The organism is Duganella sp. CT11-25 (assembly GCF_047302815.1).
Lineage (GTDB): Bacteria > Pseudomonadota > Gammaproteobacteria > Burkholderiales > Burkholderiaceae_D > Rugamonas.
The window spans coordinates 1947360-2002781 of sequence record NZ_JBKBFD010000001.1 but is presented as its reverse complement, the minus strand read 5'-3'; the positions used below and the strand labels follow the sequence as shown (position 1 = coordinate 2002781).

The following is a 55422-nucleotide window of genomic DNA, read 5'->3' as shown; positions in this document are numbered from 1 at the left end:
AGTATCCGGCCACCACGCTGGGCTTCGACACCGCGTCCGGCGTTTCGCTGGGCACGGCGGTGGACAGCATCCGGCACGCCGCCGCCGAGATCAAGTTCCCGGCCTCGGTCACCTTGACCTTCCTCGGCGCGTCCGGCGCCTACCAGAATTCGCTGTCGAACCAGTTGTGGCTGATTTTGGCCGCCGTGGTCTGCGTCTACATCGTGCTGGGCGTGCTGTATGAAAGCTATATCCATCCGCTGACGATCCTGTCGACGCTGCCGTCGGCCGGCGTCGGCGCCTTGCTGGCGCTGCTGGTCAGCGGCCAGGACCTGGGCGTGATCGGCATCATCGGCATCATCCTGCTGATCGGTATCGTCAAGAAGAACGCGATCATGATGATCGACTTCGCCATCGAGGCCGAACGGGAGCAGGGCAAGCCGCCGCGCGAGGCGATCCACCAGGCCGCGCTGCTGCGCTTCCGCCCGATCCTGATGACGACGCTGGCCGCGCTGTTCGCCGCCGTGCCGCTGATGCTGGGCTGGGGCGAGGGCGCCGAACTGCGCCGCCCACTGGGCCTGGCCATCTTCGGCGGCTTGATCGTCAGCCAGATGCTGACGCTGTTCACCACGCCGGTGATCTATCTCGGCTTCGACAGCCTGGCGCGCCGCTTCAGCGGCAAGCGGCCGGCCGCGCCGGCGCCGCTTGAAGGTGGTGCGCCGTGAACCTGTCGTCCCCCTTCGTCAAGCGCCCGATCGCCACCGTCCTGTTGACGATCGGCGTGGCGCTGGCCGGCATCGGCGCGTTCTTCGTGCTGCCGGTGGCGCCGCTGCCGCAGGTCGACTTCCCGGTGATCTCGGTCAGCGCCACGGTGCCGGGCGCCAGCCCGTCGACCATGGCGACCAGCGTGTCGACGCCGCTGGAACGCCACCTGGGCACCATCGCCGGCGTCAACGAAATGACCTCGCAGTCGAGCACCAGTTCCTCCAACGTGACCTTGCAGTTCGACTTGAACCGCAACGTCGACTCGGTGGCGCGCGAAGTGCAGGCGGCGATCAACGCCAGCCGGGTCGACCTGCCGGCCACGCTGCGCAGCAATCCGACCTACCGCAAGGCCAATACCTCCGGCGCGCCGGTGATCATCCTGGCGCTGACGTCGAAGACGCGCACGCCGGGCCAGATCTTCGACGCCGTCTCCAACATCGTGCTGCAGCGCCTGTCGCAAGTGACCGGCGTCGGCGACGTGGAACTGGGCGGCAGCTCGCTGCCGGCGGTGCGGGTCGAGCTGAATCCGTATGCGCTCAACCGCATCGGCCTGTCGATGGAGGACGTGCGCGCCGCCATCCAGGCCACCAACGCCAACCGTCCGCGCGGCGCCTTGCAGGGCAACGGCCACCGACTGCAGATCTATTCCGGATCGGCCAACGCCAGCGGCGGCCGCAGCGCCGCCGACTACCGCAACCTGGTGGTCGGCTGGCGCAACGACACCGCGATCCGCCTGCAGGACGTGGCGGAAGTGGTGGACGGCGTCGAGGACCAGAACAACCTGGGCCTGTTCAACGGCCAGCCGGCGATCATCGTGCTGCTGCGGCCGCAGGCCGGCGCCAACGTCATCGAGACCGTCGACAGCGTGCGGGCGCAGCTGCCGCAGCTGCAGGCGCAGTTGCCGCCGGACGTGAAGATCGAGGTGGCCAGCGACAGCACCAACTCGATCCGCTCGTCGCTGCACGAGATCGAGGTCACGCTGATCATCTCGATCCTGCTGGTGGTGCTGGTGGTGAGCGTGTTCCTGCGCAACGTGCGCGCCACCATCGTGCCGGCCGTGGCGACCGTGGTGTCGCTGCTGGGCACCTTCGGCGTCATGTACCTGCTGGGCTTCAGCCTGAACAACCTGTCGCTGATGGCGCTGACCGTGGCCACCGGCTTCGTGGTCGACGACGCCATCGTGGTGCTGGAAAACACCACCCGCCATATCGAGGCCGGCATGGACCGCTTCGAGGCGGCGCTGCTGGGCGCGCGCGAGGTGGGCTTCACCGTGCTGTCGATCAGCCTGTCGCTGATCGCCGTCTTCATTCCGCTGCTGTTCATGGGCGGCCAGTTCGGCGCGCTGTTCAAGGAGTTCGCCATCACGCTGTCGGCCGCCGTGATGATCTCGCTGGTGATTTCGCTGACCACCACGCCGATGATGTGCGCCTGGCTGCTGAATCCGGGCCATGCCCAGGCCAAGCCGCCGGGCCGCGTCGCGCGCTTCTTCGAGAGCGGCTTCGACAAGGTACTGAAGGGCTACGAGCATAGCCTGGACTGGGCGCTGCACAGCGTCTGGCTGGTGATGCTGAGCCTGTTGTTCGTCATCGGCCTGAACGTCTACCTGTTCGCCGCCATCCCCAAGGGCGGCTTCCCGCAGCAGGACACGGGCCAGATCAACGGCGGCATCCGCGCCGACCAGAGCATCTCCTTCCAGGCGATGCAGGGCAAGCTGCGCCAGCTGGTCAACATCATCAAGGAAGATCCCGACGTCGCCACGGTGGTGGGCTTCACCGGCGGCCGGCGCGCCGGCGGCGGCTTCATGTTCATCAACCTGAAGCCGGCCAACCAGCGTACGGTGGCGGGGCAGGCGGTGATCGCGCGCCTGCGGCCCAAGCTGGCCAAGGTGACCGGCGTGAGCTTGTTCCTCAGTCCGGTGCAGGATCTGCGCTCGGGCGGACGCTCGGCCAACGCCAACTTCCAGTACACGCTGAAGAGCGACAACCAGGCCGACCTGAAACGGTGGGCGACCCGCCTGGCGGAGGCGATGAAGGGCCAGCCGTCGCTGGTCGATGTCGACAGCGACCAGGCCGACAACGGCGTCGAGACCTATGTCACCATCGACAAGCAGAGCGCTTCGCGCCTGGGCGTGTCGGTCAAGGACGTCGACAATGCGCTGTACAACAGCTTCGGCCAGCGCCAGGTCGCGACCATCTACGATGAGCTGAACCAGTATCACGTCATCATGGAAGTGTCGCGCAAGTACAGTACCAGTCCGGAGGACCTCAAGGACGTGTATGTGCCGTCCAAGGGGCTGCCGTCGCCGACGGCCAGCAATCCGACCGGCGCGCCGGTGGCGACGACGACCGCGACGACCACCTCCGGCACCAGCACCAGCGGCACCACCGGCTCGGGCACCACCAGTACGAGTAGCGCCAGCACCGCCACGGCGGCCAACGTCTCGGCGCCGGCGGTCAAGGATGCCTCGTCCGGTTCCGCGCTGAGCACCACGGCCACCACGATGGTGCCGCTGTCGGCGCTGGCGTCCTTTGCCGAGAGCTCGGCGGCGACCTCGATCAACCACCAGGATGGCGAGCTGGCCACCACCGTCGCCTTCAACCTGGCGCCCGGTTCCAGCCTGTCCGACGCCGCCGCCGACATCGCGGCGGCGGAAGCGCAGATCGGCATGCCGGGCAATGTGCGCGGCAGTTTCGCCGGCTCGGCCAAGAGCGCGCAGGACAGCAACAAGTCGCTGCCGCTGCTGATCCTGGCGGCCATCGTGGTGATCTACATCGTGCTGGGCATCCTGTACGAAAGCCTGGTGCATCCGGTGACGGTGCTGACCACGCTGCCGTCGGCGGGCGTGGGCGCGGTGCTGGCGCTGCTGATCTTCAAGATGGAATTCTCGACGATCGCGCTGATCGGCATTTTCCTGCTGATCGGTATCGTCAAGAAGAACGCCATCCTGATCATCGACTTCGCGCTGGAGGCCGAGCGTTCGCGCGGCCTGGCGCCGCTGGAAGCGGTGCGCGAAGCCTGTTTGCTGCGTTTCCGCCCGATCCTGATGACGACGCTGGCCGCCGCGCTGGGCGCGCTGCCGCTGGCGATCGGCTTCGGCGAGGGCTCCGAGCTGCGCCGGCCGCTGGGCGTGGCCATCATCGGCGGCCTGATCGCCAGCCAGTTACTGACCCTGCTGACCACGCCGGTGGTCTACATCCTGATGGACAAGCTGCGCCGCCGCGGCCCGTCCGAACAACAATTAAGCCGCATCCATAGCGAGTCGCCGAGCACACCATGAGCAAATACGCATCCACTCCCCGTTATTCCCTGATCGCGCCGGCGGTGCTGGCGACGCTGCTGGCCAGCGGCTGCGCGGTCGGCCCGGCCTACCAGCTGCCGTCCACGCCGCAGCCGGCGGCCTACAAGGAAACCGCCAGCGAGGCCCAGAAGGCCGCCGCCGGCTGGACCGCCGCCGCGCCGGCCGACACGCTGGAACGCGGCCCGTGGTGGCAGCTGTTCGGCGATCCGCTGCTGAACCAGATGGCCGACAGCATCGAAGTCTCGAACCAGAACGTGGCCGCCGCCGTCGCCGCCTATGCGCAGGCGCGGGCGCTGGTCACCGAGCAGCGCGCCTCGCTGTTCCCGGTGGTGGACCTGAACGGCAGCGCCAACCGCTCCGGCGGCGGCGGCACGCAGACCGGCAACCAGTACCGCGCCAACATCGGCGCTAGCTGGGAGCCGGACGTGTGGGGCAAGCTGCGCGCCGGCGCCAACGGCGCCCCCGCCAGCCTGCAGGCCAGCGCCGCCGACCTGGCCGCCGCGCGCCTGTCGGCCCAGGGCGAGCTGGCCACCAACTACTTCTCGCTGCGCCAGACCGACGCCGAAAAGGCGCTGCTGGACGCCACCACCGAAGGCTACGAGCGGGTGCTGCAGATCACCCAGAACCGCTTCGACGCCGGCATCGCCGCCAAGTCCGACCTGTTGCAGGCGCAAACCCAGCTGGCCAGCGCCCGCATCGACCAGATCACGCTGGTGCGCCAGCGCGCCACGCTGGAACACGCGATCGCGGTCCTGCTGGGCAAGGCCGCCGGCGACTACACGCTGGCGCCCGCGCCGTGGAACGTGGTGGTGCCGGACGTGCCGACCGGCGTGCCGTCCACGCTGCTGCAGCGCCGGCCCGACATCGCCGGCGCCGAGCGCCGCGTGGCGGCCGCCAACGAGCAGATCGGCATCGCCCGCAGCGCCTATTTCCCCAGCTTGAACCTGACCGGCTCCTTCGGCTATGGCGCCGCCTCCACCGGCGGCTTGTTCAACGCCTCCAACAACCTGTGGTCGCTGGGCCTGACGGCGGCGCAGACGCTGTTCGACGCCGGCGCCACCAAGGCCCGCGTCAGCGGCGCCGAGGCGGGACGCGACCAGGCCATCGCCCAGTACCGGCAGACGGTGCTGGCCGCGTTTGCCGACGTCGAGAACCAGCTGGCGGCGACCCGCACGCTGGCGCAGCAGCTGGACCTGCGCAAGGCCGCCTCCGAGGCGGCCGACCAGGTCGAGGTGCAGATGCTCAACCGCTACCGCGCCGGCCAGGTCAGCTACAGCGACGTGGTCACGGCGCAGACCACCGCGCTGACCGCGCGGCGGGCGCTGGTGCAGGCCCAGGCCGACCGCCAGAACACCGCCATCGCGCTGATCCAGGCGCTGGGTGGTGGCTGGCATGCTGCAAGTGAGTAGGGCGTGATGCGGGCTGGGCGGGCCGCTTGGTTTTTGAACGTGATCTTTGTATAATCATCTGGCAAGATGTAAATAAAGATCACTTCCTCCGGGGCCGCCCCGGCCGGTCTCATGCCAAGATGACGAAACGTAGCGCCACCGCTGTTCCAGCTGCCGATGCAGTCGTTCCCGTCGTCGGCATCGGCGCGTCCGCCGGCGGCCTCGACCCGCTGTGCGAATTCCTGATCGGCGTACCGCCCGACAGCGGTTTCGCCTATGTCGTGGTGCAGCACCTGGATCCGCTCCACAAGGGCATGCTGCCCGAACTGCTGCAGCGGGTGACCAGCATGGCGGTGCGCGAAGTGGCCGACGGCATGCCGGTCGAGGCGGGGAATGTGTACGTGATCCCGCCCAACCGCGATCTCGGCCTGGATGCCGGCCGCTTCATGCTGATGCCGCCGGTGGGCCAGCGCGGCCACCGCCTCCCCATCGATCACTTCTTCCATGCGCTGGCCGAGCATAACCGCGAGCGTTCGGTGGGCGTGGTCCTGTCGGGCATGGGCGCGGACGGCACCCTCGGCTTGAGGGCGATCCGCGATGTCGGCGGCCTGACGCTGGCGCAGTTGCCGGCGTCGGCCAAGTTCGATCCGATGCCGGTCAGCGCCATCGCCGCCGAGGTGGTCGACGTGGTGGCCTTGCCGGGCGAACTGGCGGCGCGCCTGAGCGAATGGTGGGAGCGGCGCGAGTCCGGCCTGCCGATGCGGGCGGCGGCCCAGCGCGACGCCTTGCAGCAATTGTTCGAATTGCTGCTGAAGCAGACCGGCGCCAATTTCTCCGATTACAAGCTGAGCACCGTCACGCGGCGCATCGACCGGCGCATGACGGTGCGGCAGTGCGCCACGCTGTCCGACTACGTCGGCTTCATGCGCGAGAACCCGGCCGAGGTCGAGCTGTTGTTCAAGGAGTTGCTGATCGGGGTGACCAATTTTTTCCGCGACCCCAAGGTGTGGGAATACCTGATGGCGAGCGCGCTGCCGCAGCTGCTGGCCGAGCATCCGGAGGGCGCCGCCTTCAAGGCCTGGGTGCCGGCCTGCTCGACCGGGGAGGAGGCGTATTCGCTGGCGATCGCCTTCAGCGAAGTGCTGGAACAACTGCGGCCGACCGCGCAGTACACGCTGCAGATCTTCGCCACCGACCTGGACGACGACGCCATCGAGCGCGCGCGCCAGGGCGTGTTCGGCGCCGGCATCGAGGCCGATGTCGGGCCGGAACGGCTCAAGCGCTACTTCATGCCGGCCGAGAACGGCGGCTACCGCATCCGCAAGGACGTGCGCAACTCCATCATCTTCGCACGCCAGAACATCATTTCCGATCCACCTTTCACTAAACTCGATATACTGTGTTGCCGCAACCTGCTGATCTACTTCACCGTCAAGCTGCAGGAACAGTTGATCCCGCTGTTCCACTACGCGCTGAAGACCGACGGCTTGCTGATGCTGGGCAGCGCCGATACGCCAGGCCAGTTTAACGAACTGTTTGCGCCGATGCATGGCGCGGGCCGCATCTACCGGCGGCTGGATGCTTCCACCCACCGCGTGGCCAACTATTTCCCGACTCGCGTCACCAGCGTATCGGCCACTACAGCGAGCGAACCTAGCCACCCATCCATGAACGGTAATCTTCAATCCCAGGTCGAGCAGCTGCTGCTCAAGAAGCATGCGCCGGCCGCCGTGCTGCTCAATGTCCATGGCGACATCCTGTACATCCATGGCCGCACCGGCGCCTACCTGGAGCCGGCCGCCGGCAAGGCCAACTGGAATATCCATGCGATGGCGCGCGAAAGCCTGCGCCACGAACTGGCCGACCTGCTCAAGCGCGCCGCGCAGGACGGCGGCATGATCGCCGTGCGCGGCCTGATCCAGCGCGACGAGGCGGGCAAGCCGTCGCAGGCGCTGGATTTGACGGCCGAGGCGATGCCGGAGGACGGCCCCCTGTCGGGCACCGTGATGCTGACCCTGTCCATCGTGCCGCTGCCGTCGGAACGCAAGCGCTCGCGCTCCAGCAATCCCTACGTGCTGGAACTGGAGCAGCAGCTGGCGCAGGCGCGGCTGGAGATCCAGGCGGTGCGCGACGAGATGCAGGCCTCGCGCGAGGAGCTCAAGTCGGCCAACGAGGAGCTGCAATCGACCAACGAGGAACTGCAGTCCACCAACGAGGAGCTGACCACCTCCAAGGAGGAGATGCAGTCGCTGAACGAGGAACTGTACACCGTCAACGCCGAGCTGCAATCGAAGGTCGACGACCTGTCGCTGGTCAACGGCGACATGAAGAACCTGCTCAACAGCACCGACGTCGCCACCATCTTCCTCGACAGCGAGTTGCGCATCCGCCGCTTTACCGACAAGGCCAAGCAGATCTACAAGCTGATAGCCGGCGACGTCAACCGGCCGCTGGGCGACATCACCAGTGACCTCGACTATCCGGAGCTGGAGAGCGACGCGCGGGAAGTGCTGCGCACGCTGGTGTTCTGCGAACGCCAGGTCCCGACCGGCAGCTCGCGCTGGTTCACGGTGCGCATCATGCCTTACCGCACGGTGGACAACGTCATCGACGGCGTGGTGGTCACCTTCATCAACATCACCGAGTCGAAGCAGCTGGAAGCGCGGCTGCGCTCGATGCAGGGCGGAGTGAACTAGCCATGGCAACGCGGCCGCGTCCCGAGCTCGATCCCGACAAGCTGCGCGACGCCGCCGAGCAGACGGTGACGGCGCTCAGCGTGACAGGCCTGGCGCCGCCGGTCGGCGCCGACACCGAGCTGCTCAGGCAGTGGCATGAGCTGCAGGTCAGCCAGATCGAGCTGGACATGCAGAACCAGGCGCTGTCGGAGCTGCAGCAGGAACGCGACCTGGCCGAGGCGGGGCGCGACCGCTACGCCGCGCTGTACGACCAGGCGCCGGCCGGCTACCTGTCGCTGGACGCCGACGGCCGCATCACGCGCGCCAACCACGCCGCCGCCGAGCTGCTCGGCGTGCAGCGCGGTGAGCTGCCCGGCAAGCGCTTCGAGCAGTTCGTGGCGCCGCATGCGCAGGCGCCGCTGCGCCGCTTCCTGGCCACGCTGTTCGCCGGCGGCGCGCGCGCGGTGCTGGAAGTGCCGCTGTTCGATCCGATGGCCGCTGATGACGCCAGCGCGCTGCGCCAGGTCCACATCGAGGCCAATCATGACGTGGTGGCGAACAAGTGCCGCGTGATCCTGACCGATATCGGCACGCCGGACGTGCGCGAGGCGGCGCGGCGGCGCGCCTTCCAGGTGCTCGACAATATCAACGAGGGCGTGCTGGTGTGCGATGTCGACCAGCATATCGTCGCGGTCAATCCGGCCTTCACGCGGCTGACCGGCTATCCGGTGGAGGAGGCGCTGGGCCGCAACCCGCGCTTCCTCGGCCGCCATGAGGCGCACCCGGTCGGCTATCACGCCGAAGCGATGCGCTGCCTGCGCACCTACGGCAAGTGGCAGGGCGACGTGCACAACCGCCGCCGCGACGGCACGCCGTACGTGGCTTCGATGTCGCTGACGGTGGTACGCGACGATAACGGCGCGATCAGCTACTTCATCGGCGTGTTCTCCGACATCACGGCGCGCCTGCGCGCCGATGCCGACCTGCTGCAACTGTCGCGCGAGCTCGATGCGCGGGTGGTGGCGCGCACCGCCGAACTGACGCAGGCCAACCACCTGCTGGTGCTGGAGGTGGCCGAGCGCAAGCGCGCCGAGGCGGCGCTGCACGAATCGCGCGAGCAGCTGCGCAAGCTGGCCGAGCACCTGGAGACGGTCAAGGAAGAGGAGCGGACCCGCATCGCGCGCGACATCCACGACGAACTGGGGCAGAACCTGCTGGCGCTGCGCATCGACGTCACCATGCTGCGCGACCGCACCGCCGAACGCCATGCCCGCCTGCACCAGCGCGTGGCGTCGGTGTTGGAGAATGTCGACACCACCATCCGCAGCGTGCGCGGCATCATGAACGAGCTGCGGCCGGCGGTGCTGGACCTGGGCCTGCAGGCGGCGCTGGAGTGGCAGGTGGCCGAGTTCCGAAAGCGCAGCGGCCTGGCCTGCGCGCTGGCGCTGCCGGACGAGGCGGCGATGGGGCGGCTGCCGGACGGGATGGAGATCGTGCTGTTCCGCGGCCTGCAGGAGGCGCTGAGCAACGTGCGCCGGCATGCCGGCGCCAGCCGGGTGAGCGTCAGCCTGGCACTGCACGGGAGCAGTCTGGTCTTCAGCGTGGCCGACGACGGCGTCGGCATCGCGCCCCAGCACCGGGGCAAGGCCGACTCCTTCGGCCTGATCGGCATGGCGCAGCGGGTGGCGGCGCTGGGCGGCAATCTCGTCATCGTGCCGTTCGTGCCGGGCCAGGGCTGCACGCTGACGATGGCCTTCGACTTAGCCGGTTGCGCATAGTGAAAAAGCATTTTCAGCCCCGCGCATAAGGAATATACTGCCGCTGGAACTCATTCAGGGGCTTTATCTTGTTAAAAAAACTAGTAATTCCGGCGCTGCTGGTGGCTACCGCCGCCGTCCAGGCCGACGAAGGCCAATGGCAGCCGTACCAGCTGCCGCAGCTCAAATCCGAACTGAAACGCATCGGCATCACCATCCCGGCTGAAAAACTGGCCGATCTCTCGAAGCATCCGATGAGCGCCATCGTCTCGCTGGGCGGCTGCTCGGCGTCGTTCGTCTCGGACGCCGGCCTGGTGGTCACCAACCACCACTGCGCCTACGGCGCCATCCAGCGCAATGCGACCCCTGAACACAACTACATCGCCGACGGCTTCCTGGCCAAGACCCGCGCCGAGGAACTGGCCGGCGGCCCGAATACGCTGGTCTACGTGACCGACAAGGTGGAAAACGTCACCGGCCGCGTGCTGAAGGACATCACGCCGTCCATGAGCGGCAAGCAGCGCAACGAGGCGGTGGAGAAGGCCGTCAAGGCGCTGATCGCCGAATGCGAGAGCGACAAGATCTACCGCTGCTCGGTGCCGGCCTTCCATCGCGGCCTTGAGTACTACCGCATCCGCCAGATGATGATACGCGACGTGCGCCTGGTATACGCGCCGGCCAACGCGGTCGGCGACTTCGGCGGCGACATCGACAACTACGAATGGCCGCGCCACGTCGGCGACTATTCCTTCCTGCGCGCCTATGTCGGCAAGGATGGCCGTCCGGCCGATCCGTCGCCGGACAACGTGCCGTATCATTCGAAGGACTTCCTGGTGGTGTCGGCCGCTGGCCTGAAGAACGGCGATCCGGTGCTGCTGGCCGGCTACCCTGGCCGCACCAGCCGCTACAAGCTGCCGTCGGAAATCCGCTACGCGCGCGACGCCGCCTATCCGGCCAAGGCGGCCGAGATCCAGTCCGACCTGGACGTGATCGCCGCGTCGACCAAGGACAGCGCCGCATCGGCGGTGCGCTATGCGAGCGTGGTCAAGAGCCTCAACAACGTGATGAAGAAAACGCGCGGCCTGATCGACGGCTTCGCGCGCAAGGACGTCGCCGCCATCAAGGATGTGCAGGATGCGGAATTCCGCGCCTGGTACGGCAAGCAGGCCGGCGTCTCGAAAACCATGCTGGCCGAACTGGATGCGATGATCGCCGCCGACATCGCGCTCAGCGACGAGGAATTCGGCTACAGCGTCGCCGCCACCGGCGACCTGCTGAAGAGCGGCGCCACGCTGTACCGCCTGGCGCAGGAAAGCGCCAAGCCGGATGCGGAGCGCGAAAGCGGCTACCAGCAGCGCGACCTGGCCTTCATCAAGGCCCGCTTGAACCGCCTGGAGCAGTCGTATGTCGGCAGCGTCGACCAGGCGCGCTTTACCGGCGCGCTGCAGCGCTATGCCGCGCTGCCGAAGTCCATGCATGTGACGGCGCTGGACGCGCTGCTGCCGGCCGTTGACGGCGTGCCCGCGCTGTATGCGCAGTCGCAACTGGGCGACACCGCCAAGCGCCTGGCGTGGGTGGGCAAGGACGCCGCCGCCATCACCGCATCGGACGACGCCTTCCTCAAGCTGGCGGTCAGGCTGGATGGCGTGACGCAGGCATTGAAGGAACGCCGCAAGGAGTTGGACGGCAACCTGGAACGCGTGATCCCGCAGTACATGGCGGCCGTGATCGCGTGGAAGAAATCGCAGGGCAAGCCGGTTTATCCCGATGCGAATTCGACGCTGCGCGTGACTTATGGCAGCGTGTCGCCTTACTCGCCGAAGGACGGCATCACCAAGGGCCCGTTCACCACCATCGAAGGCATCGTCGAGAAGAACACCGGCAAGGAGCCGTTCAACGCGCCGGACAAGCTGCTGGCGGCGATCAAGGCCAAGCGCTATGGCCAGTTCAAGGATCCTGTGCTGGGCACGGTGCCGGTCGACTTCCTGACCAGCGCCGATACCACCGGCGGCAATTCCGGTTCGGCCGTGATGAACGGGAAGGGCGAGTTGATCGGCCTGAATTTCGATTCGACCTACGAGTCCATCACCAAGGACTGGTACTTCGACCGCGATATCACCCGCGCCATCCACCTGGATATTCGTTATATGCTGTGGGTCATGGCGGAAGTCGATCACGCTGATAATCTGCTCAAAGAGATGACCATCAAATATCCGGCGGCGAAAAAATAATGAACGGACTATCGGTTCTTTTAGCGGAATTGCTCAAATACGTGAACATGCCCTTGCACCTGGCAGGGTTTGTCACGTCCCCGCTGGAACTGATGTCGTTCCTGCTGTCGGTGGCCACGGTGTGGCTCAACATCCGTCAGAGCCATTGGGCCTGGCTGCTCGCCATCATTTCGTCGGCCACCTACGGGCTGGTGTTCTACGGTGCGCGGCTGTACGGCGACATGGGCCTGCAACTGGTGTTTATCACGGTCTCGTTCTGGGGCTGGTACCAGTGGCTGCACGGCGACGACACGCATGACCAGCTGCCGGTCACCACGCTGGACGCGCGCGGCCGCTGGATCGCCGTCGCCGGCTGGGCGGCCGGCTTCCTGCTGCTGGCGTGGTTCCTCAAGACCTATACCGACACCGACGTGCCGCATTCGGACGGCTTCCTGACCGCCGGCAGCCTGGTTGGCCAACTGCTGCTGTCGCGCAAAAAGGTCGAAAACTGGCATGTGTGGATCATCGTCGATGTGCTGTACGTGGCGCTGTACCTGCACAAGCACCTGATCCTGACGGCGATCCTGTACGCGGTCTTCGTCGGCATGGCGGTGATCGGCCTGCGCGCCTGGCAGCAATCGTCCGGCGCCAACGGCGGTTCGGGCGGGCGCCTGGTACTGGAGTGAACGTGACGGCGCGGGTGGCCATCCTGGGCGCCGCATCGTCCGGCAAGTCGACGCTGGCCGAGGCGCTGGCGTTGCGCTACCGGACCCTGTGGGTGCCCGAGTACCTGCGCGAGTTCGTCGACACCGAGGGCCGCGTGCCGGTCGCCGGGGACCAGTTCCATATCGCCGCCACGCAGCGCGACCGCGAGGATGCGGCCGCGCCGCGCGCCAACCAGTATCTTTTCTGCGACACCACGCCGCTGATGACGGCGGTCTACAGCCGCCAGTATTTCGGCGGCATCGACGCGCAACTGGCGCCGCTGGCCGACGCCCATCCGCGCGACTACGCCTTTACGCTGCTGACCGCGCCGGATATCCCATGGATCGACGATGTCCAGCGCGAGAGCGAGGAGGTCTGCGCCATCATCCACGGCATGCTGCTGGACGAACTGGCCGTGCGTGGGATACCCTATCTGCTGGTGTCGGGCGATCCCGAACGGCGCATCGCGCAAGTGGAGCGCTACTTATCTCCTTAGAAGGGACGTCATGAAGAAGCGGTTGGCCTGTTCCATCCTCGCACTTGTCCTTTCCCCATCGGCCTTTGCCGATACCGGCTACTACCTGGTGTCCACCTACGATGTGGAAGGCCAGGCATCCATCGACTACAAATACTGGCACGCACAGTACAAGAATCGCACCGCCGCTTCGCCCGAGATCGGGCTGGGCTACGGTGTCACGTCACGCTGGTACACCGAGGTGTATGCGCAGTGGTTTACGGTCAATGGCGGCGGCACCCGCCATGTGGCGACGGCGTGGCAGAACGATTACATGCTGACGCAGGGGCAGCATGCCTTCGACCTGGCGCTGCACACCAAGATGGAGAAGGCGCGCGATGGCGAGGACGGCTACGCGCTGGAGTGGGGGCCGGTGCTGCAGACGGAAATCGGCCGCACGCAGTTCAACGCCAACCTGTTCTTCCAGCGCGACTACCGCGTGGCGGCGGGCGGCGGCGAGCATCCCATGGAGCTGGCCTATCAGCTGCAGGTCAAGCACAACTGGAGGCCGTGGTTCCAGCCTGGATTGCAGGCGTTCGGCGAAGTCGGGAAGTGGAACGACTGGCTGCCGTACCAGCAGCAGTCGCACCGCGCCGGCCCGATGGTGTACGGCCACCGGGACATCGGCAAGCAGGAAGTGAAATACGAATTCGCCTACCTGATCGGCAGGAATTCGGCACGCGCGGCGAAGAGCTTCTCGATGCGCGTGCAGTACATTTTCTAGAAGTCCAGCTGGGCCGAGATGCGGAAGGTGCGCGAGGCGCCCGGCATCAGGTAGCCACCCAGGTCCGGCGTGACGTCGCGCCAGTAGAACTTGTCCAGCGCGTTGTCGAGGCCTGCACGGATGGTGGTGGCCATGCCGCCCACGCGGGTGGCGTAGGAGGCGCTCAGGTTCAGCACGTGGTAGCCCGGCACGAACACGGTGTTGGCCGCGTCGAAGGCCTTCTTGCCCGAGTACTGCCAGTTGGCGCCGACCTTCAGGCCCTGCACCTGCGGCACGGCGTAATCGGCATACACGGACGACTTGAAGGCGGCGACGTCGGTGACGCGCTTGCCGTCCAGGTCCGCGCTGCCGGTGTCGCTCTGCTGCGTGTTGAGCGCGGTGGCCGATACGCCCACCGTCAGGTCGCGCGTGGCGCGGCCGTTCAATGCCAGTTCCAGGCCGCGGTTCTGCGCTTCGCCGTTACGCACGTAGAAGTTCTGCGCGTCGGTGTATTCCAGGCCCTTGCGGATCTGGAACAACGCCACGGTGGCGCTCAGGTCCGGGCGGATGTCGGACTTGACGCCCAGTTCCACCTGCCTGGATTTGCCCGGCGCCAGCGCGCGGCGCTGGTTTTCGGTGCCGATCGGCGCCACGCCGCCATGTTCCAGGCCTTGCGCATACGATGCGTACACGGAGACGTTGGGGCGCACGCTGTACACCAGCGCCACGTTCGGCAGCCAGAAGCCGATGTCGGTGTGCGCGTATGGCAGCACCACGCCGTCGTCGTCGGCGCCGACGTACTCGTCGCGCTTGACCTGCACGTAGCGCGCGCCGGCATGCAGCTTGAGTTGGTCGTTCAGGCTCAGGATGTCCTGCGCGAACACGGCGCGCTCATTGTCGCGGCGGCGTTCGGAGGTCGGGCCGCTGGTGCCGGGCGCCGGCGCCACCACGACCGGGTGGTAGATGTTGCTGACGCCGGAGTAGTCGTACAGGTAGTCGCCCCATTTTTCGCTGTTCTTGAACAGCGATGCGCCGCCGGTGAACTCGTGTTTCAGCGCGCCGGTGGCGAAGCGGCCCTGGACCAGCGCCTGCACCGTCAGCGGCGATTTTTTCTCGCCCAGGCTGATGTAGTTGTAGACGTCGTAGTCGCCGTTGCCGCAGTAGCCCGGATACAGTCCCTGCTCGCCGCAGCCGTAAGGGAAGGCGGTGTAGTCGTCGCGCTTGAAGTTGTGCTGGTTGGCGCTGAGCGTGGTGCTCCAGTCGGACGAGAACTTGTACTCGAAGCGCGCGCCGATGTTGCTGCTGGTGGTTTCCACCGGGCGGCTCCATGGCTGGTCGTTGAGCATGACGTCGGCGTCGACCAGCGGCAGCGTGGCGTTGTTCAGCAGCTGGAAGCCGGGCGCGGTGGTCTGCGATTTGCGCTGGTAGTCGGCGTCGATCTGCAGCAGCGCCTGCGGCGAGATTTTCCAGTCGAAGGCGGCGGAGACGAACTTGCGGTTGCCGTCCGCGCCCTTGATGTAGGAGCGCAGGCGTTCGGCGGCGACGTTGACGCGGTAGCCGAAGCGCGGGTCTTCAAAGCGGCCGCCGAGGTCGACGGCGCCGTACAGCGTGCCGCGTTCGCGTTCTTCCAGCACCACCGAGCGCAGCGGCGTGTCGGTCGGGCGCTTGGTGACGTAGTTGACGATGCCGCCCGGCGCGGAGACGCCGGCCTGCAGGCCGGACAGGCCTTTCAGCACTTCCAGGCGTTCCTTGTTTTCCAGCGGGATCTGGGTGTCGCCGGGGATGGCCATGCCGTCCTTGCGGTAGCTGGAGGCGTTGTCCAGCTTGAAGCCGCGGATCGAGAACTGCTCGGCGTAGCCGACCGCGTTGTAGGAATCGCTCAGGCTGGCGTCGAACCTGGCGGCGTCGGTGGTCGAGCGGATTTGCAGGTCCAGCATCTGCTGGGCCGTCAGCACGGTGACGGAGGCGGGCGTCTCCAGCAGCGGGGCGTTGGAGAAACCGGCCACCGAGGCGCTGGTGGCGCGCGTCCTGGCGGCGCTGACGACGACTTCGGGCATGGCCTGGTCGGCGGCGGCTTCTTCGGCGTGGGCGTTGGAAAACGCCTGGAGCATCGCCAGGGCGATGACGGATACTGCAAAGTTTGGTTTGGACATATCTGCTCTCTACGTGTTCGGCTGGGAGCCGCGAAGAGAGCCATCAAAGGAGGGGAGAACCACTTTTGCGCTTTCCTTCGCTGGCATTATCCAGATCAGGTACGAAGGGTATCTCTCACCCGGAACAACGTTCCAGGACCCCTAGCGAATTGCCAGTGTAGCACACATCGATGGCGTGCGACGCGTTCGGCGCCGCGTCGCTACACTGGCGACTTGCGCCACAGGGGCGTTAACGAAGCGGTCACATCGTGTGTGGAGGCGCCATCATGTCGGTGTATCCTGGCGTGCCTTTGCTGCTTCGTGCTAGTGAAAGGGTAGGAATGAGGCAGTCGTATCAAGAGGGGAGCTGGTTTGCCGTGCCGTTGCTGGACGGCGGCTATGGTTGGGGCCTGGTGGCGCGCTTGTCGCCGGGCAGCAAGATCATGCTCGCCTATTTGTTTGGTCCCAAGCTGACGGGCTTGCCGTCGGTGGAGGAGTTGAATACCCTGCAGCCGCACGACGCGGTCAAGGTGCTGCGCTGCGGCGACATGGCGCTGGCCAGCGGCCACTGGCGCGTGCTGGGGCAGATCGAGGAGTGGGACCCGGCGCGCTGGCCGGTGCCGCAGTTCCTGCGCCGCGCCGACGCGCTGCAGCGCGCCTGGCGCGTGACCTATTCCGACGCGGACCCGAGCCGCTCGGAGCGCGAAGAGTCCGTGCCCTACGATACGCAGGGGCTGGATCCCGATTCGCTGTACGGCTACGGCTCGACCGAGCTGCTGCTGACCAAGCTGCTGGAGCCCGCCGGGCATCCGATCAATCGCAAGGCCTAGGCGCGGCCGTTACAGCTTGCAGCTGACGTTCCAGGCGACGTACTCGCCGCGGTGCTTGCGCACCGCCACCCTGGCCACCGTATCGCGGTCGCTTTCAAACACCAGGCCAAACATCACCGGCGCGCCGTTGGCCGGCGCGGACGGTTCGATGGCGCTCAGGCGGAAGGTGAGCGCGCGCTGGCGCGCGCATTCCGAATTGCCGGCGAACAGCAGGCGCGCCCGCAGCAGCAGTTCGCGGTGCTGGCGCAGCAGATTCGCGGCGTCGGCTTTCGGCACGGCCGGGTCCATCCTCACGGTGTAGCGGGCCGCGGCGCAGGGGACGTCGGGCCTGGTCAGCCAGACCTGCCATTCCGGCGCCGCGGCCGAGGGACCCCAGCTCTTGGCCCTGGTATCGTAGATGAAACTGGAGCGCACCTGCCGGCACAGGTCGGAGGCAAAGTGGCGCGGCGCCGAATCGACGCGGGCGATGACTTGCCACGGCTCGCCGCGGCGGCGCGAAATGTCGAACGCGGGCGCGAACAGCGACGGCGCGCCATCGATTCCCGATGGCAGGCGCTCGCGGTAGAACGCATCGAAGGCGCTGCGCTCTTCGGTGCTCGCCTCGCGCTGCTGGATGGGCGCCGCCGCGCCGGCGATGCCGGCGGCCGCCAGGGCGGCGCTGAACCAGAGACGGCGCATCACACCGCCTTCATCACGATCTGGATCAGCAGGCCGCCGCCGTCGCGGTTGCGCACGGTCAGCTCGGCGCCGTGGCGCTGCAGCACGCGCTCGACGATCGCCAGTCCCAGCCCGGCGCCGTTGGCCTGGCCGCGCGCCGTGTCCAGCCGCGTGAAAGGCTTGAGCAGCTGTTCGATCTGGTCGTCCGGCACGCCGCTGCCGTGGTCCTGCACTTCGATGACGACGCGCTTGGCGGTGTGCATGCCCTTGACGCTGCACTTGATGTCGATCTCGGTCGCATCGCCGTCCGGCGTCCTGCCGTAGCGGCGGGCATTTTCGATCAGGTTGTTGATGACGCGCTTGAGGTCGGTGGCGTTGCCCATCGCGTGGGCGTCGTCGGCGATGTCGGTGCTGATGCGCAGCTCGGGCAGGCGGCCGGCTTCGTGCGCGGTGTCGCGCAGCAGTTCGCTGATGTCGACGTTGATGAAGCTGGACGCCTCGGTCGGCTTGGCGTAGTCGAGGAACTGGCCGATGATGGCGTCCATCTGGCCGATGTCGGACTGGATGCCTTCGCGCGCCTCATTGGACAGGTTGGCCATCTCCACTTCCAGCTGCATGCGCGCCAGCGGCGTGCGCAGGTCGTGCGAGATGCCGGCCAGGATCACGGCGCGGTCCGACTCCACCTGCTGCAACTCGTCGACCATCTGGTTGAAGCTGCGGTTGGCCTCCATGATTTCGATCGGGCCTTTTTCCGGCAGCGGATCGGGGCGCTTGCCCTGCGCGAAGGCGCGCGTGGCTTGCGTCAGGCGGCGCAGCGGCAGGTTGATCAGGCTGGAGATGAAGGCCGCGCCCAGCAGCGACACCACCGACACCACGCTGGCCCAGCCCAGCCACTGGATGCCGGTCAGGCCGCGGATGCGTTCGCGCTCCAGCATCAGCCAGTAGGCGTCGTCGTCGATCTTGAAGCTGACCCAGAAGCCCGATACGCCGTTGACCTTGGCCGAGAAGCGGGTGTCGGCGCCCAGCTTGGCCTTGACCAGCTTTTCGATGTCGGGCATCAGCGCGTTGTCGGACGGTGGCTCGACCTTGTCGTCCTCCTCCAGCGGGAACACACGGATGCCTTCGTTGGAGACCAGTTCGAACAGCAGTTCGCGCCGCAGTTCGGGCGCGGAGTGGGTCAGGGCGGCGTGGGTGATGGTGACCACCGAGATCACCTGGGCGGAGATCTGCTGCACCTGCGGCTCGTGCTGCACCACGCTGATCATGCCGACCCAGGCCGTCATGCTGGTCGTGGTGAGAGCGCCCAGCAAAAAGAAGGTGCGCCAGAACAGGCCGCTCTTCAGGCTGGCCACGCGAAAAGAAAACGGGAACTTCATGCGCGCTTCCGCGCCTTAGCGCGGCTGCCCCTCCGGAATGAAGACATAGCCGAGGCCCCAGACGGTCTGGATGTACAGCGGGCTCGATGGATCCGGCTCGATCAGCTTGCGCAGGCGCGAGATCTGCACGTCCAGGCTGCGGTCGAACACTTCGTATTCGCGGCCGCGCGCCAGTTCCATCAGCTTTTCGCGCGACAGCGGCTGGCGCGCATGGCGGGCGAATACTTTCAGTACCGAGAATTCGCCGGTGGTCAGCGGCACGGTCTCGCCGCTTTTCTTCAGCGTGCGCGTGCCCAGGTCCAGCACGAACTGGCCGAACTCGAACGATTGCGGGGTTTCCGACGGCGCGCCCGGAATCTCGTCCGGACCGCGGCGGCGCAGCACGGCGCCGATGCGGGCCACCAGTTCGCGCGGGTTGAACGGCTTCGGCAGGTAGTCGTCGGCGCCCATCTCGAGGCCGACGATGCGGTCGACGTCCTCGCCCTTGGCGGTCAGCATGATGATCGGCGTCTGGTCGCCGGCGCCGCGCAGGCGGCGGCAGATCGACAGGCCGTCTTCGCCGGGCAGCATCAGGTCCAGCACCAGCAGGTCGTAGCGCTCGCGCAGCCACAGCTTGTTCATGGCGGTCGCGCTCTCGGCGGTGAAGACGTTGAAGCCTTGCTCGGTCAGGTAGCGCCGCAGCAGGTCGCGCAGACGAACGTCGTCGTCCACTACCATAATCTTGGCCTGGTGGCCATGCTGGTTGGCGGAGGTGTTGCCGGATTCAGTCGTTGTGGTCGTCATTTGCCTGCCAGATTTGTCATATTCATGTTGCTATGGTAACGTCATATTCGTCCTGCGAAAACGTCTGTGACGACCCATTACAAAGTGTTACAAACTTTACCCAATTAGCCTTACCCCCTCAGTTAAAGCATCATACACTGCGGGCATAGATTCAGCTTTTTAGGAACACCATGTTCATCGATCACAAAAAAATACACGCGGCAGCTAGCGCATCTTTTTGCGTTCGATCCCTCACGGGTTCCATTTTGCTGTGCAGCGGTTTGCTGGGCCCGGCCTTGGCGCATGCCGACGGCGACGGCCCGCAGCGCCGTGATCCGCCGTCGCAGCAGCAGGGCGGTCCGCGCGATCGCCAGGATGCGCGCCAGCCGGAGCAATCGCGCCAGGCGGCCGATCAGCGCAACTACGAGGCCCGTGCCGAGGAGCAGCGCCGCGCCATGCAGGAGGCCAGCCGCAATGCGGAAATGAGCCGCCGCGTCGGCCGCATGACGCCGGACGAACGGCGCGACCTGCGCCGCCAGATCAATGAAGTGGGCCAGGATATCTACGCGAATCCGCCGCGCCGCTGAGCGGCTTCATTGATAGCCTGATAATAAAACGGTACGATTGTTATTTGAATATTATTGATGTGTATCAATAAATTCACAGTCGTATAGTTTCCTCTATTGAATTTCCTTCCTTTTGCTTGGTCCGCGTGTAAGATTAATTAATTACACGCAACGCCTTTCGGCCCATGCGTGCCGTTTGGAGGAAGATCGTGGTTCAAGACGTTGCATCCGCAGCGCTCGCCGCAGGCCAGGAGCCACAAGCTTCCGGACTGGGCTTGCCTATTGGCTTGGTAAAGCGAGCAGACGGTATTTATATCGATCTGGGTATGGCACAGCCGGCGTTGATCGCCGCGGTCAACCATGTCTTCCAATCCGGCTGCTACTTCCCCGGCCTGAATTATCCGGTGCTGATCAAGGCGCTGTACGGCGTCGGCCCCGACCTGGGTGCGGCGCAGGCGGTACGGCTGGCCAGCGACATGCGCTTGTTCGATGCCGAGCGCCTGGTCCTGTACAAGAATCCCAAGATGGCCCACGGCTATGCCGAATACTATTTCGAGTTGCTGTACCTAGAGGAGATGACGCTGCCCGACGGCACCGTGATCCCCGAGCGCCAGACGCGCCTGGACATCGATGAATTCGTGGCCGACATGTGGAACAAGGGTATCCGCTTCGGTATCGACATCGCTGCGGTGTCGGCGGCCATGGCCTCGTCCAAGCCGGACCGCATCACCTTCGCCACCGACCTGGAGCCGGAGCCGGGCCAGGACGCGACCGTGGTGGAGGTGTCGTCGGACCTGCACCGCAGCGACGCCCCCAAGGCGCGCGCCGACGGCCGCATCGACCTGCAAAGCTTCCAGAACCGCTTCCCTCAGATCAAGGACAATATGCGGCTGCTGAAGAAGCAGCCCGCCGTGGCCGGCCTGCCTGGTTTCGACCTGAGCGGCCGCATGACGGCGCCGGAGCCGCCCAAGGATCTGACGCTGCGCTTCTTTGCCGGCGACGGCACCGAGGCCAGGATGCTGGAGGACGGCGAATACCTGGTCTCCACGCGCGAGGGTTTCCTCAGCGTGGACTCGAAGTCCAACCGCATCTCCATCACCGACAAGATCATCAGCCTGGAAGGCGTGAGCGGCCGCACCACCGGCAATTTGCAGCTGGCCGGCGCCTACGAGGAATACGGCGACGTGCAGGAGCAGCGCGAGGTCACCGGCAGCGATATCACGGTGCACGGCAACGTCTACGGCAATATCAATTCGCGCGGCGGCACCGTGGTGCTGGACAAGAACCTGGTCAGCGGCAGCATCGACAATGTGGCCGGCAGCATCAGCATCGCCGGCGTGGCGTCCAACTCCGTGATCCATACCGGGAACGGCAAGGTCACCATCGCCCGCGCCGAGAACTGCGTCATCTCCGGCAGCAGCGTCAAGGTGGACGAAGCCTCGAATTGTGAAATCATCGCCGACGAGATCTTCATCTCGATGGCCGAGGGCTGCGCCGTGGCGGGCCGCAATGTCGAAATCGAAAGCGCCGGTCCGCGCCGCCGCACCGAGATGGTGATCTACGTGCTGGTCAAGGACGTGACGCAGTTCGACCAGGAGATCGCCGAACTGGATCTGCGCGTGGCGGCCTTCGACCAGGCCAACCAGGCCAGCCAGGAAGAGATGGACCGCATCGCGGCGCTGCCGGACGTGCGGCGCTACCTGGCGCTGGCGGCCAAGCTGCGCACGCAGGAGTTGACGCTGACGCCGGAGCAGGGCCAGTTCCTGCGCAAGATCGCCGCCGCGGTGGCGAACGAGCTGCAGGCGATCAGCAAGCTCAAGCTCGACCTGCAGGCGGGCCAGACCCAGCACAAGCTGCTGTCGGACCGGCTGGCGCGCGTGATCGAGCAGAAGGTGGAGGCGGCCGGCATCGCGCGCTGCGGCCTGCACATGGTCAGCGGCGAGACGATCGTGCGCACCATGCTGTTCGCGGCCGACACCTCGGTGCTGACGCAGCTGCCGCCCAAGGACATCAAGCAGCGCCTGCGCGGCACCCCGACCGGCGGCGAACTGCTGTTCGCCGAGAGTACGGGGTCGCTGGACTGGCACTTGAATCCGCGCCAGCGGCCGGTGGCGGGCTAGCCTTGGCACGCCTGCCGCTTCGCGCGCACAAGCTGCGCCGTTCATGCTAATCTTGGCTTACATCAAAAAGTGAAGGGGTGCCGCCGCATGCTGGCGCCCTGACGTACATCTTCCCGAGGATAGACTGTGTCAAACGACGCGACGACGTTGGAACAAACCGCGGAAGGCGATCTGCCTGCAGCGATCGTCAAGCGCGCGGACGGGATTTATTTCGAGGCGGATGCCTCGGCGGTGTCCTGCCTGTCGGCGGTCAGCCAGATCTTCCTCAGCAGCGCCTATTTCGCGGGCCTCGATTACGCCGTCTTCACTAAGATGCTGTACAACTGCGGCCCGGACCTGCCGGAGAGCCAGCGCGGCAAGCCGCTGCTGCGCTTTGCCGACAGCATCGAACCTTTCCATGCACCGCGCCGCGGCTTGTACAAGACCGTCAAGGTCATCAACGGCGAGGCGGAATACTATTTCGAGCCGGTGTTCTTCGAGATCCCGGACCTGCCGCCGCAGCCGGCGCGGCTGAACTTCGACGAATTCGTCTCCGATATGTGGGTCAAGGGCATACGCTTCGGCATCGACGCGCCGGCAGTGCGCGACGTCATCGCCACCGGGCGCCTGGCGCGCATCATCGTGGCGCGCCGCCTGAACGCGACGCCGGGCCGCGACGCCGCCATCGTCGAGGTGTCGCAGGATATCCACCGCAGCAATGCGCCGCGCGAGCTTTCCGACGGCAAGCTGGATCTGCAGGCGTTCCAGAACCGCTTCCCGCAGGTGCAGCCGCACGTCAAGCTGCTGCGCAAGGTGCCGCGCACGCCGGGCGTGCGGGGATTCGAGCTGTCCGGCCTGGTGCTGGAGCCGCCGGTGCCCAAGGATATCGAACTGACCAGCGTGGCCGGCGAGGGGACGGTGATCGAGAACCTGCGCGGCGGCGAGTTCCTGGTGTCGGCGGTCGAAGGCTTCCTCAGCGTGGACCCCGGCAGCAAGCGGCTTTCCATCGGTCCCAAGATCATCAGCCGCGAGGGCGTCAGCGCGCGCACCACCGGCAACCTGCAACTGACCGGCGAGTACGAGGAGTTCGGCGACGTGCAGGAGCAGCGCTCGGTCGACGGCGGCAACATCACCATCCACGGCGACGTGTTCGGCAATATCACTTCGCGCGGCGGCGACATTGTCCTGAGCCGTAACCTGATGGGCGGCTCGGCCACCAATGCGGACGGCGGCATACGGGTGCAGGGCGTGGCCTCGGGCGCGGTGCTGCAGACGAAAAAAGGCGAGGTGGCGCTGGCGCGGGCGGAGAGCTGCATCATCTCCGGTACGCGGGTGGTGATCGGCGAGGCGAGCAACTGCGAGATCATGGCGGAGGAGGTCGTCATCAAGGTGGCCGAAGGCTGCGCCATCGCGGCGCGCAGGATAGAGATCGTGCACGCGGGGCCGCGCAAGAACAACGAGATGCTGCTCTACACGCTGGTGCCGGATACGTCCAAGTTCGACAAGAAGATCGCCGAGCTGCAGCCGAAAGTGACGCAGGCGCAGCGCGAGGCCCAGCTGCGCAAGGAAGAGATGGACGAGATCACCGGCCAGACCGAGGTGCGCAATTACCTGACGCTGGCGACCCGCGTGCGCAAGCGCGAGGTGATGCTGACGCCGGAGCAGGAACCCCTGTTCCACAAAATGGCGGCGGCGGTCGGTCCGTCGCTGCGGGCGGTGGCCAAGATTTCGCTGGCGATGAAGGCGGCGCAGGTACAGCAGGAGCAGGCGCAGGAAGAGGTCACCAAGGTGCAGCGGCAAAAGACGGCGGTGATGCGTGGCTCGCGCTGTTCGGTGCAGCTGCTGACCGGCGATGTGCTGCTGCGGACCATGAGCTTTGTGCCGGACGGTCCGCCGGCGTATGACCGGCCGGCCAAGGAGGTGAAGGCCAAGGTGCGTACCGCGGCGGCCGGCATGGCCAAGCTGTTCTTCGGCCATGTCGGGCCGATCGACTGGCATCTGGAATCAGACTAGCCGCGCGGAACTAGCTCCGGCGCAGCGCGGCGACCAGGTCGCGCGCGTAGACGGGCAGGGCGGCGTGATCGCGCACGCAGATCAGCAGCTTGCGGCCGGCCCAATCGTCATTCAACCTCACCACGCGCAACTGCTCCAGGTTGCCGCTGCGGGCGGCCGCCGCTTCCGGCAGCAATGCCAGCCCGGCGCCGCTGGCGGCCATGCGGCAGATCGCTTCAAAGCTGCGCAGCCTGATCTTGCAATGCAATCTCAAGCCGAGGCGCGACGCCTGCTCGGCGGCGTACCGCTGCAGCGCGCTATCGCCGGCCAGGCCGATGAAGCCGTGGGCCAGCGCATCGGCGAACGGCATGCTGCGCTTCTTGCCCAGCTGGCGCGCCAGCGGATGTTCGCGCGCCATCACCAGCACCAGCGGATCGTCGCGGAAGGCGAAGGTTTGCAAGGCCGAGCTGTCGACGGCGTCGCTGACGATGCCGATATCGGCCACGCCGTCGGTCACGGCCTGCACGATGTCGCGGCTGAGGCGTTCCTCCAGGTCGATGCTGAGTTGCGGATGGACGGCCAGGAAGGCGGCCAGCGCGTCGGGCAGGAATTCGGTCATGGCGGAGGTGTTGCAGAGCAGGCGCACCTGGCCTTTGACGCCGGAGGAGAATTCGGCCAGGTCGGCGCGCATGTCTTCCACTTGCCGGGCGATGGCGCGGGCGTGGTGCAGCAGAGCGCGGCCCGCTTGCGTCGGCTCGGCGCCGCGCCGGCCGCGTTCGAGCAGCGGCACGCCGAGCGACTCCTCCATGCCGCGTATGCGGGCGCTGGCCGAGGGCAGCGCCAGGTGCGCCAGCTGGGCGCCGGAGGTGATGCTGCCGCTTTCGGCGATGTGGACGAAGAGTTTGAGGTCGGTCAGGTCGAAGCGCATGGTGTCAGCCTATGGATAATACGAAGTCTGGATCAGTATATTCCACATTTTCAGCTGCGGCGTATGCGGGCAGAATGGTGGCATGGATACTTCTTTGTTGTTTGTTGGGCTGGTCTTCGTATTGGCAGGGCTGGTCAAGGGTGTGACCGGGATGGGGCTGCCGACGGTGGCGGTGGCGCTGCTGACGTTGCGGATGTCGCCGCTGGAGGCTGCGGCGCTGCTCATCGTGCCTTCGTCTGTAACGAATGTATGGCAGCTGGCGGTGGGGCCCGCGCTGTATCCGCTGTGGCGCCGCTTCCGGCCGCTGCTGGCCGGGATCTGCGTCGGAACCGCCATTGCCGGCGCCGCAGGCGCCTGGTTGAGCGGCGACGCGGTGGACGGCGGGCCGACGATGGGCTCCCTGCTGGCGAGCGCGGTGCTTGGGCTGGCGCTGGCAGGCTACGGCTTGCTGGGACTGACCGGCTGGCGCATGCGGGTGGCGGCGCGCCATCAGCGCTGGGCCGGGCCGCTGGCCGGCGCGGCGACGGGCGCCATGTCCGCCGTCACCGGCGTGTTCGTGATGCCGGTCGCTCCTTATCTGCAAGCGTTGGACCTGGACAAGGACGACCTGGTGCAGGCGATGGGGCTGGCCTTCACCGTCTCCACATTGGCGCTGGCGGTGACGCTGGTCTGCCGGGGCCAGTGGCAGGCATCGGCCGCGGGCAGTTCGTTCCTGGCGCTGCTGCCGGCCTGCGGCGGCATGATGCTGGGTCAATGGCTGCGCGACCGCATGCGGGCGGCCCTGTTCCGCCGCTGCTTCTTTGTGAGCCTGGTGGCGCTGGGCGCACACCAGCTGCTGCGCATCGCTACAGGCTGATCTTGCCGCGCAGTTGCTTGCGCTCGCCGTCCTTGGCCTTGCCGTCCAGGCGCTTGCGCTGCGAGCTGCGCGTCGGCTTGGTCGCGCGGCGCACGGCGGGCAGCACCTTCACGCTGTCGACCAGCTCCTGCAAGCGCCGCAGGGCTTCTTCCTTGTTGGCCTCCTGGCTGCGCGACTGCTGCGCCTTCAGCACCACCACGCCATCCTTGGTGATGCGCTGGTCGCGCATGGCCAGCAGGCGTTCCTTGATATGCTCCGGCAGCGAGGAGTTGACGATGTCGAAGCGCAGATGCACCGCGCTGGACACCTTGTTGACGTTCTGCCCGCCCGGGCCTTGCGCGCGGATGGCGTTGAACTCGACTTCATTCAGATCGATCATGGCGCAAACCTGACCGGCTGCGACACCGCCCAATACTCGCCCTCCGTCTCGTGCGCGCGGCGCGCGACGATGTGCTGGAACAGCGGATGCGCCAGCGCTTCCTCGGTGCGCAGCACCGGCGACACGCAGCAGTCGGCGGCGGCAAAGGCCGCGGTCCATTGCGCCAGCGTGCGCCCGGCAAAGATCGCCGCCAGCTCCGCCTTGAGCGCCATCGCATCCTCGCCGCCGACCTGCTGGCCCAGCTGCCAGTGGCGCGTCTTCAGCTCGGGCCGTTGCAGCACGTCGCAGCAGGCTTGCCAGAACTTCAGCTCCAGCGCGCCGACCGCCATGTAGCGCTCGTCCGCGGTGCGGTACACGCTGTAGCAAGGCACGCCGCCGGTCAGCAGGTCGCGCCCCGGCGCGACAGGCGCGCCGTTGTTGACGGCCACCAGCGGCATGAGGTTGTGGGCCAGTACCGCATCGGCCATCGACACATCGACGAAGCGGCCGGCGCCGCCCATCTTGACCGCCACCAGCGCCGCCAGGATGCCTTGCAGCGCCGATTGCGCGCCGCCCAGCAGGTCGCCAACCTGGAGATTGGGCAGCGCGGGCACGCCGTCGGCGCCGGCGTTCTGGTCCAGCATGCCGGCGTAGCCGATGTAATTGATATCGTGCCCGGCCAGCTGCGCAAAGGGGCCGCGCTGGCCGTAGCCGGAGATCGCGCACATCACCAGCTTCGGATTGCGCGCGCGCAGGACCGCCCAGCCCAGGCCCAGCTTGTCCATCACGCCGGGGCGGAAGCTCTCGACCAGCACGTCGGCCGTCTCCACCATCGCCAGCAGCTGTTCGCGGTGTGCGGCGTCCTTCAGGTCCAGCCGCAGCATCCGCTTGCCGCGATTGACGGCCACAAAGAACTGCGACACCTCGGCGCGCACCGGCCCCATGACGCGCGCGTAATCGCCGGCGCCGGGATCCTCGATCTTGGTCACTTCCGCCCCCATGTCCGCCAGATGCATGGTGGCGACGGGACCGGGCAGCAGGCGCGTCAGGTCGAGAACGCGGATGCCGGCGAGAGGGTGGTCTGGTTTCATGGGCTCATTGTAGCAAACACGCATCACTGCGCCGGGTGAAGGTTGATACCCATCAACGCCCGCCACGAGGTGCGCGGGTAGGATGGCACATGCCTGTCACAGCACGTCCCTGGACGAAAGGATCATCATGTCTTCTTCGAATACGCAAGCCGCGAGCGGGTCTCGCCAGTATCTGGTGTTCCGGCTCGGCGGACTCGATTATGCGCTCGACTTCAGCAAGGTGCAGGAGCTGCGGCCGTTGCAGGCGCTGGAGCGCTTTTCGTCGGATGGCGAGATTATCAGCGGCGTGGTGGTGTCGCGCGGCGTCATCATGCCGATCGTCGACATGCGCATCGCATTCGGACCGCGTCCGCCGGAGCACGATCCGCTGACGGACGTGATCATTCTCAAGCTGTCGAGCTGCGTGATGGGGATGGTGGTGGATGGGGTGACGGATATCGTCTCGCTGGCGCTGGAACAGATCCAGCCGATAGCGGGGGCGGCGGCGGTCGACTACCTGCTTGGCCTGGGAGAGGTGGACGGGCGCCGCCTGATCGTGGTCGACATCGATAAGTTGATGTCGGTCCGAAAGATCCAGTTCGGCGCCCGGCAGGCCGCCTAGGCCAGCGCTTCCAACTGCTCCTGCAACTCCAGCCACTCCGCTTCCAGCTGGCCCAGATCCTTGGTGAAGAAGCTCTGGTCAGCCAGCAGCTGTTTCAGCTTGGCCTTGTTGGCGGCGTCGTAGATCGACGACTCGCCCAGCTTCTCATCCACTTCCGCTTTCTGCGCGCTGCGCTTGGCGATCTGGTCGTCCAGGCGCTTGATCTTCTGCTCCAGCGGCTTGCGCAGCGTGGCCAGGCGCTGGCGGTCTTCGGCCTGCTGGCGCTTCTGGTCTTTGCTGACGGCGGCAGGGGCGGCGGCGGTCGGCGCTGCGACCGGCGAGGTCACCGGGAAGTCGGTCTTGTTGGCCTTGCCCGCGGCCGGCAGCACATCGGTGCCTTTTCCCAGCTTGGTCTTGAACAGCCAATCCTTGTAGTCGTCCAGATCGCCGTCGAACGGCTGAAGCTTGCCGTCGGCGACGATAATGAATTCGTCGGTGGTGGCGCGCAGCAGATGGCGATCGTGCGATACGACGACCAGCGTGCCTTCGAACTGCGCCAGCGCTTCGGTCAGCGCCTCGCGCGTTTCCAGATCCAGGTGATTGGTCGGTTCATCGAGCAGCAGCAGGTTAGGGCGCTGCCAGACGATCAGCGCCAGCGCCAGGCGTGCCTTCTCGCCGCCTGAGAACGGCGCGATCGAGCTGGTGACCATGGTGCCGGGGAAGTTGAAGCCACCCAGGAAGTTGCGCAACTCCTGCTCGCGCACGGTCGGGGCGATCTTCGCCAGGTGCCACAGCGGCGATTCGTCGTGGCGCAGCATCTCCACCTGGTGCTGGGCGAAGTAGCCGATGTTCAGGCCCTTGCCCATGGTGGCGTCGCCGGTCAGCGGCGACAGTTCGCCGGCGATGGTCTTGATCAGCGTCGATTTACCGGCGCCGTTCACGCCCAGCAGGCCGATGCGCTGGCCGATCTGCAGCGAGAACTTGATCTTGTTGACGATGGTCTTGTGGGTGATTTCGCCGGTGGCTTCGTCTTCGATCTTGTAGCCGGCGTTGACGTCTTCCATCACCAGCAGCGGGTTCGGTGCGCTGAGCGGCTCGCGGAACTCGAACGAGAATTCGGCGGCGGCACGCAACGGCGCCAGTTCTTCCATCTTGGCCAATGCCTTCATGCGGCTTTGCGCCTGGCGGGCCTTGGAGGCCTGCGCCTTGAAGCGGTTGACGAACGACTCCAGGTGGGCGCGCTTGCGCTGCTGCTTTTCCAGCGCGCCGGCGGCCAGGATCATCTGCGCCGCGCGCTGACGTTCGAAGGACGAGTAGTTGCCCGAGTAGCGTTTCAGCTTGCGCTCGTCGATGTGCACCACCACGTTCACCACCTCGTCGAGGAAGTCGCGATCGTGGGAGATGATCAGCAGCGTGCCGGCGTAGCGTTTCAGCCAGTCTTCCAGCCAGATGATCGCGTCCAGATCCAGGTGATTGGTCGGTTCATCGAGCAGCAGCAGGTCGGAAGGGCACATCAGCGCCTGCGCCAGGTTCAGGCGCATGCGCCAGCCGCCGGAGAAGCTGGCGACCGGTTGCTGCATCTGGTCGATCGTGAAGCCGAGGCCCAGCAGCAGCTGCTCGCCGCGCGACTGCACGGTGTAGGCGTCGGCATCGGCCAGCGCGCTGTAGATCTCGCCGATGGCGATGCCGTTCTCGGACGATTCAGGCTCCGATTCCAGGCGCACCAGTTCCGCTTCCAGCTTGCGCAGGGTGACGTCGCCGTCGATGGCGTAGTCGAGCGCCGCGCGGTCCAGCGGCGGGGTTTCCTGGGCTACGTAGGCGACGCGCCATTTGGCCGGGAAGTCGATTTCGCCCTGGTCCGGGTGCAGCTCGCCGCGCATCATCGCGAACAGGCTGGATTTGCCGGCGCCGTTGGCGCCGATCAGGCCGATCTTGTCGCCTGGGTTGAGGGTGACATCGACCTGTTCCAGCAGCGGCTTAATACCGCGCATCAGGCTTACTTGAATAAAGCGAATCATATTGTTCTTGTTCTTTACAGCTTGAGTTGATCGGCGGTCAGCAGGAAGACCATGTCGTCGCCATTGCTGGTGGTGAGCCAGGTCAGGCCCAGCTCACCGAATGCGGCTTCGGCGAACTCGCGCTCGTTGCCGATTTCGACGATCAGGATGCCGTCGTCGGTCAGGCGCTCCGCAGCGCCGGCGACGATCTTGCGCACCAGGTCCATGCCGTCCTTGCCGCCGTCCAGCGCCAGTTCAGGCTCGGCGCGGTATTCCATCGGCAGCTTGCTCATCGAGGACGAGTTCACGTACGGCGGGTTGGTGATGATCAGGTCGTACTTCTTGTCCGGCACATTGGCGTACAGGTCGGACTGGATCAGCGTCAAGCGGTCTTCCAGCTTGTAGGTGGCGACGTTTTTCTTCGCCACTTCCAGCGCGTCGGCCGAGATGTCGACCGCGTCCACGTGGGCGTCCGGGAAGGCGTCGGCCAGCATGATGGCCAGGCAGCCGGAGCCCGTGCACAGTTCCAGCACGTTGCCGATGTTCTCAGGCTCGTTGACCCACGGCGCGAAGTATTCCGGGATCAGTTCCGCGATGAAGGAACGCGGCACGATGGTGCGTTCGTCGACGTAGAAGCTGTAAGTCCCCAGCCACGCCTCGTTGGTGATGTAGGCGGCCGGCACGCGCTCGTCGGTGCGGCGGGCGATCACGGCCAGCACGGCGTCGATTTCCTCCGGCAGCAGCTTGGCGTCCAGGAAGGGCTCCAGGCGGTCCAGCGGCAGCTTGAGCGTGTGCAGGATCAGGTAGGCCGCTTCGTCGAAGGCTTCGACGCTGCCGTGGCCGAAGAACAGCTTGGCGGTGTTGAAGCGGGTGACGGCGTGGCGCAGCAGGTCGCGCGGCGTGGTGAAAGGAGTCGTGTTCATGGCTATCTCGGTAAAACGGTAATCGGTTTGCGCACGCCGCGCGCTGCCGGGGTCAGGCCAGCAGGTTTTCCAGCGTACGGCGATAGATATTCTTCAGCGGATCGACAAAACGCAGCTCGATATGCTCGTCGATCTTGTGGATACTTGCGTTGGGAGGCCCGAATTCTATCACTTGAGGGCAGATCTGAGCGATAAACCGCCCATCCGAGGTGCCGCCGGTGGTGGAAAGCTCGGTATCGACGCCGGTTTCGGACTTGATCGCCGACGACAGCGCATCGCTCAGGGTGCCGCGCGGGGTCAGGAACGGCAGGCCGCTCAGCGCCCATTTCAGGTCGTAGTGCAGCGCGTGCTTGTCGAGGATGGCGTGCACGCGGCGTTTCAGTTCCTCGTGCGTGCTGGCGGTCGAGAAGCGGAAGTTGAAGTCGATGACCATCTCACCCGGGATGACGTTGTTGGCGCCGGTGCCTGCGTTGATGTTGGACATTTGCCAAGAGGTCGGCAGGTAGTACTCGTTGCCGTGGTCCCAGACCTCGGCCACCAGCTCGGCCAGCGCCGGCGCTGCCAGGTGGATCGGGTTGCGCGCCAGCTGCGGATAGGCGATATGGCCTTGCACGCCCTTGATCGTCAGTTTGCCGGACAGCGAGCCGCGGCGGCCGTTCTTGATCATGTCGCCCAGGGTCTCGTCCGAGGTCGGCTCGCCGACGATGCAGTAGTCCAGCATCTCGCCGCGTTCCTTCAGCATATTGCAGACGATGACGGTACCGTCGGTGGCCGGGCCTTCTTCATCGCTGGTGATCAGGAAAGCGATCGAGCCCTTGTGGTCCGCGTGCGCGGCGATGAACTCTTCGCAGGCCACCACGAAGGCGGCGATCGAGGTCTTCATGTCGGCGGCGCCTCGGCCATACAGCTTGCCGTCGCGGTGGGTCGGGGTGAAGGGCTGCGAGCGCCACTGCTCGACAGGACCGGTCGGCACCACGTCGGTATGGCCTGCGAACACCAGCACCGGCGAGGTCGTGCCCTTGCGCGCCCACAGATTGGTCACGCCGTTCGATTCGATGGTCTCGCAGACAAAGCCCAGCGGCGACAGCAAATCGATCAGGTGCTGCTGGCAGCCTTTATCGTCCGGGGTGACAGAGGAGAGGGCGATCAGCTTTTCAGTCAGCGCCAGGGTCTTGGATGGAGTCATGGGGTCAGATATTGAAGATTTGTTTGTACTGGGCGTCGGAGAAGGACACGGCAAAGGTGCCATCCTTGTCCAGCACCGGGCGCTTGATCACGGACGGGTTCTCCAGCATCAGCTCGATGGCGCTGTCGTCGTCGACGATGGACGCCTTGCGCTCATCGGACAGGGCGCGCCAGGTGGTGCCTTTGCGGTTCACCAGCACGTCGCGCGACAGGTGCTGGAGCCAGCTGGCGACGATCTCGCGCGTCAGGCCCTGCTTCTTAAAGTCGTGGAATACAAAATCCTGCTGCTGGTCGGCCAGCCAGACGCGGGCTTTCTTGACAGTGTCGCAATTGGGGATGCCGTAGAGGGTGGTTTTCATGTGCGTGGGTAGAGATGATGCGGACGGCCGACAGAATACCATGCGCAGCGGCCCCCGGACTACCGGCTCGGGCGCGATTGCCTTTTAGGTAATGACTATTTCGCCATCCACCTATCCTGAATTGTTATCGGAGATCGCCGAAATGGCATTGGTAGTGTCGATATCCAGCGCCTAAGATGGATCGAGCGGGGGAATGCCGCTTCATGGATATCGATCGGGAGCTCAGGGATGGAGTTGAAGAATAAGCCGACCAAGGAACAGATCAGGAACTATTTGGGCGAGCGGCAGGCCTTGCGTTGTCCGCCGCCGCCCATCGCCGACATCCGCCGGCAGCTTGGTTGGGGTTTGGTGCAGGCGTTGGAAGAGGATGACCTGCAGTACGCGGGAGAACGCCCGGCCGGAGCGGCCGGGGGCTGATATCGCGTCAGGTGTTGAGCGTGAATTCGGTGAACGAGGCTTCGTCGGCCGGCTTCTTGGCTTCCGGTTCGGCCTGGGCGGTCTTGCTGTCCGGGCCATTATTCAAGAGCCATAACAGGTTGGTGGCCGAATCGGCGTTGGCCAAGGCCTCGTCCTGGCTGATCAAGCCGTCCTGCACCAGCTTGAGCAAGGCCAGCTCGAACGATTGCGAGCCGGGCGACATGCTCTTTTCCATCGCTTCCTTGATCTGGCCGATTTCGCCTTTTTCGATCAGGTCGGAGATGTAGCGCGTGTTGACCATCACTTCGACGGCCGCCGTGCGCGTGCCGCCGTTGATCGAACGGACCAGGCGCTGCGAGACGATGGCCTTCACCGTCGACGACAAATCCTGCAGCAGCGCCGCGCGGTTCTCGATCGGGTAGAAACTGATAATACGGTTTAGCGCGTTATAGCTGTTGTTGGCGTGCAGGGTGGCCAGCACCAGGTGGCCCGACTGCGCATAGGCCAGCGCGGCCGCCATGGTTTCCTTGTCGCGGATCTCGCCGATCAGGATGCAGTCCGGCGCCTGGCGCATGGAGTTGCGCAGCGCGGTGTAGAAGTCCTTGGCGTCGCTGCCGATCTCGCGCTGGTTGACGATGGATTTCTTGTTCTTGAACAGGTACTCGATCGGATCTTCCAGCGTCAGGATATGGCCGGAGCGCAGTTCGTTGCGGTGATCCAGCATCGAGGCGATGGTGGTCGATTTGCCGGAGCCGGTCGAGCCGACCAGCAGCAGCAGGCCGCGCTTTTCCATGATGAGGTCCGCCAGCACCGGCGGCAGCTGCAGGTCGGCCAGCACCGGGATGGTGGCGGGCACGAAGCGGAATACGGCGGAGATGGTGCCGCGCTGCTTGAACGCGGACAGGCGGAAGCGGCCCAGGTTGGGCACCGATACGCCCATGTTCAGCTCATTGGTCGCGGACAGTTCTTCCATCTGCGCGGGGCTGGCGATTTCCGACAGCAGCGACTGGATGTTGTCCGGTTCGAGCTTTTGCTGGTTGATGGGGATCAGGTTGCCGTTGATTTTGATGTGTACCGGCGAATTCACCGCGAAGAACATATCCGAGGCGTTTTTTTCCTTCATCAGCTGGAACAAGCGGTCCATTGCCATGACAGTCTCCTCAAAATCAAAAAACGGGGACTGTCTGCGACGAGTCCCCGGTTTCGGTTTGCGCTTAGATACCGCGCAGCAGTTCGTTGATGCCGGTCTTGGCGCGGGTCTTGGCATCCACGCGCTTGACGATCACCGCGCAGTACAGCGAGTACTTGCCGTCTTCCGAAGGCAGGTTGCCCGACACGACGACGGAACCGGCAGGCACGCGGCCGTAGGTCACTTCGCCGGTGGCGCGGTCGTAGATCTTGGTCGACTGGCCGATGTACACGCCCATCGAGATCACCGAGTTCTCTTCGACGATCACGCCTTCGACGATTTCCGAACGGGCGCCGATGAAGCAGTTGTCTTCGATGATGGTCGGATTGGCTTGCATCGGTTCCAGCACGCCGCCGATGCCGACGCCGCCGGACAGGTGGACGTTCTTGCCGATCTGCGCGCACGAACCGACGGTGGCCCAGGTGTCGACCATCGCGCCTTCATCGACGTAGGCGCCGATGTTGACGTAGGAAGGCATCAGCACCACGTTCTTGGCGATGAAGGAACCACGGCGCGCCACCGCAGGCGGCACCACGCGGAAGCCGCCCTTGGCGAAGTCTTCGGCGGTGTAGTTGGCGAACTTGGTCGGGACCTTGTCGTAGAACTGCATGGTGCCGTCGGACGGCATCTGCACGTTGTTCTCCAGGCGGAACGACAGCAGCACGGCTTTCTTGACCCACTGGTTGACCACCCAGTCGCCGGTGGTTTTTTCGGCCACGCGGATGGTGCCGGCGTCGAGGCCTGCGATCACGTGCGAAACCGCGTCGCGCAGTTCGGCGGCGCCGTTACCCGGGTTGATGTTGGCGCGGTCTTCCCATGCCTGGTCGATGATTTGCTGAAGTTGTTGGCTCATGATTTACTCAATCTTATTTGTTAAGGGACTTGCAGAATTGGACGATGCGCCGCGCTGCTTCCAGGCCTTCCTCCGTTTCGGCGACCAGCGCCATGCGGATGCGGTTTTGGCCCGGATTGACGCCGTGGGCCTCGCGCGCCAGGTAACTGCCCGGCAGTACCGTGACATTATATTCGGCATACAGGCGCTGGGCGAATTCGGTGTCCGACAAGCCGGTCCGGCTGACGTCGGCCCACAGGTAGAAGCCGGCGTCCGGCAGTTCCACCTGCATGACTTCTTGCAGCAGCGGCGTGATGGCGTTGAATTTGGCGCGGTATTGTTCGCGGTTCTGTTCGACGTGGGTCTCGTCGTTCCAGGCCGCGATCGACGCAGCTTGCACGGAAGGGCTCATGGCGCCGCCGTGATAGGTGCGGTACAACAGGAATTTTTTCAGGACGTCGGCATCGCCGGCCACGAAGCCCGAGCGCATGCCCGGCACGTTGGAGCGCTTGGACAGGCTGCTGAACACCACCAGGCGCGCATATGGCTTCTCGACCGTGGACAGGCCCAGCATGTGCGCCGCTTCCATCGCGCCCAGAGGACCCTTGTCGCCGTGGTAGATCTCGGAGTAGCACTCGTCGGCGGCGATGATGAAGTTGTAGCGTTCGGACAGGGCGAACAGGTTTTCCCAGTCGGTCAGCGTCAGCACGGCGCCGGTCGGGTTGCCAGGGGAGCACAGGAACAGCAGCGAGACGCGCTCCCACACCGAGGCCGGGATGCTGTCATAGTCGCAGCCGAAGTTGCGGGCCGGGTCGGAGTTGACGAAGTACGGCTCGGCGCCGGCCAGGTAGGCCGCGCCTTCGTAGATCTGGTAGAACGGGTTCGGGCACACCACCAGCGACTTGGCCGCCGGGTCGATCACGGTCTGGGCCAGCGCAAACAGCGCCTCGCGCGAGCCGTTCACCGGCAGTACCTGGGTGGCGGGATTCAGCGCCGGGATGCCGTAGCGGCGTTCCAGCCAGCCGGCGATGGCGGCGCGCATCGCGTCCGAGCCGATCGTGGTCGGATAGACGGCCAGGCCGTCGACATTGTCGATCAGCGCCTGCTGGATGAATTTCGGCGTAGGATGCTTCGGTTCGCCCATGCCCAGGCTGATGGCGCGGTGCTGCGTGCTCGCAGTCACCTGCGCGAACAGCAGGCGCAGTTTTTCAAACGGGTAGGGGTGCAGCTTTTCGAGATGTGGATTCACTTGACGGACCGGATGCGGATCGTTGAAAAATAGAGCGGCTTAGTAGGTGATTATAGCGCCTATGACCATGTCGGGTCATCCATGCTAAATTATTAAAATAAATGAATTGACAATCTTGGGGACGAAAACATGGAACAGGATGAGATAGAGCTGGGCGGGGGCGTCAGCCGGCGTGTGATGGTGGTGCGGCTCGCCGCCGGCCTGGTACAGGGGCTGCTCCTGTACTGGCTGTACAGCGCAAGCCGGGATGTCGCCTGGCCGGCCACGGCGCCATATCTCATGGTGCCGTTGACGACGCTGGCGCTGATCCTGCCGGTGCTGCTGATTTCCAGCCTGGGGCACCTGGCGACCAGGAAGGCGGCCGCATGGCTGCTGGTTGCGCTGCTCGTGCTGCTGGCGCTGTCGCTGCACGATGCGTGGCGCGGGCAGAACGCCTATCCGCTGCTGCCCAATTATGAGCACAAGCCGATTTACTCGCCGTCCCTGTTGCTGGTGCATTTTGGCAGTGTATTTTTCTTCATCGCCCACTCGCTGGTGTTGGCCGGCGCGCAGGAGGGGCGGCGCATCGCCAGCTACGGCACGTACTTCGAGACAGCCTGGAAACTCGGCATACAGCTGCTGTTCTCGGCCTTTTTTGTCGGCGGCCTGTTCCTGGTGCTGAACATGGGCGCGGAATTGTTCATGCTGGTCAAGCTGGACTTCCTGCGCAAGCTGCTCAGGGAGGCATGGTTCAACGTACCGGTCATCTGCACGGCATTTTCCTGCGCCATGCACATCACGGACGTGCGGCCGGCCATTGTGCGCGGGATCCGCACGTTGCTGCTGGTGCTGATGTCGTGGATAACGCCGGTGGCGGTGGTGATCGTGACCGGCTTCCTGTGCAGCCTGCCGTTTACCGGCCTGGGTGCGTTGTGGGAAACGCGCCACGCCACCGCAGTGCTGTTGACCGCCGCGGCGATGCTGGTCGCCCTGATCAATGCCGCCTTCCAGAACGGCGACGCCAACGTGGCCCTGCCGCTGCGCGTAAGCGCGCGCACCGCCGCGATACTGATATTGCCGATTACGGCGGTCGGCATGTATGCCCTGGGGCTGCGGGTGGGGCAGTACGGCTGGACATCGGACCGCGTGATTGCCGCAGCCTGCCTGCTCGTCGCCGCCTGCTACGCGATCGGCTACGCTTGGGCGGCTTCTCGGTACGATACGTGGCTGAAGCCTGTCTCCACCGTCAATGTGTTGGCGGCTTTCTTGGTGCTGGCCGTACTTCTGGGGTTGTTTACACCGCTCGCCGATCCGGCGCGCATCGCGGTGAACAGCCAGATGGCCAGGCTGGAGAGAGGCCAGACCAAGGTCTCCGAATTCGATTTCCGCTATTTGCGTTTTGAAGGCGGGCGTTATGGCCGGGCCGCTCTGGAAGAACTGAAACAGCGCAGCACCGGGGCTGACGCCGCGCAGTTGCGGCACGAGGCCGCAGCAGTACTGGCGCTGGCGGACAAGGATCGCTGGCAACCGGCCAAGCGCTTTACCGCGCCGGTCTCCGTTGCCGACAACCTGAAAGTTTGGCCGGCCAACGCCCAACTGCCGGCCAGTTTCCTGGCGCAGAAATGGGATGCGCTGGACGACACCGGCAAGCCGAACTGCCTGACCAGGAAGGAAGGGAAGTGTGACGCCTTCGTGTTGGATGTGAACGGTGACGGCAAGCCGGAGATTATGCTGATCGAAAGCCAGGGGCATAACTCAGGCATGCTGTATTCCGAGAGTGCCGGCGGCTGGAGCGTCGTCGCGAGGCTGGGTTACCAATATGTACGATGCAAGTCCCTGATGGAACAACTGAAAAAGGGTGAGTTTTCCCTGGTCGAACCGCGCATGAAAGCACTTCAGGTATCTGGCGTGCAGTTGCAGTTCATTCCCGAGTCTAACGAGGGCGACTGCAAGCCTGCCGAGTGAGCCGCAAGGCCGGCAGCAGGCGCGAGGTCCGTTGCCAGTCACAGATGCCGGGAGCGCCGCCATTATTGAGCACGGACAGGCTGGCCAGCAACGGCGCCAACGCCGTCTGGTACTCCGCTGGGGAGCCCGTGAACGGTTCCATCGCCAGCGTCTGGTCCTGCAGGCGGAAGGCAATCACGAGACTGGCGGTATGCATCGGCGCCTCTTCGGTGTTGTGCAGTACCAGCGGTGTGAAGCCCGGTTTGAAGACACGGACGGTGGGTTCGTCGACACGCACGCTGCCGCGCCATAGCCAGCGGGGGCCCCATGCAGGAATATGAAACCAGCCATCGGTATCCGTGACTGTTTCGGCCAGCGCCAGTTGGCCCAGCGAAGCGCCGCTGATCGACGCCTGGATATTCCAGTTCGCCACCACGATCGCGCCGGCCAGCGGTTTGCCATCGGGCGTGACGATGCGTGCGCGCATGGCTGGCGAGTACCAGAGGTTTGAATACAGCCATAGCGCGGCAATCGCGAGCACAACACCGGTTAGCGTGGCGAGTTTTTTTCGCGAGATTGTCATGCGCTTCATGGCTCCCGACGGGTTGATGGCGGGCCTTGCAGCGGGCAGGCCTGCATGTCTTCGCCCAGGCGGCGAGCCAGTTCGCCGCGCAGGGTGTGCAGGCCTTCGATGCGCTGGTCGATATCGGCCAGCTTGCGCTCCAGCGCAGCGCGCAGCTGTGGGGCCGACGATTCCGGCTCGGCCAGCAGCGGCAGGTCGGCCTCGATCTCGCCCAGCGTGAAGCCCAGCGACTGCGCCAGCCGGATGTAGCGCAGCCAGTCCACCGCTTCCGGCGGATAGTCGCGGTAGCCGTTGGCGCTGCGGCGCGCGCGCAGCAGGCCGCGCTTCTCATAGAAGCGCAAGGTGTCGCGGCTCAGGCCTGTGGCGCCGGCGATTTCCCCGATTTGCATGCGTGACCTCCGAATATCGCTTGACCTTGGAGTTTACTCCAGGCTTTAGCATGAATCCAACATATTTCAGGAGCCGCCATGCTTGCCTCATCCACCTTCCGCAAAATTGTCCTCGGCAGCGCCGTGTACGACCTGCTCGTGACCGCGCCGTTTGCCACGCCGTGGAGTTTCGCCTTCGCACACGAGCAGCTGGACGGCATCAACCAGCAACTGGGCGGGACGGCGCTGCCGGCCTTCGCGCCGTTCCATGTGCTGTTCGCCTGCCTGTTGGGCAGCGTGGTGCTGGTATGGGCGCTGCTGCGCATCAGTGATCCGCAGCAGCGCTTCGGCCGTTTCGACGGCGTCGCGCGGCTGCTGTTCTCGACGTGGATGATCTGGGCGCTGGCGGTGACGGGAGCACCGCTGCTTTGGCTGTTTATCGTGCCGGAACTGGCTTTCGGCGTGGCGCAGTGGCTGCCGGTACGCTCTCCGCCAGGAAGTCGATGAAGGCGCGCACGCGGGCCGGTTGCTGCTGCCGGCTCGGATAGTAGACGTACAAGTCGGCCGAGGGCAGGGTGTAGTCGGCCAGCACCACCTGCAGGCGGCCGCTGTCGAGGTATTTGGTCGCGTCCCATTCCGAGCGCAACAGGATGCCGTGGCCGTCCAGCGCCCAGCCCAGCACCACGTCGCCGTCGTTGCTGGACAGGCTGCCGTGCACCTTCACCGTTTCGGCCTTGCGGCCTTTCTCCAGCTTCCAGGTGCTGTGGGTATCGTTGTTCTGGCGGTGCAGGATGCAGCGGTGGTGCACCAGGTCCTGCGGCAGGCGCGGCTCGCCGTGGCGCTTCAGGTAGGCCGGCGAGGCGCACAGGAAGCGCTGGTTCGACAGGATCTTGCGCGCGCCCAGCCGCGTATCCGGCAGCTCGCCGAAACGGATGCCCAGGTCGTAGGCGTCTTCCACCAGGTTGATCGCGCGATCGGTCAGCTGCAGCTGTACTTCGACGTCCGGGTAGCGCTTGGCGAAGGCGGAGACCAGCGGCGCGATGGTGGTGCGGCCGAAGCCCAGCGTGGCGTTCACCCGCAGCAGGCCCTTGGGCGCGGCGCGGCTGCTCGATACCGATTCCTCCATGTCGCGGATATCGCCGAGGATGCGCGCGGCCTGCGCCAGGTAGGTTTCGCCTTCGCCGGTCAGGCTGACGCGGCGCGTGGTGCGGTTCAGCAGGCGCACGCCCAGCCGCTGCTCCATCAGCATCAGCCGCTTGGTGACGGCCGGCGGCGTGATGCCCAGTTCGCGCGCGGTGGCGGCCAGGCTGCCCAGCTTCGCCAGCAGGACGAAGAAGGATAACTCGGAGACGATGTCGTTATTCACTTGAAGTTAATAAAGGAATTAATATTGGTGAATTATACGACTATCTTTCAAGAGTAAGCTGGCGTCATTCTTTACAGGAGACCGTGCCATGAAAATCGTCGAAATCCGCGAAAAAACCATCCCTATCAGCTCACCGATCCGCAACGCCTATATCGATTTCAGCAAAATGACCCTGAGCCTGGTCGCCGTGATCACCGATGTGATCCGCGACGGCAAGCCGGTGGTCGGCTACGGCTTCAATTCCAACGGCCGCTACGGCCAGGGCATGCTGATGCGGGAACGCTTCATCCCGCGCATCCTGGAGGCCGATCCGATCTCGCTGATGAACGCCGATGGCACCAACCTCGATCCGCACAAGGTGTGGGACTGCATGTACACCAACGAAAAGCCGGGCGGCCATGGCGAGCGCTCGGTGGCGATCGGCACCATCGATATGGCGATCTGGGATGCGGTGGCGAAGATCGAGCGCAAGCCGCTGTTCCAGCTGCTCGCGGAACGCTATGGCAACGGCACGCCGGACAAGAAGATTTTCGTTTATGCCGCAGGCGGCTACTACTATCCGGGCCAGAGCCACGATGCGCTGAAGGATGAAATGCGCAGCTACATCGATCGCGGCTACACGGTGGTCAAGAAGAAGATCGGCGGCGCCTCGCTGGACGAAGACCTGCGCCGCATCGATTCCATCCTCAGCGTGCTGGGCGACGGCCAGAAGCTGGCGGTGGACGCCAACGGCCGCTTCGACCTGGACACCGCCGTCGCTTACGCCAAGGCGCTGTCGAAGTACGATCTGTTCTGGTACGAGGAGGCGGGCGATCCGCTGGACTTCGAGCTGCAAGCGACGCTGCGCAACTACTACGACAAGCCGATGGCCACCGGCGAGAACCTGTTCTCGATGCAGGATGCGCGCAATCTGATCCGCTACGGCGGCATGCGCGCGGACCGTGACTGGCTGCAGTTCGACTGCGCGTTGAGCTACGGCCTGGTGGAGTACCTGCGCACGCTGGACATGCTGCACGAGCATGGCTGGTCGCGCAAGCGCTGCATCCCGCACGGCGGCCACCAGATGTCACTGAATATCGCGGCGGGCCTCGGCCTGGGCGGCAACGAGTCCTACCCGGACCTGTTCCAGCCTTTCGGCGGCTTCCCGGACGGCGTGCGTGTCGACAACGGCTATATCACGATGCCGGACATCGTCGGCATCGGCTTTGAAGGCAAGGCGAACCTGTACAGCGAGATGAAGGCCCTCAGCGCCTGATTCAGCAACCTCCACCACCACCCGAGGCAAGCGAGCGCCATTTTGCGCCGCGCTTGCCGAAGGCTTCAAACCACCACCATTCGTAACCGCTGCCAACCAGGATCACTTCATCCTTGCCGTCGCCATCGAGGTCGGCTGCGGTGAGGAAAGCATAGGAGCTGGTTTCGCTCTCCGCAGTCGCATGCTGGAAAAGTACGTGGGTTGGGCGATAGCGCCGCGCCTTGCCCGCCTCTGCGATCAAGGTCAAGGTGTAGCTGTTGAACGGCGCACCTTCGATGTCTGTGACACCATCCCAGATATAGCTGGCGACCATCGTTGCCGGGGTTCGGCCATGTGCAGGAATGATGACGACACGCGGGGCTGCCGTTGTTCGCGAGACTACCGTTGCCATTTTACGGATGACATCCGGTGGCACGCCACGTTGCAGCATTACGCCGGCCGCAATGCGTTGCATGATCCGGACTTGTCTTGGGCTGGCCTCTGCAATGGGTGGGCGCCCGACATCGCTGAGCGGATAATTCGTCAGCAGTCCGTCGCCTGGGGATTCGACATCAATATTGATGTCGGCGCTCACTGATCCGCAACCTTGCTCGCCGATGCTTGGGTCGGGGCCGATTACCGTGCCTGTGCCGCGCCGCGCATCGTTCCCCAGATAATGGTAGCTGCCACCCGGTGCGAACCATGGAGCGAGCCAGCGGTCTGTCTCATCTCCAGCGTCCGGTTCAGGGCCGATGCTCGCGATTCCTTTATCGGTGATCTGCGCAACCGGAGACATCTTGCCACCGCTATATACAAAGATCGCCTTCGGATCGAGCGGCGCCGCCTGGGAGCATGCCACCGCTACCGCCAGTAGCGGCAGCGCGATTGAGCGCCGCAGCATCAGGCGGCTTTGAGCAGTGCTTGCGGCTTGCTCCAGACCTGCTGCGCCACGCGCATCATGTTGCGGCCCAGGACCAGCGCGGCGTCCGATTCGCTCATGCCTGTTTTGCGCAGGGCGGCGGGCAGCTCGCGCCAGACCTCCGGCGGCGTGAAGCTCGGCGGCTGGTCCATGCTGTAGCCGGCGGAGGCGGGCCACCAGTGGCTTGGATCGAAGGCGCCGGGCGGCGTGTCGTCCAGGCCGGGCTGCTGGAAGCAGATATCGAGGCCGATGCCGACGTGCGTTATGCCCACCAGGTCGGCGACATAGGCCGCATGGCGGGCCACGTCGTCGGCGCCGGGCCGCTCGCTGCCGAGGAACCACGACAGGCCGGAGATGCACACCACGCCGCCGGTGGCGGCACAGGCGCGGATCTGTTCGTCGGTGACGTTGCGGCCGTGCTGCACCAGCGTGTACGGATTGGCGTGGCTGAAGATCACCGGCTGCGACGAGGCGGCCATGATGTCCAGGCTGCACAGGCGGCCCGTATGCGAGCAGTCCATCAGGATGCCGGCCTGGTTGACCGCTTCCACCATGCTGTGGCCGAGCGAGGTCAGGCCGCGCGGCACGTCGTGGCAGCCGTCGGCCACGCTGTTGTTGCGGTTGTAGGCGAAGTGGATCTGGCGTACGCCCAGTTGCGCGTACAGCGCCACCATCTCAGGCTGGTCGAGCAACGGCATCGAGCCTTCGAGGTCGAAGGTGATGGCGATGCGGCCGTCGGCCGCCGCCTGGATGATGTCGTCCACGCTGGAGACCAGCACGTAGCGGTCCGGATCGGAGGCGATGGTGGCGCGGTAGCCGGCGATCACCGACATCACTTGTGAAACAGGATTCATGTCGGCGCCAACGTTCAGCGATACGTAGTTCACCCCGGCGGCATGCAGCCTGCGGACGGGCGTAAAATCGGCCTGCGGATGTTGTGGCAGGCAAGCGTGGGCGTCCCAATTGATCATGGCATTTTTCTTTATCAAATAAGCTATTTTGCATGATAATGGGACCAGTGTCTAACACGGGGGATTCACATGCGCGCTTCATTGTTGCTGTTGTCTGTCTTGTCCGTTGCGGCCTTTGCCGGCGAAGCGAAGAAGGACGCCTATCTGGATGCCCCGGCCGACGCCAAGGCCCTGCAGGGTGGTTCCGACCCGGCGGTCCGCAAGATCATCGCCGACGTGCTGGCGGCAGAGGTGCAGCCGCCGCCCACGTACACGACCAGCCCCGCTTTTAGCGCCGCCAGGTCCGACATCATGACCGCCGCCTTCATCGAGGCGAAGGTGCCGGATTGCCTGCATTCCGAAGGTTTGAAGCGCCAATCGACATTTATCTTCAACGGCTTCCTGGGGCTGCCGTTCATCCCCATCGCCAAGCTGCGAGGGAAATGCATCTAGTGGACTGTAACGCTGCAATCGGTAGCGTTACAGTCCACTAGCATGCTTTATACTGGCGGCTAATCACATAACCAAGTCACATAACTAAGGCCGATATGTCTTTTTCTTCGCTGGGCCTTGCACCCTCACTCATCAACGCCGTGACCGAAATCGGTTACGAGGAGCCGACCGCTATCCAGAGCGCCGCCATTCCCGCCATCCTGCGCGGAGAGGATGTGCTGGGCGCCGCGCAGACCGGCTCCGGCAAGACCGCCGCTTTCGCTCTGCCGCTGCTGCAATCGCTGCTGGATAACCGCAGCGGCGCGCGCCAGTTGCATGGCCTGATCCTGGTGCCGACGCGCGAGCTGGCGGCGCAGGTCGGCGAGTCGATCCGCAAGCTGGTCGCGCATCTGCCGATGCAGGTCAAGGTCTCCATCGTGTTCGGTGGCGTGTCGATCAATCCGCAGATGATGGCGCTGCGCGGCGGCGCCGATATCGTCATCGCCACGCCGGGCCGGCTGCTGGACCTGATCGATCACAATGCGCTGAAGATCTCGCGCACGGCGATGCTGGTGCTGGACGAGGCGGACCGCCTGCTGGACCTGGGCTTCAGCGAAGAACTGAACCGCATCCTCGAACTGCTGCCGAAGCAGCGCCAGAACCTGTTCTTCTCGGCGACCTTCCCGCCGGCGGTGCAGGCGCTGGCGGACAGCATGCTGCATCAGCCGACCCGCATCGAGGTGTTGTCGGAGCCGGCCAGCAAGCCGGATATCGTGCAACGCGCGATCAAGGTCGATGTCCCGCGCCGTACCATGCTGCTCAAGCACCTGATCCAGGAGCACAAGTGGAGCAGGGTGCTGGTGTTCGTGGCGACCAAGTACGCGGCCGAGCATGTGGCCGACAAGCTGAACCGCAACGGCATCCGCGCCGGCGCCTTTCACGGTGAATTCAGCCAGGGCGCGCGCACGGAGGTGCTGGGCGATTTCAAGGCCAGCCGCCTGCAGGTGCTGGTGGCGACCGATGTGGCGGCGCGCGGGATCGACATTGCGCGCCTGCCGGCGGTGGTCAACTACGATTTGCCCCGATCGGCGGTGGATTACACCCACCGCATCGGCCGTACCGGCCGCGCGGGCGAGAGCGGCGTGGCGATCAGCTTTGTCAGCGCGGAGACGGAGCAGCATTTCCGCCTGATCGAGAAGCGCCAGGATATCCTGCTGCCGCGCGAGGAGATCGCCGGCTTCGAGGCGGTGGAGACGCTGCCGCCAGCGCCCGCCAACTCGGTTACCGATACCGTCAACGGCGGTATCAAGGGTACGCGCAAGAGCAAGAAGGACAAGCTGCGCGAAGCTGCGGCCAAGGCCGCGGGCGAATAATCCTAGGGCGTCGCGATCTTTGCCAGGTAGGCCATGACCGTGGCGCGCGCGTATTCGTCGCAGTTCAGGGTGGCCAGGTGCGGCGCGCGTAGTTCGAGATAGAGCCGCACACCGGCTTCCAGCGCGGATACGCAGGACGCGCGATCATGGATCGCGACCGTCGCCGCCAGTTTGGCGGCGAAATCCGGCGCCAGCATTTCTATCTTCCTCACGCCAGATGGCCGAGCGCCGGCAGCAGCCAGGGCTAGCGGCCCCAGTACCTGCGAGCGCAGGAAGGACAGGAAGTCCAGCGCTTCAAATAATTCTCCGCGGCCGATCTTGGTCGCGCAGTAGTGTGTCCAGATCCAGACGCGGTCCTCTATCCATTGCAGGTCCGGTGCCGGATAGCATGCGACGTCTTCACGTAGCGCGGCGGCGAGACGGCCGTCTCGCTCCCAGAGGATGACGGGATCTTCCACGCGCGCTGCGACGTCGTCCAGGCTGACGAACTTCAGATCGACGTGCATCAGTGGCGATTCATAGAGGCAGATCAGTAGCCTGGGTTCGCCGACATGCTCGCCGGTGAATGCCGCCACCAGCTTGCCCATCCGGGCGGCGATCTGTTTGCGTTCGGCCGATACGGCCGCACAGGCGTCCGGTTCGATGGCGATGACCAGATCGAGGTCGCTGTATTCGTCCATCGCACCGCCAATGTAGGAGCCGCCGGCGGCGACGCCGACGATGCGGCTGTCTTCCTTCAATGCCGCGATGGCCGCGTCCAGCGTGCTGCGGTGAGATGGTGTCATGACGGCTTCCTATTTCGGATTGGTGGGCTGGTACAGTTTGCGATAGGCGGATGGCGAGGTGTGCAGCGCCGCGCGGAAGTGCTGGCGCAGCGACAGCGCCGAACCGAAGCCGGCTTCCTGCGCCACCATCTCTATCGATACTTCGCTGGATTCCAGCAGGTGCTGCGCATGCGCCACCCGCTGATTCAATAGCCACTGCTTGAACGAGGTGCCGGTGGCGTCGCGGAAGTGGCGGGTGAAGTTACGGCGGCTCATCAGCGCGCGCTCGGCCAAGGCGTCGATGCTGTGGTTGTCCGCCAGATTGCCATTGACCCAGGCCAGCACCTGCGAGAAACGGTCGTCGCTGCTGTTGACCGGCAGCGGGCGTTCGATGAACTGCGCCTGTCCTCCCTGCCGGTGCGGGGCGACCACGATCTGGCGTGCCACGCGGTTGGCGATCTCCGCACCCGACAGCTGGCGCAGCAAGTGCAGGCAGCAGTCCAGGCCAGCGGCCACGCCGGCCGAAGTCACGACATCGCCCTCATCGACATACAGGACATCGCGGTCGACGTCGATCAGCGGGCAGCGTTCGTGCAGCGCATCGGCGTATGCCCAATGCGTGGTGGCGGTGCGGCCGTCCAGCAGGCCGGCCTCCGCCAGAGGGAAAGCACCCAGGCATAGTCCAACCACGCGGGCGCCGCGCTGGTGCGCTTTTCGCAGCGCTTGCAGCAGCGCCGCCGGGGCAGGTCGGCAGTCGTCGTGCCAGGTCGGCAGGATGACGATGTCGGCGTTATTCAGGGCTTTCAGACCGAAGGCGGGCGTGATGTCGAAGCCCGCCGTGGTACGCAGCGGCGCCGGATCCGACGCGCAGACTTGTACCTCGAAGGCTGCCGCAGCGGAGTCGGCGTACTGTGAGCCGAATACCAGGCAGGGCACCGACAGGTGGAACGGCGTGATGCCGTCGAAGGCGATCACGGCGACTTTGAGGCGGCGGGTGGCGGATGTTTTTGACATGGCCTGATTGTATCGCATGGTGGCCTTCAGGCCACTGTTTGCCGAAGACGGAACGACAGAAAATACGTTCACACTTACCAACAGGAGAACATCATGTCCGTTACCCCTCGTCGTGCCTTGATCGTGATCGATGTACAGAATGAATACTTTACCGGCAATATGCCGATTGAATATCCGCCGGTGGCGACCTCGCTGCCGAATATCCTGCTTGCCATGGATGTCGCGCGCGAGGCCGGCGTGCCGGTGGTTGTGGTCCAGCACGACGCACCGCAAGGCTCGCCGATATTTGCCAAGGGTTCGCAGGGCTGGCAGCTGCATGCCGGCGTTGCAGAGCGGGCGCGCGACCACCTCGTCAACAAGGTTCAGGCAAGCTCCTTCGCGGGAACGGACCTGGCTGCATGGCTGGCCGCGCGCGAGATCGATACTGTGACGATCGCCGGCTACATGACGCACAACTGCGATGCGGCGACGATCTGCGAGGCGTCGCATATGGGGCTGGCCGTGGAGGTACTGGCCGATGCGACCGGCTCGCTGCCGTATGAGAATGGCGCCGGCAAGGCCAGCGCGGAGGAGATACACCGCGTGTTCAGCACGGTGTTTCATTCGAGTTTTGCGGCGGTGGCCAGCACCGGGGATTGGGTCGGAGCCGTGCGCGAAAAACGCGCGCTGGAGCGGGACAATATCTACCTGTCCAACCAGCGCGCGCGGGCTTAACCGCCGGTGCGCTTGGGGTTGTGGCCCTGTTTCTTCAGCTCTTCCATCACGCGGTCGCAATGGTCGCCCTGGATTTCGATGACGCCGTCCTTGACGGTGCCGCCGGAGCCGACGGCGCTGCGCAGCTGCTTGACCAGGATCGCCAGCGCCATGGCGTCCAGCGGCAGGCCGCGCACCAGCGTGACGGTCTTGCCGCCGCGCCCCTTGGATTCGCGCGATACCTTGACGTTGCCGTCGCCGGCCGGCTTGGCCTTGGCGGCGGATTTGCAGGTGCAGTCGGCCAGCGGCTTGCGGCAGTCCGGGCACATGCGGCCCGTTTCGGTGGAGTAGACGAGGCTCATGGGCGGTCCTTCAGCAAGCGGCCCATCATGATGTCGAAGAAGCGCTTTTGGTCGGAGACCAGGCAGACAGCTGCATTCGGCGTGCCGGCCTGCTCGCGGGTGTAGCCTTCGTTGTCGACCACGATGCGCAGCGGCGTGGTGGGACAGGATTGCGGATCGATCAGCCAGGTCACCGGCACCACGTCGAACAGCGACGGCATGTTGCTGGACCATGGCTGGTAGGCGTTAGTCCACTGATGGTAGAGCAGGGCCAGCGCATCGGTGACCGGCGAGCCGTGGCCGAGCAGGGCGTTGCGTTCCACTTCGTCGAGGCGGATCTGGGTCGAGTCCAGCGGCATCATCACGATAGGCACGCCGGAGGCGAACAGCTTCTGCGCGCTGGTGATGTCGGAGACGATGTTGTATTCCTTGTCGGCGGGGCGCGAAGGCACGTATTGCGATTTGCGGTAGCCGGCGCGTACCGAGCCGCCCATCAAGGCCACTTGCTTCAGCTTGCCGAAGGTGGCCGGATCGCGCTGGATCGCGGCGCCGACGTTGGTCAGCGGGCCGAGGGCCAGCAGCGTGACCTGGCCGGGTTGGCGCTTGATCTGGTCCAGCATGAAGTCGATGGCGTCGATGCGGGCGGGCAGTTTGCCGCGCTGCGCGTAGCGCGCCTGCGTGAACGGCTGCGGGTTGCCGGTGGTGGCGATGCCTTGCGCGACGGGGATCTGGCCATGGCCGGTTTCGCGCAGCATGCGTTCCAGCAGTTGCGCGCGCAGCGCAGTGTCGCCCCAGGTGGTGGTGATGCCGACGATTTCTATCTCCGGACTTTGCAGCAGCAAGGCCAGCGCGAAGGCATCGTCGACGTCGTCGCCGATATCCATATCGACGATCACTTTTTGCGGCGCGGCCTGCGCAAGCATGGCGCAGGAGAGCGCCAGGATGGTAAACAGTCCGCGCAGCGGCCGGGAGATTGAGTAAGCCATGTAGAGCCTCGGTTCGGTGGAAGCGAGATTCTAGCAGAGGCCTTACAGGAACCGGGCCTGTCGCAATGAAGCGGGGACGATACGCCGGTGTAACGGAGCGACAAACAGCATATAGACCCGTCCCAGCGTGTTTTTGGTGTGCACCACGGTGCCGACGGTGATCTTGTTTTGTATCTTGCAGACCGAGACTTCGACGTTGAGGTGCTTGTCCGAGTCGCCCAGGATAACCTCTTGCTCGCTGAGATAAACGATGGAGAAGATGCCTACCCGGTCGCCGGTACGGTATGAGCTGGCGGGCTTGGCGGCATCGAAGTCGCCGAGGTGACCGAGGTTTTTGAGGCCGACGAGCTGCACGACGCGGTTGCGAAGCGCCATCAGCGTGTTGATCCAGGCGGGCGTCGCGGTTACAACCTGGAGGTAGAGATCGAGCGCGGATCGGTTTGTGGCAGGAATCTCGGTCTCATAACAATCGTAGAAATCGGCGCCGATAAGGCGCTGGTGGATTTCGCTTTGCGGCGGGATGGGGCACGCGGATATCGATGATTTCATGGCGCTGACGATCTTATGGCTGCTTGAATTGCTCTTGCGGCTTCATCCGGAATGGTTTGAAGGAGGCAGTGTGGTGCATTCAAGGTGACGATTTGCGTTGCCGTATGGAGCTCCTGGATTTCTCGGCCGGCGGTCGCGGGCACAACGCGGTCTTGTGCTGCCTGCAGATACAGTAGCGGTATTTCGAGGGTTTTCAGTTTCGCCGAGACGTCTACCGTGAGTACTGCACGCAGGCGCGCTTGAAGAACGCTGTTTGCAACAGAGGCAACGGCCGATGCCAGAGTGGCGCGCAATGTCCTTGTGGTGTGCCGGCCCAGCAGAAGGAAATCGAGAATCGCATCCGGTGCGAGCTTGATTGGCAGGATGGACGTGAATGTGCTCAAGGGGCGAAACGCCGGTCTCGGATTACGTGCGAAGGTACAGCACAAAACAAGTCCGATTAATCCTGCTGGGCGAGAGGCCGCTAGCGAGATAGCGATCGGCCCGGAGAATGACTCTCCCAGCAGAATAAACTCTCCTGTGGTCGGCAGGGCCTGTCGTGCGATTGCTTCCAGCTCGTCGTAGCCAAGGGCTTGATGCTTTGGGTAGCTGACCGAGGTGACTGCAAATTTTCCACCCAGCGCTGCGATAAGCGGCTCAAATAGTGTGCCCGTTCCATCCAGGCCTGGAAGTAGAACGATGGTGAACATTGTCTACGGTTTGTCAGTGACGAGAGCGATGCGGCGCTTGATGCGCTGGGCTTCCGCAATGTCGCCGGCTTGGTCGGCGCGCATGGCTTGTACGCCGAGCCATGCCAGCAGCGGCCGGCGCCAGCCTTGGGCGGACGCGGTTTCGACGGCGTCGGCCAGCGTTTGCGGGCTGGCTTTGCCGGCACGGAAAAGCACACCGCTGGCGACCAGTTTCGATAGGGGATCGGCGATGGCCTGCACGGCGCCGGTGGCTGCCGTGTCGTTGGCGGCGGAGGCCACGGCCTTGTGCTGCTCCGGCAGCAGCGTGGCATCGGCAGCAGTGGCGTGGCCGGCGAGATAGGCTGCATAGGCATGGTCGGCCGGACTGGCGTCCTGTGCCAGCCTGGCGTAGCCGGGACAATCGTCGTATGCCAGCGTGGCGACATGGGCGGCGCAGCGTATCAGTTCGGCGCGGATGATCAGATCGACCTTGCCGGTGCTGGCCAGGGCTTCGCGGGCGCGCTTGTATTCGGCGTCCTCGATGCGGGCGTTGCCGGACATGTAGGCGGCCGTCGAGCGCTCGATGGAACTCTGCGCGTTCATCTGCCAGTCCGGCACCGGCGGGTTGTTACCGCAGGCGGCCAGCAGCAGGGCGACGATCAGGGGAGCGGTGGTCTTCATCATGGCAGCTTGATCTCCGTGTCGCGCTTGAACGGCCATTTGCGATTGATCTCGTTGACCAGTTGCTCGACGCGGCGCAAGCTGCTTTCCACTTCCGCGCGCAGCGTGCCCAGGTCGGCGGTGGCTTCCTTGGCGTTGGCGCCGACGGCTTGCGCCTCGACCAGCACCGCGTCCATTTTCTTCAGGCTGTTGCGGGCGTCGGCCAGCAGGCCGTTGAGCTGGACGATGGTCGCTTGCGCGTCGGTCATCACGCCTTGCTTGCCGAAGACCTGCGTGTCGGCGTGGCCGATCAGGCTGTCGGCCTTGACGGCCAGTGCGTTCACGGTGATCAGCAGCTTGTTGGCGCGCTCCGTCAGCTCTTGCGCGTTCTTGTCGTCGCCGGCGATCAGGCCCATGGCGCCGCGCGGGCCGTTGAGTTTTCCGGTCACGCCCTGGACGTTGGCCAGGCTGGCGGCCAGCGCGGAATTTTCCGCCGTCAGGTCGTTCAGATTCTGCAGCAGGTCCTTGGCGGCCGCCAGCAGGCGCGGGATCTCTGCGGCGGCGTCGCCGACCAGCAGCGAGCGCTCGGCGCCGTCTTCCAGCGGCGGGTCGGTGGGAATGCCGCTGAAGGCGCGCAGCTTGGCGCCGCCCACCAGCCCGCGCTCCAGCGTGAAGATGCTGGAACTGCGCAGCCAGTGCGCATCGGCGCGCGGCACGTCGACCACCACGCGCGCCTTACCATCCTTGCCCAATTCGATGCGGCGCACGCGGCCGATCGGGAAGCCGGCGAAGGTGACGTCCATGCCGACGGCGACACCTTCGGAGTCGTCAACCTGCAGCACCAGCGTCTGCGTAGATTCAAAAGCGCCGCGCGCATACATCAGGTAGACCGCCGCTCCGGCGACCAGCACCAGCATCAGTATCAGCAGCAGGGCGGCCTTGAATTCCGCGTTGCGCACGGGAGCGGCTTGGTTGGTTTGTTCTGTCATATCAGTAGTAGTTACCCATGAGCGATGCGACTTCGATGAGGAGTATCACGGCGAACAGCCGCACCATGTCCGACAGGCCGTGCGTGACCTTGTTGCGGTAGCTGGCACCGAAGTAGAACGAGGAGGCCATCGGGATCAGCCCGACGGCGAAGCTGAAGAAGACGATTTTTAGCACCAGGATCAGCACGACGGCCGGATTGAACACTTGCCCGACCACGCGCGTGTAGCCGCCCAGCGCCCACGGCGTGAAGCCGTACAGCGACAGGTAGGCCAGGATCAGCGTCAGCACGCAGCTGACGGCGGCCAGCATCCAGACGGCGAAAATGCCGGAGGCGACGCGCGGGAAGAACTCGCGGTGCAGTTCTTCTTCGCTGATCGTACTGTCCGCCTTGCGGCCTTGCGAGAATTCCAGGCCGGCGGGCAGGGTGGTGCGCAGGGCGACGAAGGCGGCGGCGGTCAGCGGGATCAGTTCCAGCACCAGCACCCGCACCACCATCTCCAGCGCGAAGCGCGACAGGCCGTAGCTTTGCGAGGTGACCACGACGATGCGGATCAGCACCAGGCTGACCAGCGCCGACAGCACGCCGTACCAGGCCAGGTTGGGGGCGGTGTCGCTGACGATGTGGCGCGCGAGTACGGGCCGCCTGTCGCTGCCGTAGCTGGACGGCGTCACCGCGACCGTCAGCATCAGCACGGCGAAGTGCAGCAGCCGCCACCAGCTGTGCAGCCAGGCGACTGTGCCCTGGTGCAGCCGTTGCAGTATGGACGGGATCGATGCTTGAGCGCTCATGTTGGCATCTTAGCACTGCAAGCGGGGCGGCTGGCGTCCGGCATGCTAGTTTGCCGGGAAGCTGTCGATGATGGCGTCGGCGGCGGCGCGTACGCGGGCGCTGCGACTCAGGTCGCTGTGCATCACCAGCCAGACGTCGTAGTGGTCGACCCGCTCGGGCCAGATGCGTATCAGCCGCGGATCGCCGTCGGCCATGTGGCAGGGCAGCTCGGCAACGCCCATGCCCAGCCTCGCGGCCTCGATCAGCGCCAGGCCGCTATTGACCTCGATCGCCACGCGCGCGTTGTTGACCGGCTCCAGGCAGATCTTCTCCTGGTGGCGCGGCGCGACCGCAGCCTGGTAGATGACGATGTCGTGCCCGGCCAGTCCCTTGCCCGGCTCGGGCATGCCGCGCTCCTTCAGGTAGTCCGGCGTGGCGTACAGGCCCATGCTGCGCCGGGTCAGGTGGCGCGAGACCAGGTCCGGGCTGGTCGGCTTGAGGGTGCGCACCGCCAGGTCGGCTTCGCGCCGCGTCAGGCTGGTGATCTCGGTGCTGGTGCTGAGGACGATGCGGATCTCGGGATGGCGTTCGTGCAGCCGCCGCATGGCGCCGATGACGAAGTGCGCCGCCATGGTGTCGGAGGTGGTGACGCGCACCGTGCCGGACAGGCGGTTGTCGATGCCCTGCATCTCGCGCTGGAACCGCAGCGCGGCCAGTTCCATCGCCTCGGCGGCGGTGACGGCCAGTTCGCCGGCCGGCGTGGCGAGGTAGCCGGACGGGGTGCGCAGGAACAGGCGCGCGCCCAGCGATTTTTCCAGCGCGTTGAGGCGGCGGCCGACGGTGGCCTGGTCGATCTCCAGCTGGCCTGCGGCCGCGCGCAGCGTGCCCTTGCGGTAGATGGCGAGGAAGATCCGGGCGTTGTCCCAGTCCATGCGGTACTCCAAGGTTAAGCTTTTGGTGCGTGATGCATTTTTGCATCAGAGTGCCGATATTATGCGTATTTACTGCATCAGGCAAGCGGCCTAATATCGCGCCATGAATACGCCATCGACCACCGCCGCCGCGCCTGTCCGCCAGGTTCCTCCATTGCTGATGCTGATGACGCTGGCCATCGGCTTCGTCATGGCGATGATCGACGTCACCGCCGTCAATACCGCCCTGTCCGATATTTCCGCCAGCCTGTCGGTGCCGCTCACCGGCCTGGTGTGGGTGGTGGACGGCTACACGCTGACCTTCGCCGCGCTGTTGATGGCGGGCGGCGCGCTGGCCGACCGCTTCGGCCCCAAGACGGTGTATCAGGGCGGCTTGAGCGTGTTTATCCTCGGTTCCGTGCTGTGCGCCGTGGCGCCCAGCGGCAACGCGCTGATCGCCTCGCGCCTGCTGCAGGGGGCGGGCGCGGCGCTGTTCATGCCCAGTTCCCTGAGCCTGCTGACGCACGCCTATGAAGACCAGGCCACGCGGGCGCGCATGCTGGGCACCTGGTCGGCCATCGTCGGCTGCTCGTCGGCGGCGGGGCCGCTGGTGGGCGGGATACTGGTGCACGAATTCGGCTGGCGCAGCGTGTTCTGGGTGAACGTGCCGATCGGCCTGGCCGGCATCGCGTTGACGCAGGTGCTGGCGCCGGCCACGGCGCGCCATGAACGGGCGCTATCGATGCTGAGCCACGCATTGGGCGTGGCCGCGCTGGCCGCCCTGAGTTTCGTCCTGATCGAAGGTCCGGTGCTGGGCTGGGTTTCCGCGCCGGTGCTGTCGGCTGCGGTGGCGGCTGTGATTGCGGCCGGGCTGCTGGTGCGCCGCGAGCGCGCCGGCGCGCATCCCTTGCTGCCGCGCGCCTTGTTCGATACGCCGGCTTTTGCGGCGGCCAATGGCGTCGGCTTCCTGATTAATTTCGCGGTGTTCGGCCAGCTGTTCCTGCTCAGCCTTTACATCCAGCAGGGCGGCGACGATGCGCTGCATACCGGCTTGAAGCTGATACCGATGATGGCCGCTTTCGCCATCGGCAACCTGACCTCGGGGCGGATCACGGCGCGGGTCGGCACGCGGCCGCCGATGATGTACGGCTTGATGGTGGGGCTGGGGGCGGCGTTGCTGATGCTGACCGGCCTGCGGCCCGAGACGCCTTACTGGCTGCTGGTGCTGGGCACGATTGTGATGAATGTCGCCATCGGCATCGCGATTCCGGGCATGACGGCGACGGTGATGCTGGTGGCCGGCAAGGCCCACGCCAACAGCGCCGCCGCCGCGCTCAACGCCAATCGGCAGATCGGCGCGCTGGTGGGCGTGGCGGCGATGGGCGCCGTGCTGCATATGGCGCCCGCCTGGGCGTGGCGCTTGCCGCTGGCGTTCGGCCTGATTTCAGCCGCGTATGCAGGCGCCTTATGCCTGGTGTACCGCTACGTCAAGCTGGGCCGGCCCGTTTAAACGCCATGCTGCTTGCGCCATTCGATCATCTCGGCGATGGTCAGGAT

The 55422-nt window shown here is 65.3% G+C and carries 53 protein-coding genes and 1 riboswitch (2 of these 54 running past the window's edge); of the genes, 23 read left to right on the top strand and 30 right to left on the bottom strand.

Translation table 11 applies throughout. The annotated features are described in order from the left end of the window. The 9 genes from ACEN9F_RS08320 to ACEN9F_RS08280 form a co-directional block, all read left to right on the top strand. On the top strand, nt 1-704 hold the final stretch of the coding sequence (locus ACEN9F_RS08320) for an efflux RND transporter permease subunit (protein WP_413419568.1). It extends 2404 nt beyond the left edge of the window; only the last 704 of its 3108 coding nucleotides appear in the window; its start codon lies off the left edge, out of view; the stop codon is at nt 702-704. Continuing rightward, a complete protein-coding gene (locus tag ACEN9F_RS08315; RefSeq protein WP_413419567.1) occupies nt 701-4021 on the top strand; it encodes an efflux RND transporter permease subunit in 3321 nt (1106 codons plus the stop codon). Before ACEN9F_RS08320 ends, ACEN9F_RS08315 begins: the two co-directional genes overlap by 4 nt. Beyond that, nucleotides 4018-5451 (top strand): efflux transporter outer membrane subunit, encoded by a 1434-nt coding sequence (locus ACEN9F_RS08310; RefSeq protein WP_413419566.1) that lies wholly within the window; start codon nt 4018-4020, stop codon nt 5449-5451. The genes ACEN9F_RS08315 and ACEN9F_RS08310 overlap by 4 nt, the downstream gene beginning before the upstream one ends. Before the next feature lie 119 nt (nt 5452-5570). Then, the gene (locus ACEN9F_RS08305) at nt 5571-8126 is read left to right on the top strand and encodes a chemotaxis protein CheB (protein ID WP_413419565.1); all 2556 of its coding nucleotides are present in this window, start codon (nt 5571-5573) and stop codon (nt 8124-8126) included. A 2-nt stretch (nt 8127-8128) separates the two neighbouring features. Next, nucleotides 8129-9883 (top strand): PAS domain-containing protein, encoded by a 1755-nt coding sequence (locus ACEN9F_RS08300; protein ID WP_413419564.1) that lies wholly within the window; start codon nt 8129-8131, stop codon nt 9881-9883. A gap of 101 nt (nt 9884-9984) precedes the next feature. Continuing rightward, entirely contained in the window at nt 9985-12093 is a 2109-nt protein-coding gene (locus tag ACEN9F_RS08295; RefSeq protein WP_413419563.1) for a S46 family peptidase, read from the top strand. After that, nucleotides 12093-12758, top strand: coding sequence for a nicotinamide riboside transporter PnuC (gene pnuC, locus ACEN9F_RS08290; RefSeq protein ID WP_413419562.1), 666 nt, complete (start codon nt 12093-12095; stop codon nt 12756-12758). The genes ACEN9F_RS08295 and pnuC overlap by 1 nt, the downstream gene beginning before the upstream one ends. Then, nucleotides 12755-13273: an AAA family ATPase gene (locus ACEN9F_RS08285; RefSeq protein ID WP_413419561.1), complete on the top strand. Its 519-nt coding sequence runs from the start codon at nt 12755-12757 to the stop codon at nt 13271-13273. The genes pnuC and ACEN9F_RS08285 overlap by 4 nt, the downstream gene beginning before the upstream one ends. Before the next feature lie 10 nt (nt 13274-13283). Continuing rightward, on the top strand, nt 13284-14015 hold the full coding sequence (locus ACEN9F_RS08280) for a hypothetical protein (RefSeq protein WP_413419560.1): 732 nt from the start codon (nt 13284-13286) through the stop codon (nt 14013-14015). Here the strand turns inward: ACEN9F_RS08280 and ACEN9F_RS08275 are convergent. Continuing rightward, complete coding sequence (locus tag ACEN9F_RS08275) at nt 14012-16147, bottom strand: TonB-dependent siderophore receptor (protein WP_413419559.1); 2136 nt, start codon at nt 16145-16147, stop codon at nt 14012-14014. The two genes, ACEN9F_RS08280 and ACEN9F_RS08275, sit on opposite strands and share 4 nt — an antisense overlap. 55 nt (nt 16148-16202) lie before the next feature. Beyond that, a riboswitch (TPP riboswitch) is annotated at nt 16203-16300 on the bottom strand. Between the two features lie 167 nt (nt 16301-16467). On the opposite strand from ACEN9F_RS08275, the gene ACEN9F_RS08270 reads away from it, so the two are divergent. After that, nucleotides 16468-16956 (top strand): Imm26 family immunity protein, encoded by a 489-nt coding sequence (locus ACEN9F_RS08270; protein WP_413419558.1) that lies wholly within the window; start codon nt 16468-16470, stop codon nt 16954-16956. 9 nt (nt 16957-16965) lie between these two features. On the opposite strand, the gene ACEN9F_RS08265 is transcribed toward ACEN9F_RS08270, so the two are convergent. From ACEN9F_RS08265 to ompR, 3 genes are read right to left on the bottom strand one after another with little or no spacing between them, the layout of a single operon-like run. Further along, entirely contained in the window at nt 16966-17634 is a 669-nt protein-coding gene (locus ACEN9F_RS08265; protein WP_413419557.1) for a hypothetical protein, read from the bottom strand. Further along, on the bottom strand, nt 17634-18989 hold the full coding sequence (locus ACEN9F_RS08260; protein ID WP_413419556.1) for an ATP-binding protein: 1356 nt from the start codon (nt 18987-18989) through the stop codon (nt 17634-17636). The genes ACEN9F_RS08265 and ACEN9F_RS08260 overlap by 1 nt, the downstream gene beginning before the upstream one ends. Before the next feature lie 15 nt (nt 18990-19004). Beyond that, nucleotides 19005-19772 (bottom strand): two-component system response regulator OmpR, encoded by a 768-nt coding sequence (gene ompR, locus ACEN9F_RS08255; protein ID WP_413419555.1) that lies wholly within the window; start codon nt 19770-19772, stop codon nt 19005-19007. A 245-nt stretch (nt 19773-20017) separates the two neighbouring features. Here ompR and ACEN9F_RS08250 point away from each other — a divergent pair, with 245 nt between their 5' ends. The 3 genes from ACEN9F_RS08250 to ACEN9F_RS08240 all read left to right on the top strand — a co-directional run bounded on the left by ACEN9F_RS08250 (nt 20018) and on the right by ACEN9F_RS08240 (nt 24429). Then, entirely contained in the window at nt 20018-20338 is a 321-nt protein-coding gene (locus tag ACEN9F_RS08250; protein WP_413419554.1) for a hypothetical protein, read from the top strand. Nucleotides 20339-20643: 305 nt separating this feature from the next. Continuing rightward, the gene (locus ACEN9F_RS08245; RefSeq protein ID WP_413419553.1) at nt 20644-22437 is read left to right on the top strand and encodes a flagellar assembly protein A; all 1794 of its coding nucleotides are present in this window, start codon (nt 20644-20646) and stop codon (nt 22435-22437) included. A 126-nt stretch (nt 22438-22563) separates the two neighbouring features. Continuing rightward, nucleotides 22564-24429 (top strand): flagellar assembly protein A, encoded by a 1866-nt coding sequence (locus ACEN9F_RS08240; protein ID WP_413419552.1) that lies wholly within the window; start codon nt 22564-22566, stop codon nt 24427-24429. Between the two features lie 10 nt (nt 24430-24439). Here ACEN9F_RS08240 and ACEN9F_RS08235 read toward each other — a convergent pair whose 3' ends face one another. Next, nucleotides 24440-25336 (bottom strand): LysR substrate-binding domain-containing protein, encoded by an 897-nt coding sequence (locus ACEN9F_RS08235; RefSeq protein WP_413419551.1) that lies wholly within the window; start codon nt 25334-25336, stop codon nt 24440-24442. An 82-nt stretch (nt 25337-25418) separates the two neighbouring features. Between ACEN9F_RS08235 and ACEN9F_RS08230 the strand changes: the two genes are divergently transcribed. Continuing rightward, on the top strand, nt 25419-26192 hold the full coding sequence (locus ACEN9F_RS08230; protein WP_413419550.1) for a sulfite exporter TauE/SafE family protein: 774 nt from the start codon (nt 25419-25421) through the stop codon (nt 26190-26192). On the opposite strand, the gene arfB is transcribed toward ACEN9F_RS08230, so the two are convergent. Further along, nucleotides 26182-26571, bottom strand: a complete 390-nt coding sequence (arfB, locus tag ACEN9F_RS08225; RefSeq protein WP_413419549.1) for an alternative ribosome rescue aminoacyl-tRNA hydrolase ArfB — start codon at nt 26569-26571, stop codon at nt 26182-26184. The genes ACEN9F_RS08230 and arfB overlap by 11 nt on opposite strands. After that, nucleotides 26568-27641 (bottom strand): CaiB/BaiF CoA transferase family protein, encoded by a 1074-nt coding sequence (locus ACEN9F_RS08220; RefSeq protein ID WP_413419548.1) that lies wholly within the window; start codon nt 27639-27641, stop codon nt 26568-26570. The genes arfB and ACEN9F_RS08220 overlap by 4 nt, the downstream gene beginning before the upstream one ends. A 127-nt stretch (nt 27642-27768) precedes the next feature. Between ACEN9F_RS08220 and ACEN9F_RS08215 the strand changes: the two genes are divergently transcribed. Next, the gene (locus ACEN9F_RS08215; protein WP_413419547.1) at nt 27769-28242 is read left to right on the top strand and encodes a chemotaxis protein CheW; all 474 of its coding nucleotides are present in this window, start codon (nt 27769-27771) and stop codon (nt 28240-28242) included. On the opposite strand, the gene ACEN9F_RS08210 is transcribed toward ACEN9F_RS08215, so the two are convergent. The 4 genes from ACEN9F_RS08210 to ACEN9F_RS08195 are packed head-to-tail and all read right to left on the bottom strand — an operon-like array spanning nt 28239 to nt 32685. Further along, nucleotides 28239-30212, bottom strand: a complete 1974-nt coding sequence (locus ACEN9F_RS08210; protein ID WP_413419546.1) for an ATP-binding cassette domain-containing protein — start codon at nt 30210-30212, stop codon at nt 28239-28241. The genes ACEN9F_RS08215 and ACEN9F_RS08210 overlap by 4 nt on opposite strands. 41 nt (nt 30213-30253) lie before the next feature. Continuing rightward, the gene (gene prmB, locus ACEN9F_RS08205; protein WP_413419545.1) at nt 30254-31141 is read right to left on the bottom strand and encodes a 50S ribosomal protein L3 N(5)-glutamine methyltransferase; all 888 of its coding nucleotides are present in this window, start codon (nt 31139-31141) and stop codon (nt 30254-30256) included. Between the two features lie 52 nt (nt 31142-31193). Then, entirely contained in the window at nt 31194-32327 is a 1134-nt protein-coding gene (gene dapE, locus ACEN9F_RS08200) for a succinyl-diaminopimelate desuccinylase (RefSeq protein WP_413419544.1), read from the bottom strand. 4 nt (nt 32328-32331) lie between these two features. Beyond that, on the bottom strand, nt 32332-32685 hold the full coding sequence (locus ACEN9F_RS08195) for an ArsC family reductase (protein ID WP_413419543.1): 354 nt from the start codon (nt 32683-32685) through the stop codon (nt 32332-32334). A gap of 228 nt (nt 32686-32913) precedes the next feature. On the opposite strand from ACEN9F_RS08195, the gene ACEN9F_RS08190 reads away from it, so the two are divergent. Beyond that, nucleotides 32914-33102, top strand: coding sequence for a hypothetical protein (locus ACEN9F_RS08190; protein ID WP_413419542.1), 189 nt, complete (start codon nt 32914-32916; stop codon nt 33100-33102). Nucleotides 33103-33109: 7 nt separating this feature from the next. Here ACEN9F_RS08190 and ACEN9F_RS08185 read toward each other — a convergent pair whose 3' ends face one another. The 3 genes from ACEN9F_RS08185 to dapC all read right to left on the bottom strand — a co-directional run bounded on the left by ACEN9F_RS08185 (nt 33110) and on the right by dapC (nt 36372). Further along, nucleotides 33110-34252 carry a PilT/PilU family type 4a pilus ATPase gene (locus ACEN9F_RS08185; RefSeq protein ID WP_413419541.1) on the bottom strand — a complete coding sequence of 381 codons (1143 nt, stop codon included), beginning with the start codon at nt 34250-34252 and terminating at the stop codon, nt 33110-33112. Nucleotides 34253-34316: 64 nt separating this feature from the next. Continuing rightward, complete coding sequence (gene dapD / locus ACEN9F_RS08180) at nt 34317-35144, bottom strand: 2,3,4,5-tetrahydropyridine-2,6-dicarboxylate N-succinyltransferase (protein ID WP_413419540.1); 828 nt, start codon at nt 35142-35144, stop codon at nt 34317-34319. 13 nt (nt 35145-35157) lie between these two features. After that, on the bottom strand, nt 35158-36372 hold the full coding sequence (gene dapC, locus ACEN9F_RS08175) for a succinyldiaminopimelate transaminase (RefSeq protein ID WP_413419539.1): 1215 nt from the start codon (nt 36370-36372) through the stop codon (nt 35158-35160). 129 nt (nt 36373-36501) lie between these two features. On the opposite strand from dapC, the gene ACEN9F_RS08170 reads away from it, so the two are divergent. Next, a complete protein-coding gene (locus ACEN9F_RS08170; protein ID WP_413419538.1) occupies nt 36502-38316 on the top strand; it encodes a DUF4153 domain-containing protein in 1815 nt (604 codons plus the stop codon). Here ACEN9F_RS08170 and ACEN9F_RS08165 read toward each other — a convergent pair. Both ACEN9F_RS08165 and ACEN9F_RS08160 read right to left on the bottom strand, forming a co-directional pair. Beyond that, on the bottom strand, nt 38285-38887 hold the full coding sequence (locus ACEN9F_RS08165) for a carboxypeptidase-like regulatory domain-containing protein (RefSeq protein WP_413419537.1): 603 nt from the start codon (nt 38885-38887) through the stop codon (nt 38285-38287). The two genes, ACEN9F_RS08170 and ACEN9F_RS08165, sit on opposite strands and share 32 nt — an antisense overlap. Then, on the bottom strand, nt 38884-39267 hold the full coding sequence (locus tag ACEN9F_RS08160) for a MerR family transcriptional regulator (RefSeq protein ID WP_413419536.1): 384 nt from the start codon (nt 39265-39267) through the stop codon (nt 38884-38886). Before ACEN9F_RS08160 ends, ACEN9F_RS08165 begins: the two co-directional genes overlap by 4 nt. 78 nt (nt 39268-39345) lie before the next feature. On the opposite strand from ACEN9F_RS08160, the gene ACEN9F_RS08155 reads away from it, so the two are divergent. Then, nucleotides 39346-39753 (top strand): hypothetical protein, encoded by a 408-nt coding sequence (locus tag ACEN9F_RS08155; protein WP_413419535.1) that lies wholly within the window; start codon nt 39346-39348, stop codon nt 39751-39753. Here the strand turns inward: ACEN9F_RS08155 and ACEN9F_RS08150 are convergent. Next, the gene (locus ACEN9F_RS08150; RefSeq protein WP_413419534.1) at nt 39683-40612 is read right to left on the bottom strand and encodes a LysR family transcriptional regulator; all 930 of its coding nucleotides are present in this window, start codon (nt 40610-40612) and stop codon (nt 39683-39685) included. The two genes, ACEN9F_RS08155 and ACEN9F_RS08150, sit on opposite strands and share 71 nt — an antisense overlap. Nucleotides 40613-40700: 88 nt before the next feature. Here ACEN9F_RS08150 and ACEN9F_RS08145 point away from each other — a divergent pair, with 88 nt between their 5' ends. Then, nucleotides 40701-41867, top strand: a complete 1167-nt coding sequence (locus ACEN9F_RS08145; RefSeq protein WP_413419533.1) for a mandelate racemase/muconate lactonizing enzyme family protein — start codon at nt 40701-40703, stop codon at nt 41865-41867. Between the two features lies 1 nt (nt 41868). On the opposite strand, the gene ACEN9F_RS08140 is transcribed toward ACEN9F_RS08145, so the two are convergent. Both ACEN9F_RS08140 and ACEN9F_RS08135 read right to left on the bottom strand, forming a co-directional pair. After that, nucleotides 41869-42747 carry a hypothetical protein gene (locus tag ACEN9F_RS08140; protein ID WP_413419532.1) on the bottom strand — a complete coding sequence of 293 codons (879 nt, stop codon included), beginning with the start codon at nt 42745-42747 and terminating at the stop codon, nt 41869-41871. Beyond that, on the bottom strand, nt 42747-43736 hold the full coding sequence (locus ACEN9F_RS08135) for a dipeptidase (RefSeq protein ID WP_413419531.1): 990 nt from the start codon (nt 43734-43736) through the stop codon (nt 42747-42749). Before ACEN9F_RS08135 ends, ACEN9F_RS08140 begins: the two co-directional genes overlap by 1 nt. Before the next feature lie 69 nt (nt 43737-43805). On the opposite strand from ACEN9F_RS08135, the gene ACEN9F_RS08130 reads away from it, so the two are divergent. Further along, the gene (locus tag ACEN9F_RS08130; RefSeq protein WP_413419530.1) at nt 43806-44168 is read left to right on the top strand and encodes a hypothetical protein; all 363 of its coding nucleotides are present in this window, start codon (nt 43806-43808) and stop codon (nt 44166-44168) included. A 95-nt stretch (nt 44169-44263) separates the two neighbouring features. Next, nucleotides 44264-45520, top strand: coding sequence for a DEAD/DEAH box helicase (locus ACEN9F_RS08125; protein WP_413419529.1), 1257 nt, complete (start codon nt 44264-44266; stop codon nt 45518-45520). A gap of 2 nt (nt 45521-45522) precedes the next feature. Here ACEN9F_RS08125 and ACEN9F_RS08120 read toward each other — a convergent pair whose 3' ends face one another. Both ACEN9F_RS08120 and ACEN9F_RS08115 read right to left on the bottom strand, forming a co-directional pair. Beyond that, on the bottom strand, nt 45523-46305 hold the full coding sequence (locus ACEN9F_RS08120; RefSeq protein WP_413419528.1) for a nucleotidyltransferase domain-containing protein: 783 nt from the start codon (nt 46303-46305) through the stop codon (nt 45523-45525). A 9-nt stretch (nt 46306-46314) separates the two neighbouring features. Further along, nucleotides 46315-47298: a GlxA family transcriptional regulator gene (locus ACEN9F_RS08115; protein WP_413419527.1), complete on the bottom strand. Its 984-nt coding sequence runs from the start codon at nt 47296-47298 to the stop codon at nt 46315-46317. A 93-nt stretch (nt 47299-47391) separates the two neighbouring features. Between ACEN9F_RS08115 and ACEN9F_RS08110 the strand changes: the two genes are divergently transcribed. Continuing rightward, the gene (locus ACEN9F_RS08110) at nt 47392-48012 is read left to right on the top strand and encodes a cysteine hydrolase family protein (protein ID WP_413419526.1); all 621 of its coding nucleotides are present in this window, start codon (nt 47392-47394) and stop codon (nt 48010-48012) included. Here the strand turns inward: ACEN9F_RS08110 and ACEN9F_RS08105 are convergent. The 8 genes from ACEN9F_RS08105 to ACEN9F_RS08070 are packed head-to-tail and all read right to left on the bottom strand — an operon-like array spanning nt 48009 to nt 53886. Beyond that, nucleotides 48009-48353, bottom strand: a complete 345-nt coding sequence (locus ACEN9F_RS08105) for a translation initiation factor Sui1 (protein ID WP_413419525.1) — start codon at nt 48351-48353, stop codon at nt 48009-48011. The two genes, ACEN9F_RS08110 and ACEN9F_RS08105, sit on opposite strands and share 4 nt — an antisense overlap. Continuing rightward, nucleotides 48350-49318, bottom strand: coding sequence for a nucleoside hydrolase (locus tag ACEN9F_RS08100; RefSeq protein ID WP_413419524.1), 969 nt, complete (start codon nt 49316-49318; stop codon nt 48350-48352). The genes ACEN9F_RS08105 and ACEN9F_RS08100 overlap by 4 nt, the downstream gene beginning before the upstream one ends. Before the next feature lie 42 nt (nt 49319-49360). Further along, on the bottom strand, nt 49361-49867 hold the full coding sequence (locus ACEN9F_RS08095; RefSeq protein ID WP_413419523.1) for a DUF2867 domain-containing protein: 507 nt from the start codon (nt 49865-49867) through the stop codon (nt 49361-49363). Next, nucleotides 49864-50556, bottom strand: a complete 693-nt coding sequence (locus ACEN9F_RS08090) for an alpha/beta fold hydrolase (RefSeq protein ID WP_413419522.1) — start codon at nt 50554-50556, stop codon at nt 49864-49866. Before ACEN9F_RS08090 ends, ACEN9F_RS08095 begins: the two co-directional genes overlap by 4 nt. 3 nt (nt 50557-50559) lie before the next feature. Next, nucleotides 50560-51216, bottom strand: coding sequence for a hypothetical protein (locus tag ACEN9F_RS08085; RefSeq protein WP_413427002.1), 657 nt, complete (start codon nt 51214-51216; stop codon nt 50560-50562). Beyond that, a complete protein-coding gene (locus ACEN9F_RS08080; protein ID WP_413419521.1) occupies nt 51216-52184 on the bottom strand; it encodes an MlaD family protein in 969 nt (322 codons plus the stop codon). Before ACEN9F_RS08080 ends, ACEN9F_RS08085 begins: the two co-directional genes overlap by 1 nt. Before the next feature lies 1 nt (nt 52185). After that, entirely contained in the window at nt 52186-52974 is a 789-nt protein-coding gene (locus ACEN9F_RS08075) for an MlaE family ABC transporter permease (RefSeq protein ID WP_413419520.1), read from the bottom strand. Between the two features lie 45 nt (nt 52975-53019). Then, nucleotides 53020-53886, bottom strand: a complete 867-nt coding sequence (locus ACEN9F_RS08070; RefSeq protein WP_413419519.1) for a LysR family transcriptional regulator — start codon at nt 53884-53886, stop codon at nt 53020-53022. Nucleotides 53887-53989: 103 nt separating this feature from the next. On the opposite strand from ACEN9F_RS08070, the gene ACEN9F_RS08065 reads away from it, so the two are divergent. Then, the gene (locus tag ACEN9F_RS08065; protein ID WP_413419518.1) at nt 53990-55375 is read left to right on the top strand and encodes an MFS transporter; all 1386 of its coding nucleotides are present in this window, start codon (nt 53990-53992) and stop codon (nt 55373-55375) included. On the opposite strand, the gene ribB is transcribed toward ACEN9F_RS08065, so the two are convergent. After that, nucleotides 55372-55422, bottom strand: partial view of a 3,4-dihydroxy-2-butanone-4-phosphate synthase gene (gene ribB / locus ACEN9F_RS08060; RefSeq protein ID WP_413419517.1) — the end only. The gene runs 609 nt beyond the window's last position; 51 of the gene's 660 nt are visible here — the last part of the coding sequence; its start codon lies off the right edge, out of view; it ends in the stop codon at nt 55372-55374. The two genes, ACEN9F_RS08065 and ribB, sit on opposite strands and share 4 nt — an antisense overlap.

Bases quoted from the DNA above. Each gene is read 5' to 3' on its own strand.
- ACEN9F_RS08310 (WP_413419566.1), top strand. From the start codon at position 4,018: ATGAGCAAATACGCATCCACTCCCCGTTATTCCCTGATCGCGCCGGCG.
- ACEN9F_RS08305 (WP_413419565.1), top strand. From the start codon at position 5,571: ATGACGAAACGTAGCGCCACCGCTGTTCCAGCTGCCGATGCAGTCGTT.
- ACEN9F_RS08300 (WP_413419564.1), top strand. From the start codon at position 8,129: ATGGCAACGCGGCCGCGTCCCGAGCTCGATCCCGACAAGCTGCGCGAC.
- pnuC (WP_413419562.1), top strand. From the start codon at position 12,093: ATGAACGGACTATCGGTTCTTTTAGCGGAATTGCTCAAATACGTGAAC.
- ACEN9F_RS08280 (WP_413419560.1), top strand. From the start codon at position 13,284: ATGAAGAAGCGGTTGGCCTGTTCCATCCTCGCACTTGTCCTTTCCCCA.
- ACEN9F_RS08275 (WP_413419559.1), bottom strand. From the start codon at position 16,147: ATGTCCAAACCAAACTTTGCAGTATCCGTCATCGCCCTGGCGATGCTC.
- ACEN9F_RS08270 (WP_413419558.1), top strand. From the start codon at position 16,468: ATGAGGCAGTCGTATCAAGAGGGGAGCTGGTTTGCCGTGCCGTTGCTG.
- ACEN9F_RS08265 (WP_413419557.1), bottom strand. From the start codon at position 17,634: ATGCGCCGTCTCTGGTTCAGCGCCGCCCTGGCGGCCGCCGGCATCGCC.
- ACEN9F_RS08260 (WP_413419556.1), bottom strand. From the start codon at position 18,989: ATGAAGTTCCCGTTTTCTTTTCGCGTGGCCAGCCTGAAGAGCGGCCTG.
- ompR (WP_413419555.1), bottom strand. From the start codon at position 19,772: ATGACGACCACAACGACTGAATCCGGCAACACCTCCGCCAACCAGCAT.
- ACEN9F_RS08245 (WP_413419553.1), top strand. From the start codon at position 20,644: ATGGCACAGCCGGCGTTGATCGCCGCGGTCAACCATGTCTTCCAATCC.
- ACEN9F_RS08235 (WP_413419551.1), bottom strand. From the start codon at position 25,336: ATGCGCTTCGACCTGACCGACCTCAAACTCTTCGTCCACATCGCCGAA.
- ACEN9F_RS08230 (WP_413419550.1), top strand. From the start codon at position 25,419: ATGGATACTTCTTTGTTGTTTGTTGGGCTGGTCTTCGTATTGGCAGGG.
- arfB (WP_413419549.1), bottom strand. From the start codon at position 26,571: ATGATCGATCTGAATGAAGTCGAGTTCAACGCCATCCGCGCGCAAGGC.
- ACEN9F_RS08220 (WP_413419548.1), bottom strand. From the start codon at position 27,641: ATGAAACCAGACCACCCTCTCGCCGGCATCCGCGTTCTCGACCTGACG.
- ACEN9F_RS08215 (WP_413419547.1), top strand. From the start codon at position 27,769: ATGTCTTCTTCGAATACGCAAGCCGCGAGCGGGTCTCGCCAGTATCTG.
- ACEN9F_RS08210 (WP_413419546.1), bottom strand. From the start codon at position 30,212: ATGCGCGGTATTAAGCCGCTGCTGGAACAGGTCGATGTCACCCTCAAC.
- prmB (WP_413419545.1), bottom strand. From the start codon at position 31,141: ATGAACACGACTCCTTTCACCACGCCGCGCGACCTGCTGCGCCACGCC.
- dapE (WP_413419544.1), bottom strand. From the start codon at position 32,327: ATGACTCCATCCAAGACCCTGGCGCTGACTGAAAAGCTGATCGCCCTC.
- ACEN9F_RS08195 (WP_413419543.1), bottom strand. From the start codon at position 32,685: ATGAAAACCACCCTCTACGGCATCCCCAATTGCGACACTGTCAAGAAA.
- ACEN9F_RS08190 (WP_413419542.1), top strand. From the start codon at position 32,914: ATGGAGTTGAAGAATAAGCCGACCAAGGAACAGATCAGGAACTATTTG.
- ACEN9F_RS08185 (WP_413419541.1), bottom strand. From the start codon at position 34,252: ATGGCAATGGACCGCTTGTTCCAGCTGATGAAGGAAAAAAACGCCTCG.
- dapD (WP_413419540.1), bottom strand. From the start codon at position 35,144: ATGAGCCAACAACTTCAGCAAATCATCGACCAGGCATGGGAAGACCGC.
- ACEN9F_RS08170 (WP_413419538.1), top strand. From the start codon at position 36,502: ATGGAACAGGATGAGATAGAGCTGGGCGGGGGCGTCAGCCGGCGTGTG.
- ACEN9F_RS08165 (WP_413419537.1), bottom strand. From the start codon at position 38,887: ATGAAGCGCATGACAATCTCGCGAAAAAAACTCGCCACGCTAACCGGT.
- ACEN9F_RS08160 (WP_413419536.1), bottom strand. From the start codon at position 39,267: ATGCAAATCGGGGAAATCGCCGGCGCCACAGGCCTGAGCCGCGACACC.
- ACEN9F_RS08155 (WP_413419535.1), top strand. From the start codon at position 39,346: ATGCTTGCCTCATCCACCTTCCGCAAAATTGTCCTCGGCAGCGCCGTG.
- ACEN9F_RS08145 (WP_413419533.1), top strand. From the start codon at position 40,701: ATGAAAATCGTCGAAATCCGCGAAAAAACCATCCCTATCAGCTCACCG.
- ACEN9F_RS08140 (WP_413419532.1), bottom strand. From the start codon at position 42,747: ATGCTGCGGCGCTCAATCGCGCTGCCGCTACTGGCGGTAGCGGTGGCA.
- ACEN9F_RS08135 (WP_413419531.1), bottom strand. From the start codon at position 43,736: ATGATCAATTGGGACGCCCACGCTTGCCTGCCACAACATCCGCAGGCC.
- ACEN9F_RS08130 (WP_413419530.1), top strand. From the start codon at position 43,806: ATGCGCGCTTCATTGTTGCTGTTGTCTGTCTTGTCCGTTGCGGCCTTT.
- ACEN9F_RS08125 (WP_413419529.1), top strand. From the start codon at position 44,264: ATGTCTTTTTCTTCGCTGGGCCTTGCACCCTCACTCATCAACGCCGTG.
- ACEN9F_RS08120 (WP_413419528.1), bottom strand. From the start codon at position 46,305: ATGACACCATCTCACCGCAGCACGCTGGACGCGGCCATCGCGGCATTG.
- ACEN9F_RS08115 (WP_413419527.1), bottom strand. From the start codon at position 47,298: ATGTCAAAAACATCCGCCACCCGCCGCCTCAAAGTCGCCGTGATCGCC.
- ACEN9F_RS08110 (WP_413419526.1), top strand. From the start codon at position 47,392: ATGTCCGTTACCCCTCGTCGTGCCTTGATCGTGATCGATGTACAGAAT.
- ACEN9F_RS08105 (WP_413419525.1), bottom strand. From the start codon at position 48,353: ATGAGCCTCGTCTACTCCACCGAAACGGGCCGCATGTGCCCGGACTGC.
- ACEN9F_RS08100 (WP_413419524.1), bottom strand. From the start codon at position 49,318: ATGGCTTACTCAATCTCCCGGCCGCTGCGCGGACTGTTTACCATCCTG.
- ACEN9F_RS08095 (WP_413419523.1), bottom strand. From the start codon at position 49,867: ATGAAATCATCGATATCCGCGTGCCCCATCCCGCCGCAAAGCGAAATC.
- ACEN9F_RS08090 (WP_413419522.1), bottom strand. From the start codon at position 50,556: ATGTTCACCATCGTTCTACTTCCAGGCCTGGATGGAACGGGCACACTA.
- ACEN9F_RS08085 (WP_413427002.1), bottom strand. From the start codon at position 51,216: ATGAAGACCACCGCTCCCCTGATCGTCGCCCTGCTGCTGGCCGCCTGC.
- ACEN9F_RS08080 (WP_413419521.1), bottom strand. From the start codon at position 52,184: ATGACAGAACAAACCAACCAAGCCGCTCCCGTGCGCAACGCGGAATTC.
- ACEN9F_RS08075 (WP_413419520.1), bottom strand. From the start codon at position 52,974: ATGAGCGCTCAAGCATCGATCCCGTCCATACTGCAACGGCTGCACCAG.
- ACEN9F_RS08070 (WP_413419519.1), bottom strand. From the start codon at position 53,886: ATGGACTGGGACAACGCCCGGATCTTCCTCGCCATCTACCGCAAGGGC.
- ACEN9F_RS08065 (WP_413419518.1), top strand. From the start codon at position 53,990: ATGAATACGCCATCGACCACCGCCGCCGCGCCTGTCCGCCAGGTTCCT.